General features: G+C 69.0%; 52 protein-coding genes and 1 pseudogene. 29 read left to right on the top strand and 24 right to left on the bottom strand.

Features of this window, described 5'->3' with window-relative positions; all coding sequences use genetic code 11:
- Window positions 1–222: 222 nt before the first annotated feature.
- Together WS91_RS03185 and WS91_RS03180 are read right to left on the bottom strand one after the other, a co-directional pair.
- Window positions 223–840, bottom strand: a complete 618-nt coding sequence (locus WS91_RS03185) for a DUF2878 family protein (RefSeq protein WP_038753898.1) — start codon at window positions 838–840, stop codon at window positions 223–225.
- Between the two features lie 185 nt (window positions 841–1025).
- Window positions 1026–2153, bottom strand: coding sequence for a DUF6670 family protein (locus WS91_RS03180; protein WP_059575695.1), 1128 nt, complete (start codon window positions 2151–2153; stop codon window positions 1026–1028).
- A gap of 654 nt (window positions 2154–2807) precedes the next feature.
- On the opposite strand from WS91_RS03180, the gene WS91_RS03170 reads away from it, so the two are divergent.
- From WS91_RS03170 to WS91_RS03105, 12 genes are all read left to right on the top strand, one after another.
- A complete protein-coding gene (locus WS91_RS03170; protein WP_059669728.1) occupies window positions 2808–4040 on the top strand; it encodes a 3-methyl-2-oxobutanoate dehydrogenase (2-methylpropanoyl-transferring) subunit alpha in 1233 nt (410 codons plus the stop codon).
- A 5-nt stretch (window positions 4041–4045) separates the two neighbouring features.
- Window positions 4046–5089: an alpha-ketoacid dehydrogenase subunit beta gene (locus WS91_RS03165; RefSeq protein ID WP_038753892.1), complete on the top strand. Its 1044-nt coding sequence runs from the start codon at window positions 4046–4048 to the stop codon at window positions 5087–5089.
- 1 nt (window position 5090) lies between these two features.
- The gene (locus tag WS91_RS03160; protein WP_059669727.1) at window positions 5091–6584 is read left to right on the top strand and encodes a dihydrolipoamide acetyltransferase family protein; all 1494 of its coding nucleotides are present in this window, start codon (window positions 5091–5093) and stop codon (window positions 6582–6584) included.
- 4 nt (window positions 6585–6588) lie between these two features.
- Window positions 6589–7989 (top strand): dihydrolipoyl dehydrogenase, encoded by a 1401-nt coding sequence (gene lpdA / locus WS91_RS03155; RefSeq protein ID WP_059669726.1) that lies wholly within the window; start codon window positions 6589–6591, stop codon window positions 7987–7989.
- 653 nt (window positions 7990–8642) lie between these two features.
- Window positions 8643–9779, top strand: coding sequence for an autoinducer binding domain-containing protein (locus tag WS91_RS03145; protein WP_059669725.1), 1137 nt, complete (start codon window positions 8643–8645; stop codon window positions 9777–9779).
- A gap of 438 nt (window positions 9780–10217) precedes the next feature.
- Entirely contained in the window at window positions 10218–10478 is a 261-nt protein-coding gene (locus tag WS91_RS03140; protein ID WP_038753878.1) for a hypothetical protein, read from the top strand.
- The gene (locus WS91_RS03135; RefSeq protein ID WP_059669724.1) at window positions 10478–11146 is read left to right on the top strand and encodes a flavin reductase family protein; all 669 of its coding nucleotides are present in this window, start codon (window positions 10478–10480) and stop codon (window positions 11144–11146) included. Before WS91_RS03140 ends, WS91_RS03135 begins: the two co-directional genes overlap by 1 nt.
- A 354-nt stretch (window positions 11147–11500) precedes the next feature.
- Entirely contained in the window at window positions 11501–12754 is a 1254-nt protein-coding gene (locus tag WS91_RS03130; RefSeq protein ID WP_038753872.1) for an MFS transporter, read from the top strand.
- A 250-nt stretch (window positions 12755–13004) separates the two neighbouring features.
- Window positions 13005–13820, top strand: a complete 816-nt coding sequence (locus tag WS91_RS03120; RefSeq protein ID WP_038753925.1) for a 4'-phosphopantetheinyl transferase family protein — start codon at window positions 13005–13007, stop codon at window positions 13818–13820.
- Window positions 13821–14097: 277 nt separating this feature from the next.
- Entirely contained in the window at window positions 14098–15447 is a 1350-nt protein-coding gene (locus WS91_RS03115; protein ID WP_059575677.1) for an LLM class flavin-dependent oxidoreductase, read from the top strand.
- 119 nt (window positions 15448–15566) lie between these two features.
- Window positions 15567–16466: an NAD(P)-dependent oxidoreductase gene (locus WS91_RS03110; protein ID WP_197422202.1), complete on the top strand. Its 900-nt coding sequence runs from the start codon at window positions 15567–15569 to the stop codon at window positions 16464–16466.
- Between the two features lie 301 nt (window positions 16467–16767).
- Complete coding sequence (locus WS91_RS03105) at window positions 16768–17253, top strand: hypothetical protein (RefSeq protein ID WP_059669752.1); 486 nt, start codon at window positions 16768–16770, stop codon at window positions 17251–17253.
- Between the two features lie 106 nt (window positions 17254–17359).
- On the opposite strand, the gene WS91_RS03100 is transcribed toward WS91_RS03105, so the two are convergent.
- Window positions 17360–17713, bottom strand: a complete 354-nt coding sequence (locus WS91_RS03100) for a hypothetical protein (RefSeq protein WP_145986938.1) — start codon at window positions 17711–17713, stop codon at window positions 17360–17362.
- A gap of 504 nt (window positions 17714–18217) precedes the next feature.
- Here WS91_RS03100 and WS91_RS03095 point away from each other — a divergent pair.
- The 3 genes and pseudogenes from WS91_RS03095 to WS91_RS37135 form a co-directional block, all read left to right on the top strand.
- The gene (locus WS91_RS03095) at window positions 18218–18862 is read left to right on the top strand and encodes a hypothetical protein (RefSeq protein ID WP_059669722.1); all 645 of its coding nucleotides are present in this window, start codon (window positions 18218–18220) and stop codon (window positions 18860–18862) included.
- A 142-nt stretch (window positions 18863–19004) separates the two neighbouring features.
- Window positions 19005–19922, top strand: coding sequence for a MipA/OmpV family protein (locus WS91_RS03090; protein WP_059669721.1), 918 nt, complete (start codon window positions 19005–19007; stop codon window positions 19920–19922).
- A 29-nt stretch (window positions 19923–19951) separates the two neighbouring features.
- Window positions 19952–20041 (top strand): annotated as a pseudogene (locus tag WS91_RS37135) (DUF1328 domain-containing protein); the annotation flags it as partial.
- Between the two features lie 83 nt (window positions 20042–20124).
- Here WS91_RS37135 and WS91_RS03085 read toward each other — a convergent pair.
- Both WS91_RS03085 and WS91_RS03080 read right to left on the bottom strand, forming a co-directional pair.
- Window positions 20125–20502, bottom strand: a complete 378-nt coding sequence (locus WS91_RS03085; RefSeq protein WP_038755017.1) for a DUF3175 domain-containing protein — start codon at window positions 20500–20502, stop codon at window positions 20125–20127.
- A 7-nt stretch (window positions 20503–20509) separates the two neighbouring features.
- Complete coding sequence (locus WS91_RS03080; protein WP_059669751.1) at window positions 20510–20794, bottom strand: hypothetical protein; 285 nt, start codon at window positions 20792–20794, stop codon at window positions 20510–20512.
- Window positions 20795–21018: 224 nt separating this feature from the next.
- Between WS91_RS03080 and WS91_RS35410 the strand changes: the two genes are divergently transcribed.
- On the top strand, window positions 21019–21351 hold the full coding sequence (locus WS91_RS35410; RefSeq protein ID WP_156432269.1) for a hypothetical protein: 333 nt from the start codon (window positions 21019–21021) through the stop codon (window positions 21349–21351).
- Between the two features lie 262 nt (window positions 21352–21613).
- Here the strand turns inward: WS91_RS35410 and WS91_RS03075 are convergent, their stop codons facing one another.
- A complete protein-coding gene (locus tag WS91_RS03075; RefSeq protein ID WP_059669720.1) occupies window positions 21614–22528 on the bottom strand; it encodes a LysR family transcriptional regulator in 915 nt (304 codons plus the stop codon).
- Between the two features lie 128 nt (window positions 22529–22656).
- Between WS91_RS03075 and WS91_RS03070 the strand changes: the two genes are divergently transcribed.
- From WS91_RS03070 to WS91_RS03060, 4 genes are all read left to right on the top strand, one after another.
- Window positions 22657–23964, top strand: coding sequence for an MFS transporter (locus WS91_RS03070; RefSeq protein WP_038755023.1), 1308 nt, complete (start codon window positions 22657–22659; stop codon window positions 23962–23964).
- Window positions 23961–25499: a M81 family metallopeptidase gene (locus WS91_RS03065; protein WP_059669750.1), complete on the top strand. Its 1539-nt coding sequence runs from the start codon at window positions 23961–23963 to the stop codon at window positions 25497–25499. The genes WS91_RS03070 and WS91_RS03065 overlap by 4 nt, the downstream gene beginning before the upstream one ends.
- Window positions 25500–25587: 88 nt before the next feature.
- On the top strand, window positions 25588–26163 hold the full coding sequence (locus tag WS91_RS37130) for a hypothetical protein (RefSeq protein ID WP_231751961.1): 576 nt from the start codon (window positions 25588–25590) through the stop codon (window positions 26161–26163).
- Window positions 26164–26168: 5 nt separating this feature from the next.
- A complete protein-coding gene (locus WS91_RS03060; protein ID WP_052145216.1) occupies window positions 26169–26936 on the top strand; it encodes a FadR/GntR family transcriptional regulator in 768 nt (255 codons plus the stop codon).
- Between the two features lie 124 nt (window positions 26937–27060).
- Here WS91_RS03060 and WS91_RS03055 read toward each other — a convergent pair whose 3' ends face one another.
- The 4 genes from WS91_RS03055 to WS91_RS03035 form a co-directional block, all read right to left on the bottom strand.
- Window positions 27061–28491 (bottom strand): amino acid permease, encoded by a 1431-nt coding sequence (locus tag WS91_RS03055; protein WP_059669719.1) that lies wholly within the window; start codon window positions 28489–28491, stop codon window positions 27061–27063.
- An 84-nt stretch (window positions 28492–28575) separates the two neighbouring features.
- Window positions 28576–29649, bottom strand: a complete 1074-nt coding sequence (locus WS91_RS03050; protein WP_059669718.1) for a porin — start codon at window positions 29647–29649, stop codon at window positions 28576–28578.
- Between the two features lie 169 nt (window positions 29650–29818).
- Window positions 29819–30217, bottom strand: a complete 399-nt coding sequence (locus WS91_RS03045; RefSeq protein ID WP_059669717.1) for a RidA family protein — start codon at window positions 30215–30217, stop codon at window positions 29819–29821.
- A 286-nt stretch (window positions 30218–30503) separates the two neighbouring features.
- A complete protein-coding gene (locus WS91_RS03035; protein WP_038755272.1) occupies window positions 30504–31721 on the bottom strand; it encodes an amino acid aminotransferase in 1218 nt (405 codons plus the stop codon).
- A 237-nt stretch (window positions 31722–31958) separates the two neighbouring features.
- Here WS91_RS03035 and WS91_RS03030 point away from each other — a divergent pair, with 237 nt between their 5' ends.
- On the top strand, window positions 31959–32435 hold the full coding sequence (locus tag WS91_RS03030; RefSeq protein ID WP_038755035.1) for an Lrp/AsnC family transcriptional regulator: 477 nt from the start codon (window positions 31959–31961) through the stop codon (window positions 32433–32435).
- A 430-nt stretch (window positions 32436–32865) separates the two neighbouring features.
- Here WS91_RS03030 and WS91_RS03020 read toward each other — a convergent pair whose 3' ends face one another.
- From WS91_RS03020 to WS91_RS02955, 14 genes are all read right to left on the bottom strand, one after another.
- Complete coding sequence (locus WS91_RS03020; RefSeq protein WP_038755041.1) at window positions 32866–33822, bottom strand: type II secretion system F family protein; 957 nt, start codon at window positions 33820–33822, stop codon at window positions 32866–32868.
- Between the two features lie 58 nt (window positions 33823–33880).
- Window positions 33881–34858 carry a type II secretion system F family protein gene (locus tag WS91_RS03015; RefSeq protein WP_038755044.1) on the bottom strand — a complete coding sequence of 326 codons (978 nt, stop codon included), beginning with the start codon at window positions 34856–34858 and terminating at the stop codon, window positions 33881–33883.
- A 27-nt stretch (window positions 34859–34885) separates the two neighbouring features.
- Window positions 34886–36253, bottom strand: coding sequence for a CpaF family protein (locus tag WS91_RS03010; protein WP_059669715.1), 1368 nt, complete (start codon window positions 36251–36253; stop codon window positions 34886–34888).
- A gap of 21 nt (window positions 36254–36274) precedes the next feature.
- Window positions 36275–37483 carry an AAA family ATPase gene (locus WS91_RS03005; RefSeq protein ID WP_059669714.1) on the bottom strand — a complete coding sequence of 403 codons (1209 nt, stop codon included), beginning with the start codon at window positions 37481–37483 and terminating at the stop codon, window positions 36275–36277.
- Between the two features lie 22 nt (window positions 37484–37505).
- A complete protein-coding gene (locus tag WS91_RS03000) occupies window positions 37506–37967 on the bottom strand; it encodes a TadE/TadG family type IV pilus assembly protein (protein WP_059669713.1) in 462 nt (153 codons plus the stop codon).
- Window positions 37964–38470, bottom strand: coding sequence for a TadE/TadG family type IV pilus assembly protein (locus WS91_RS02995; RefSeq protein WP_059669712.1), 507 nt, complete (start codon window positions 38468–38470; stop codon window positions 37964–37966). Before WS91_RS02995 ends, WS91_RS03000 begins: the two co-directional genes overlap by 4 nt.
- 59 nt (window positions 38471–38529) lie before the next feature.
- Window positions 38530–39786, bottom strand: a complete 1257-nt coding sequence (locus tag WS91_RS02990; RefSeq protein ID WP_059669711.1) for a pilus assembly protein TadG-related protein — start codon at window positions 39784–39786, stop codon at window positions 38530–38532.
- Between the two features lie 25 nt (window positions 39787–39811).
- Complete coding sequence (locus tag WS91_RS02985; protein ID WP_038755061.1) at window positions 39812–40117, bottom strand: hypothetical protein; 306 nt, start codon at window positions 40115–40117, stop codon at window positions 39812–39814.
- Between the two features lie 20 nt (window positions 40118–40137).
- The gene (locus WS91_RS02980) at window positions 40138–42204 is read right to left on the bottom strand and encodes a type II and III secretion system protein family protein (RefSeq protein WP_059669710.1); all 2067 of its coding nucleotides are present in this window, start codon (window positions 42202–42204) and stop codon (window positions 40138–40140) included.
- 113 nt (window positions 42205–42317) lie between these two features.
- Complete coding sequence (gene cpaB, locus WS91_RS02975; protein WP_038755067.1) at window positions 42318–43166, bottom strand: Flp pilus assembly protein CpaB; 849 nt, start codon at window positions 43164–43166, stop codon at window positions 42318–42320.
- 45 nt (window positions 43167–43211) lie between these two features.
- Window positions 43212–44594, bottom strand: coding sequence for a hypothetical protein (locus WS91_RS02970; protein ID WP_059669709.1), 1383 nt, complete (start codon window positions 44592–44594; stop codon window positions 43212–43214).
- A 37-nt stretch (window positions 44595–44631) separates the two neighbouring features.
- Window positions 44632–45171, bottom strand: a complete 540-nt coding sequence (locus tag WS91_RS02965; protein ID WP_038755073.1) for an A24 family peptidase — start codon at window positions 45169–45171, stop codon at window positions 44632–44634.
- 91 nt (window positions 45172–45262) lie between these two features.
- The gene (locus WS91_RS02960) at window positions 45263–45436 is read right to left on the bottom strand and encodes a Flp family type IVb pilin (RefSeq protein ID WP_059669749.1); all 174 of its coding nucleotides are present in this window, start codon (window positions 45434–45436) and stop codon (window positions 45263–45265) included.
- A 153-nt stretch (window positions 45437–45589) separates the two neighbouring features.
- Complete coding sequence (locus WS91_RS02955; RefSeq protein ID WP_059669708.1) at window positions 45590–45760, bottom strand: Flp family type IVb pilin; 171 nt, start codon at window positions 45758–45760, stop codon at window positions 45590–45592.
- Window positions 45761–46584: 824 nt separating this feature from the next.
- Between WS91_RS02955 and WS91_RS31890 the strand changes: the two genes are divergently transcribed.
- The 8 genes from WS91_RS31890 (at window position 46585) to WS91_RS02910 (ending at window position 55489) form a co-directional block, all read left to right on the top strand.
- On the top strand, window positions 46585–46923 hold the full coding sequence (locus tag WS91_RS31890; RefSeq protein ID WP_231751960.1) for a hypothetical protein: 339 nt from the start codon (window positions 46585–46587) through the stop codon (window positions 46921–46923).
- A gap of 50 nt (window positions 46924–46973) precedes the next feature.
- Window positions 46974–48182: a glycosyltransferase family 87 protein gene (locus WS91_RS02950; protein ID WP_059575734.1), complete on the top strand. Its 1209-nt coding sequence runs from the start codon at window positions 46974–46976 to the stop codon at window positions 48180–48182.
- Complete coding sequence (locus WS91_RS02945; protein WP_059669707.1) at window positions 48179–49600, top strand: glycosyltransferase family 87 protein; 1422 nt, start codon at window positions 48179–48181, stop codon at window positions 49598–49600. The genes WS91_RS02950 and WS91_RS02945 overlap by 4 nt, the downstream gene beginning before the upstream one ends.
- Window positions 49585–50646: a glycosyltransferase family 2 protein gene (locus WS91_RS02940; RefSeq protein ID WP_059575645.1), complete on the top strand. Its 1062-nt coding sequence runs from the start codon at window positions 49585–49587 to the stop codon at window positions 50644–50646. Before WS91_RS02945 ends, WS91_RS02940 begins: the two co-directional genes overlap by 16 nt.
- 16 nt (window positions 50647–50662) lie before the next feature.
- Window positions 50663–51409 carry a class I SAM-dependent methyltransferase gene (locus WS91_RS02935; protein WP_038755087.1) on the top strand — a complete coding sequence of 249 codons (747 nt, stop codon included), beginning with the start codon at window positions 50663–50665 and terminating at the stop codon, window positions 51407–51409.
- On the top strand, window positions 51406–51792 hold the full coding sequence (locus WS91_RS02930; RefSeq protein ID WP_038755090.1) for a GtrA family protein: 387 nt from the start codon (window positions 51406–51408) through the stop codon (window positions 51790–51792). Before WS91_RS02935 ends, WS91_RS02930 begins: the two co-directional genes overlap by 4 nt.
- Window positions 51793–52866: 1074 nt before the next feature.
- On the top strand, window positions 52867–54444 hold the full coding sequence (locus WS91_RS02915) for an ABC transporter substrate-binding protein (RefSeq protein WP_038755099.1): 1578 nt from the start codon (window positions 52867–52869) through the stop codon (window positions 54442–54444).
- A 91-nt stretch (window positions 54445–54535) separates the two neighbouring features.
- Entirely contained in the window at window positions 54536–55489 is a 954-nt protein-coding gene (locus tag WS91_RS02910; RefSeq protein WP_038755101.1) for an ABC transporter permease, read from the top strand.
- Window positions 55490–55637: the final 148 nt, after the last annotated feature.

Raw genomic sequence — 55637 nt, 5'->3', positions numbered from 1 at the left:
CTGCTGCTGCTGCTGCTGCTGCTGCCGTTGCCGTTGCTGCCGTTGCCGCGAACGGCGAAATGCGAAATGCGAAACGCGAAATGCGAAATGCGAAATGCAAAACCGCCGCGGCCCCGTATGCCCGAGCAAGCAAGCGCCGCGCCGCGTGACATCGCATCCGACGCGCGGCGGACCGCACGCGCATGGCGAGCCGTGGCGGCCGCGAAGCCGCGAACGCGGTGTTCAGGCGCCGCCGCCAAGCCGGCCGTTGCGCACCCACCGGCCGAATGCGAACGCGAGCGGGCCGGCGTGCAGATAAGCGGCGAACAGCCAATACGGCACGCGCGCGAACTGCTGCAACGCGTAGTCGAACAGGCCGAGCGACGACACGAATCCCTCGATCAGCGGCCCGGTCGCGGCCACCATGACGGACAGCGCGGCGATCCGCGCGCGATGTTCGGCCGTCGCGGCGATGCGCGCGAGCCACAGCGCGACGAGCGCGATCGACAGCGCGAGCGGATGCGTATTGCCGAACACGCCGGTTGCCGCATAGACGAGATGCGAGACGGCGACGAGCGCGATGAGCCTCGAAGCCGGCGGCGGCGCCGTGCCGCGCGTGAACGGATACGTCACGGCGAGTATCGCGCCCGCGCCGGCGACGAAGATCGGCCACACGAGCAGCGATTGACCGTCGAGCCGCGGCGCCCAGTTGTACCAGAGGATGCCGTTCCACACGTGATAGAAGTGATCGCCGACGCTGAAGATGCCGAGGCCCGCGATCAGCGCCGCGACGACGGCGCGCCCCATGACCGGCGATTGCGCGGCCGGTTGACGAGCGGCCGGAACGACTGAAGTCTCCATGTTTTCTCTCCCTGTTGATGACGTTGAAATGCCGTCTTTGATACCGTCGCGGCGCGCGATCCGATCCGGTTCCGCCGCGCCGGCGAGCGGGCGAGCGGGCGCGCGAGACGCGCGCGGAGGAGCGTCTCACGATCGATGCGACGTGAAGCCACGTGACGCGAGGCGATGCAACGCAACGCGATGCATCAGCGATACGACACCTCGCAATCGACGTACTCGATGTACCCGCGCCCGCTGTACGCGCGGCCCTTGACGCTTCCTTCGAAGCGATAGCTGGCGACGTAGCCGCGCCCGTGGCCGAAGCGCCACGGGCTGTCGATCGTGCCGTGCAGTTCGAGCCATGGCCGGCCCGCGTCGTCGCGCGCGGTCCACGACAAGCGATGCGGCAGCCGCATGCGCTTGCCGTCCGGCGACGTCGCGAGCGCGTCCCGATATTCGTCGACGACGAACGCGACGCCGCGCTCGTGAATCTCGGCCGTGCCGTCGAGCGCGCGCAGATGGATGCCCTTGAACGCCTTCTCGCCGAGCACGCGGACTTCGGTCAGCAGCAACTGCACGCCTTCGTCGAGATTCACGATCTGGTACGTGAAGAAATCGAGCGGCAGTTTCCAGCGCTCGCTCAACGGCCGCGCTAACCACGCTTGCGGCGTCGTCATCCGCGCGTATTCGAACGTGCACATCGTGTCGACCGGCATCGTGCGATCGCCGTGGCGGATCGTGCCCGAGCACGTCGCGAGCAGGCTCAGGTGGTCGTAAGCGACATTGCGGACGAACCACGAGACGACGTCGGTGCAATCGATCGCGATATCGAGGCCGAAGTGCGCGTAGTCGGCCTTCACCGTGTAGCGCGGGTACGCGCCCGAGATCGTCAGGTCGTCGCCGAACGCGACGACCGTGTCCGCGCGCCGCGCCGCGCATTCGCGCTTGATCGAATACGCGCGGTAGTGATGCGCGTCGTCGGCGGCCGTCGACGACAGCACCGTCGCGACGTCGCGCGGATCGCCGTCGACCAGATAGTCGTTGTCGAACGCGACGCTGCCCGTCGCGCCGAGCAGCGTCATCACGTTGCAGTACCGGTGCGGCTCGGGCAGGCTCGGAAAGAAGATGCCGTAATGCGTGAGCCCGTAGCGCTTTTCGCGCACGTGCGGCACGAGCATCTCCGGCGTGCGGAACGGATGCGTCGACGCGTCGGCCGCGCGATCGATTCTCGGCAATAGCGCGGCGACGACGAACCGGGCGATCGCCGCCATCAGCGGGCTCGTGCGTGCGGCGGAGGTGGGCGGGGCGTTGCCCGGGGCGATGACTGTGTTCATGGCGAGAGAGGTCGATGAGTCGGGCGGGTGGCGCGAGCGGCGAAGTCGTGACGATTCGGGATGCGAACGACGTCGCGCGCTCGTGCGGTCTCCATGTCGTGAATGAATCGAATATCGCGCGGCCGTGCGAGCTGCGCGACCGGCGCGAACGGCCGGCGCGGCCTCCGTGCGGTCGACCATTACATCGATCGATGTCATGTTTTGGTGAGTCTAGGACGAAACGCGAAGCGGCGGAAATTGAAAATGGTGATAAGCGATATTCGAATCGCTATGCGTCGCCGACGATCGGGCGCAAGCGAATAACTCGTGACGAGAGTGGGGAGATCGGCGGGGGCGCGCGCCGATTATCGACGCGCGAATGCGCCGCGACATCGAACGCGCATTCATCCGCAAGCATTTGCGCGTCGCACAAAATACAGCCCGGCGAACATGCCGGCGGCGCGCGCGGCAAGACGAGGCACGGCATCGCATTCGCAGCATCCGGCCGCCGCGATCGCGCCGCCGCGAACGAGCGTGCTGAAATACGTCATAACATTCCGGCGTCCGTTTGAGAATCGGGGCGACTCCGAGTCCGAAGAGACTTTCACCACGTGCGATAACTTTGTTACGCTCTGCGGCGAAGCGTGCGACAAAATCAAACGTGGAGACAATTGAATGAGCCAGTACGGGCCATTGCGATTGCATGTGCCGGAGCCTACCGGGCGTCCGGGATGCAAGACCGATTTTTCCTATCTGCACCTGTCGTCCCCCGGCAAGGTGCGCAAACCCCCCATCGACGTCGCCCCGGCCGACACGAGCGACTTGGCCTATGGCCTCGTGCGCGTGCTCGACGACGACGGACGGGCGCTCGGGCCATGGGCGCTCGATCTCGATCCCGACATCCTGCGCCGCGGCATCCGCGCGATGCTGAAGACGCGCGTCTTCGACGCGCGCATGCAGATCGCGCAGCGCCAGAAGAAGATCTCGTTCTACATGCAGTGCCTCGGCGAGGAAGCGATCGCAGTCGCGCATACGCTCGCGCTCGAACGCGGCGACATGTGCTTCCCGACGTATCGGCAGCAAGGAATCCTGATGGTGCGCGACTATCCGCTCGTCGACATGATGTGCCAGCTGATGTCGAACGAGCGCGATCCGCTGAAGGGCCGCCAGTTGCCGGTGATGTATTCGAGCCGCGAAGCGGGCTTCTTCTCGATCTCGGGCAATCTCGCGACGCAGTTCATCCAGGCGGTCGGCTGGGCGATGGCATCGGCGATCAAGGGCGACACGCGCATCGCTTCCGCGTGGATCGGCGACGGCGCGACGGCCGAAGCCGATTTCCATACCGCGCTCACGTTCGCACACGTGTATCGCGCGCCCGTGATCCTGAACGTCGTCAACAACCAGTGGGCGATCTCGACGTTCCAGGCGATCGCGGGCGGCGAAGGCGCGACCTTCGCCGGGCGCGGCGTCGGCTGCGGCATCGCTTCGCTGCGCGTCGACGGCAACGATTTCCTCGCGGTCTACGCCGCATCCCGCTGGGCGGCCGAACGCGCGCGCCGCAACCTCGGGCCGACGCTGATCGAGTGGGTCACGTATCGCGCGGGCCCGCACTCGACGTCCGACGATCCTTCCAAGTACCGCCCCGGCGACGACTGGACGTACTTCCCGCTCGGCGATCCGCTCGAGCGCCTGAAGCGCCACATGATCGGCATCGGCGCGTGGTCCGAGCAGGAGCACGAAGACACGAAGGCAGCGCTCGAAGCGGATGTGCTCGCCGCGCAGAAGGAAGCGGAGCGCTACGGCACGCTCGCCGACGAGCACGTGCCGAACGTCGCGAGCATTTTCGAGGACGTCTACAAGGAGATGCCCGCGCACCTGCGCCGGCAGCGCCAACAGCTCGGGGTTTGACAGCGATGACGACAGCAAGCAAAGAAGGTCCGGCGGCTTCGCCGATGACCATGATCCAGGCTTTGCGCTCGGCAATGGACGTAATGCTCGAGCGCGACGGCAACGTGGTGGTGTTCGGGCAGGACGTCGGCTACTTCGGCGGCGTGTTTCGCTGCACCGAAGGACTGCAGAACAAATACGGCAAGTCGCGCGTGTTCGACGCGCCGATCAACGAAGGCGGGATCGTCGGCGCGGCGGTGGGGATGGGCGCGTACGGGTTGCGCCCCGTCTGCGAGATCCAGTTCGCCGACTATTTCTATCCGGCGTCCGACCAGATCGTGTCGGAGGCGGCGCGGCTGCGCTACCGGTCGGCGGCCGAGTTCATCGCGCCGCTGACGATCCGCATGCCGTGCGGCGGCGGCATCTACGGCGGCCAGACGCACAGCCAGAGCCCCGAGGCGATGTTCACGCAGGTGTGCGGGCTGCGCACCGTGATGCCGTCGAATCCGTACGACGCGAAGGGCCTGCTGATCGCCTCGATCGAGAACGACGATCCGGTGATCTTCCTCGAGCCGAAGCGGCTCTACAACGGCCCGTTCGACGGCCATCACGACCGGCCGGTGACGCCCTGGAGCAAGCATCCCGCGAGCCTCGTGCCGGACGGCTACTACACGGTGCCGCTCGATTCGGCGGCGATCGTGCGCCCCGGCGGCGACGTGACGGTGCTGACCTACGGGACGACCGTGCACGTGTCGCTCGCGGCCGTCGACGAGAGCGGCGTCGACGCCGAAGTGATCGACCTGCGCAGCCTCTGGCCGCTCGATCTCGACACGATCGTCGAATCGGTGCGCAAGACGGGCCGCTGCGTCGTCGTGCACGAAGCGACGCGCACGTGCGGCTACGGCGCCGAGCTGATCTCGCTCGTTCAGGAGCACTGCTTCCATTGGCTCGAAGCGCCCGTCGAGCGCGTGACGGGCTGGGACACGCCGTATCCGCACGCGCAGGAGTGGGCGTATTTCCCGGGCCCGAACCGGGTCGGCGATGCGTTGCGGCGCGTGATGGAGAATTGATATGGGCATCCACGTCATCAAGATGCCGGATATCGGCGAAGGCATCGCGGAAGTCGAGCTCGGGCTGTGGCACGTGAAGGTCGGCGATCGCGTGAAGGAAGACCAGGCGATCGCGGATGTGATGACCGACAAGGCGTCGGTCGAGATTCCGTCGCCCGTGACGGGCGTCGTCGTCGCGCTGGGCGGCAAGGAAGGCGACGTGCTCGCCGTCGGCAGCGAGCTCGTGCGGCTCGAGGTCGAGGGCGAGGGCAATCACCAGGGCGACCAGAGGAGCGGCCACGGGGACGATCGCGTCGGCGCCGCCGCGAACGGCGTTGCAAATGAAGTTGCAAGCAGCGCTTCGAATGACATCGCGCGCGGCGAAACGGCCTCGTCCTCGGCGCGGCCGGGACGCTTCGCCGACGCGGCGCATGCGCGCGCGAACGCCGGCGCGAGGGCGGCTCGCGCCGGGCGCGATGCCGACGACGCGCGCGCCGCGTCGCATCCGGACGGCGATCGGGCGGCATGGGCCGAACCCGAAGCATCGCATGACGAAGCATCGCGGCGCGCATCGCCGCCAGGCGGCGGCGTCGCGCGCGATGTCGCATCGCCGCCGCCCGCGCGCCGGCCGGGCGAGCGCCCGCTCGCGTCGCCCGCGGTGCGCAGGCGCGCGTGGGATCTCGGCGTCGAGCTGCGCTTCGTGCATGGCACGGGCGAAGCGGGGCGCATCCTGCACGAGGATCTCGACGCGTACCTGCAAGGCCGCGGCGCGGCCGCGCAGGGCGCGCGCGGCGGCCACGCGGCCTACGTCGAGCGGCACGACGAGGAGGCGGTGCCCGTGATCGGCTTGCGCCGCAAGATCGCGCAGCGGATGCAGGACGCGAAGCGTCGGATTCCTCACTTCAGCTACGTCGAGGAGATCGACGTCACCGAGCTCGAAGCGCTGCGCGCCGAGCTGAACCGCACGTACGGCGAGTCGCGCGGCCGCCTGACGGTGCTGCCGTTCCTCGCGCGCGCGATGGTGATCGCGCTGCGCGATTTCCCGCAGATCAACGCGCGCTACGACGACGAAGCCGGCGTCGTCACGCGTCACGGCGCGGTGCATCTCGGCGTCGCGACGCAGAGCAAGGCGGGCCTGATGGTGCCCGTCGTGCGCCATGCTGAGGCGCGCGATCCGTGGTCGCTCGCGGCCGAGATCGCGCGGCTCGCGGACGCGGTGCGCACGGGCCGCGCGGAGCGCGACGAGCTGTCGGGCTCGACGATCACGATCACGAGCTTGGGCGCGCTCGGCGGCATCGCGTCGACGCCCGTCATCAATTCGCCCGAGGTCGGCATCGTCGGCGTGAACCGGATCGTCGAGCGGCCGATGTTCCGCGCGGGCGCGGTGGTTGCGCGCAAGCTGATGAACCTGTCGTCGTCGTTCGATCATCGCGTGATCGACGGCATGGACGCGGCCGAGTTCATCCAGGCCGTGCGCGCGCGGCTCGAGCAACCCGCCCTTCTTTTCGTGGAATGACCCGATGACGGACAACAAGACTACGACCCTGCTCGTGATCGGCGGCGGGCCGGGCGGCTACGTCGCCGCGATCCGCGCGGGGCAGCTCGGCGTGCGCACGATTCTCGTCGAGCGCGACAGGCTCGGCGGCACGTGCCTGAACATCGGCTGCATTCCGTCGAAGGCGCTGATTCACGCGGCGGGCGAATTCGACAAGGTGCGCGGCTTCGCCGGCGATTCGCCGCTCGGCATCCGCACGGAAGCGCCCGCGATCGACATCGTGCGCACGGTTGCGTGGAAGGACGGCATCGTCAAGAAGCTGACGGGTGGCGTCGGCGCGCTCTTGAAGAAGAACGGCGTCGAAGTCGTGCACGGCGACGCGCGCATCGTCGACGGCAAGACCGTCGAAGTCGACGCGTGCGGCGGCGCGCGCGTGCGCATCCAGTGCGAGCACCTGCTGCTCGCGGCGGGGTCCGAGCCCGTCGAGCTGCCGGCGATGCCGTTCGGCGGCAGCGTGATCTCGTCGACCGACGCATTGTCGCCGGGCAAGCTGCCGAAGCGGCTCGTCGTCGTCGGGGCCGGGTATATCGGGCTCGAGCTCGGCATCGCGTACCGGAAGCTCGGCGTCGACGTGACCGTCGTCGAGGCGCGCGAGCGTATCCTGCCGATCTACGACGCGGAGCTGACGAAGCCCGTTGCGGCGTCGCTCAAGCGCCTTGGCGTGCGCGTGCACCTCGGCCACAAGGTGCTCGGGCTGAACGCGCGCGGCGACGCGGTGCGCGTGCAGGACGGCGAGCACGCGCAGACCGAGCTCGCCGCCGACCAGGTGCTCGTGACGGTCGGCCGCCGACCGCGCACGCAGGGCTGGGGGCTCGAGGCGCTGCAGCTCGATCGCGCGGGCGCCGCGCTGAGGATCGACGACATGTGCCGCACGTCGATGCGCAACGTGTGGGCGATCGGCGACTTGACGGGCGAGCCGATGCTCGCGCATCGCGCGATGGCGCAGGGCGAGATGGTTGCGGAGCTCGTCGCCGGCAAGCGGCGGCACTTCACGCCCGCGGCGATTGCCGCGATCTGCTTCACCGATCCCGAGATCGTGTCGGCCGGGCTCGCGCCCGACGAAGCCGAGCGCGAGTTCGGCGAGTGCCTGAGCGCGTCGTTCCCGTTCGCCGCGAACGGCCGCGCGCTCACGCTCGAAAGCGCGGACGGCTTCGTGCGCGTCGTCGCGCGCCGCGACGATCATCTGATCGTCGGCTGGCAGGCGGTCGGCGTCGGCGTGTCCGAGCTCGCCGCCGCGTTCTCGCAATCGCTCGAAATGGGCGCGCGCCTCGAAGACGTCGGTGGTACGATTCACGCACACCCGACGCTCGGAGAAGCGGTGATGGAAGCCGCGCTTCGCGCGCTCGGCCACGCGTTGCACATCTGAAGCACGCAATCGCGATCGCGCACGCCGCGCGGTCGCGTCCGATATCAACGACGCCGGGACGCGTCGCGATCCCGGCCATCAGGCACAGAGGCGAGCGAGGGCGAATGGCGATCTTCAACATCCACTACGACGAAAACTAAGCGGTACGGCGACGTGCCGGACGCGTTCGCGCGTCGCGGGCTGCGCCGGCCGACGCGTTTCGTTCGCCATTCCGGCGCGCGCCGCCGGCGTGGGGCGTCGTGCCTCGCGCCGGCGGCGTGCGGCGTGAGCGAACGCAGCCTCTGCCGCGCGCTTCGCGCGCGTTTTCGCCTTCGGTGCGCCGTGTCGGCGTACCGGTTCCAGCTCCGATAACGAGGCCCGCCGGGCCCGCCGGCGTTCGACTCGCCCGCGCATCGCGCGGGCGCGCCCTCCCTTTTTCCTTTGCTCGACTCCGCTTGACGACGGCAGCGCCGCTGCCGCGCGACTGATCACCACCGATGGCCGCCGGTGGCCGTGATGCAGGAGCAGCTCTTTTCTTTCCCGACTCCGCACGACGCGTTCACGTCACCGTTCGCAATTTGACCTGCTGCCGTGAGCCGCCCGGTCGTCGTGCGCTTTGCGGCCGTCGGGCCGAACCGCCATCGCCTTCCCACCCCAACCGATGGATCGGCGCCATGGCTCGACAATCCACCTCTGTTTCGTTCGAACTTTCTTCACCCGACCTCGCGCGCACCCGTGACGGCATCGTCGACGGCAAGCGCATTTCGCTCGGCGTCCGAGGCGACGCGCTGTGCGGCTTCGTGCTCGAGCGACGCTGCAAGAGCCCCGGCGAGCCGGTATCGACGCAGCGCGTCGGCCTGCGCGACCCGGCGGCCGTCGCGGCGTTCGTCGAACACGATCCGTATGCGGCGCAGCTCGGAATCGACTACCGGGCGCTGCTCGACGTGCATCGCGGAGCCGACGCGGCGGCTCCGCACGGCGCGCACGCAGCGCACGATGTGCGACATGCGCCTGCGGCGAACGACGCGCTCGATGCATCCCGCACATCGGAGCGCACCGGCGCGGCGGCTGCGGCGGCCGCGCCGGCGACGCAGCCGGAATTCGCGGCCGAATGCGAGCACGACGGCGCGCTGCTCGCGCTGATGCGCCGCATTTGCGCGTCGTGCGGCGCGACTCAGTGCTTCTATCACTGGTTCGTCGTCGACGAAGAGACGGACGAGTTCTCGACCCACGATCTGCTGATCGGCGGCGCACCCGCATGGGCGCAGCGTTACGTGCATCAGCACTGGTATCTGAACGATCCGGCCGTCGCGCACGCGCGCGACAACACGCAGCCGCTGCGCGGCTCGACGCTCGCCGAATTGCCGCCCGATCATTGGCTGAACCATTACGCGCAGACGCAGGGGCTCGGCAGCAACGTGTTCTTTCCCGCGCACCGCCGCGACGTTTCGACGTTCGGACTGCTGCACGTCGCGACGCCGCTGCCGGCGCCGCAGGGCGAGGACATGCCATGGCGCAACCGGCGCCTGCTGCGCGGGCTCGCGAACGAGATGCTCGAATGGCGCGTCGTGCGGCGACGGCGCGAGCTTGCGCAGGAGCTGTCGCTCGCCGCGCAGGACGTGCTCGCGCTGCGGCTCGTCGCACGCGGCGGCGGCGCGCGTCATGTCGCCGAGGAACTGCGGCTCGACGAGCGCGCGGTCTATCAGCTGTTTACCGCGATCAACCGCAAGATGGACAGCAAGCACATCAAGAGCAGCGCGACGAAGGCGAAGCGATTGGGATTGCTCGCCGAAGGCTATATCTCGAAATGAGCGGAACCTCGCCCGTCATATGCCGTAAACGATCTAACGCATTACGCGGGCGTTTTCCGTTAGCCTGTATCGCATGCATCGGCCGCCAAGCGCGATGCGTCTCGGGACCAACGCCGCGCACGCGCGCGGCGCGCCGTCCGGATGCGCGGTCAAGTTTGCCGCCGTATCCATTGCTTCACGATTCAAGCTGAACGAAAGACGCAGCACGTTCGGCGCGGGCCGTATCCGCATCCGCATCGAACGCCGAGAAACAGAAACGAGCAGGTTCGAACGAGAGGCAATCGAACGACGAGGGGCCGGAAGTCGTCGACGAACGATCGCGCACACGAATGCACGGACGCGCGCGGCATCGTTCGCCCGTGCGCCCGTGCGCGATGTCGGCTGAATCGCGACGGGAACGCGCCCCGCGTCGACGCTTCGCAGCGAGGGTCCGGTCAGATGGAGACATGCACCGAATGGGCGCGGCGGTTGCGGCGGATCGTGCGCGGCGCGGGAACGCGCGCGCTGTCGGCCGCCGTGGCGGGGGCGGGCGATGCACGGTGTCGAAGCGACGCCCGCATCGCGTCCGCCGGTCCGCTGTACATCGGTGACGGCTGGTTCCTGATCGGCGGCGCGGCTTCGCGTCCGGGCGCATGCGAATTCGCGCTGTTCGACGGGCCCGTCGCGTCGACCGCCCGAAATCCGAAGGAGGAGACGTAATGGCGAACCCATGGACCCACCGCGCGGCGCGCGCCGCAACCGACGCGCACGCCGCACTCGAGCTGCCGATGCTCGAGCGGGAACGCGAACGGCGCGCCGAGCACGGCGTATCGGCGCCGAGCGGATACGCGCCGGCGTCGAACGGCGCCGCATCGCGCGCGCCCGACGCGCTGACGCAGCATTTCAAGGCCGCGATGCGCCGACTGACGTCGGCGGTGTCGATCGTCGCGACGCGCGACGCGTGCGCGCGCTTCGGAATGGCGGCGACCGCGGTGAGCGCGGTCAGCACCGATCCGCCCGCGATCCTCGTGTGCATCAATCGCGCGGCGACGCTGCATGCGCCGCTGATGCGCACGCGCCGCTTCTCGTTGAATCTGCTGCACGAACGGCAGCTCGACCTGATCGCGCCGTTCAGCGGCAAGCTCGATCACGACGCGCGCTTCGCGCACGGCGAATGGCGCGACGCGCACGGCGTGCCGATGCTCGCCGGCGCGCAGGCGACGCTGCTGTGCGAGGTCGACGGCGATTTCGGCTACGGCAGCCACACGATCGTGATCGGCCGGGTCGATTCGGTGTGGGTCGCCGGGCCCGTCGCGCCGCTGTTGTGGCAGGACGGCGGACCATGCGCGGCACGCGCCCTGACCCCAATCGCGCACGATGCGCAATGACACGACGCCGACGGCGGATTTCCTGCACAAATGCGAAACGCTCATATAGACTGCAAAGCGAATCATCCGATGGTTCCCTGGCCGCCGCGCGGCGCGTCGATGCGCGCCGGATTGTTGCGCTGCCAAGTCTTCGATCGCTCCGAGGCTCGCGCGCGGTGCGAGCGCAAGCGAGATCGTCGCGTGCAACCGAGGGCCGGCGACAAACCGCTTGCCGCACGACGCGCCACCGCGTTCGCGAGTGCGCGCACTTGTCCGCGCCGCGTGACCGAGGGTGCGACGCCGTATCGACATAAAACGAATCGCGTTGCCCGCGACGCGCGCGCGCCGTGGGCAGCCGCCATAACAGGAGCGGACATGTTTGCACCCGAAACGCATCGACGCGACGGTTCTCCACGCATTTTCAATCCCGCGATGATCGCCGTGCTCGCCGGCGCGCTCATCATGAGCGCCGCGATGGGCGTGCGGCAGACCTTCGGCCTCTTCATCGGGCCGTTCTCGTTCGACCACGGCTTGCCCGTCACGACGATCGCATTCGCGATCGCGTTGCACAATCTCGTCTGGGGCGTCGCGCAGCCGTTCGCCGGCGCGGCCGCCGACCGCTACGGCGCCGGGCCGCTCGTCGCGATCGGCGCGCTCGTGTTCGCGCTCGGCCTCGCGATCGCGGCGGTCGTGCCGTCGGGCACGATGCTCGTGCTCGGGATGGGCGTGCTCGTCGGCATCGGCATCAGCTGCACGAGCTTCGGCGTCGTGCTGACGGCGGTCGGCCGCGGCGCGCCGCCCGAGAAGCGCAGCATGGCGATGGGCATCGCGAGCGCGGGCGGCTCGCTCGGTCAGGTCGCGCTCGTGCCGGTCGCGCAGTGGTTCACGACGCATTCGGGGACGATGGCGTCGCTCCTCGTGCTCGCCGGCTGCCTGATCGCGATCGCGCCGTTCGGCGTGCTGCTCGACCGCAACGCGGGCGCGGGCCACGCGAGCGCGCACGAAGCGGCGGCCGTGTCGCTGAAGGACGCGCTGTCGCACGCGGCGCGGCATCGCGGCTATTGTCTGCTGACGGTCGGCTTCTTTACGTGCGGGTTCCAGCTCGCTTTCATCGCGACCCATCTGCCGAACTATCTGCTGCTATGCCACATGCCGGTCGGGCTCGGCGCGACGGCGCTCGCGCTGATCGGTCTGTTCAACATGGCGGGCAGCTGGGCGTGCGGCTGGCTCGGCGGGCGCTACCGGCAGCATCACGTGCTCGGCTGGCTGTACCTGATTCGCGGCGCGACGATCGCGGTGTTCTTCCTCGCGCCGAAGACGGATGCGTCGGTCGTCGTCTTCGCGGCGATCATGGGGCTGACGTGGCTCGGCACCGTGCCGCTGACGAGCGGGCTCGTCGCGAAGGTGTTCGGCACGCGGCATCTGGGCACGCTGTTCGGCGTCTGCTTCCTGAGCCATCAGATCGGGTCGTTCCTCGGCTCGTGGCTCGGCGGCTACGTGTTCGACGTGACGGGGTCGTATTCGCTGATCTGGGGCGCGACGGCGCTCGCGGGGCTGTTCGCGGCGCTGCTGCATTTCCCGATCGATGACGCGCCCGCGCATGGCGGCGCGGCGCTCGCGCGGGCGTGACCGGCATGCGCCGGGCCGCGGCGCACGTGAGCGCCGCCGCAGCCGTGCGACGATGCCTTCGCGCCTTGCGCACGACGGACAGCGCCTGCGCGCTCGACGTGAACGCCCGGCACGCATGCGTGACGATGCGGTGCGCACACGCGGCGGTGCGGATGCAATCGCGATCGAAAACGCGAGTGCGAACCTGAAAACGTGAATGTGGACGCGAGTGCGCGCGCGAACGGCGCACTCGCGCGATACGGCAACCCGAATGACAAACGCTTCGACGACCGACCCGACGATGAACGCACCGACCGCACTGCCGCTCGGCGAACGCGACGCGCACGTGTGGTACGCGCGCACCGCCGCATGCGATGCGCCCGCACTGCGCGAACGGTATCGCGCGCTGCTGAGCGCCGCCGAGCACGAGCGCCTCGAGCGCTTCGCGTTCGATCACCTGAAGCTCGAGTACCTGGTGACGCGCGCGTTGTGCCGCACCGTGCTGTCCGCGTACGTCAATGACGTCTCGCCCGCGCAATGGCGGTTTCGCGCGAACGCGCACGGCCGGCCGGAGATCGACGCGGGCGATGCGCGGCCGCCGCTGCGCTTCAACTTGTCGAACGCGCGCAGCGTCGTCGCATGCGTCGTCACGCGGGCGGCCGATGCGGGAATCGACGTCGAGGAGGTGGCGCGCAGCAACGATCTCGACGGCATCGCCGCGTCGCATTTCTCGGCGAGCGAGCGCGCGGCGTTCTTCGCGCTGCCTCCCGAGCGGCGGCGCGAGCGCTTCTTCGAGCTGTGGACCCTGAAGGAGGCGTACATCAAGGCGCGCGGCGTCGGGTTGTCGATCGATCTCGGTCAGTTCTCGTTCGCGCTGCCCGCGCAGCCGATCCGCATCGCGTTCGATCGGCATGTCGACGACGACGCGAGCCATTGGCAATTCGCGCTGCTCGGCATCGGCGCGGAGCATCGGATGGCGCTCGGGATTCGCGACGCGCACGCGGCGGCGCGACCGTTCGACGTCCGGATGCGCGAAATCGTGCCGGACCCGGCGGCGAGCCTGCACGGCGAAGCCGCGATCGGCTGAGCGCGCCGAAGCGCCGATGTGCTGAAAGCGCTTGACGAAGCGCCGGCCGCACCGCAAGCGGAGCGGTCCTGCCGATTTATTTAGCATCGCGAACTGATGGGCGACGTTCGCCCGATGTTCGAGACAGGCGCTGCCGCGTGACGAAGTCCGGGTTCGGCGGACGGCGGCGCCGCGAGGCCGCGCGACGTCGCACGCGGCCTTCCCGGGCGCGCGGCCCGGCGGCATCTGCGCCGCGGCGTTCGCGCGCGCTGTTTGAACGTTTCGATAGAGCCTTCCCATGACCAGAAAACACATCCATTTCGGCGTCCTGATTCAAGGGGCAGGGGCGAACATGAACGCATGGAAGCATCCGAGCGTGCCCCCGGACGCAAGCATCAATTTCGACTTCTACGTGGATCGAGCGCGCCGTGCGGAGGCGGCCGGCATCGCGTTCGCGTTCATCGCGGATTCGGCGTACGTGACGCCGAAGTCGGCGCCGCATTTCCTCAATCGCCTCGAGCCGATCTCGCTGCTGTCCGCGCTCGCGGCCGTCACGTCGAAGATCGGTCTCGTCGGCACGGTGTCGTCGTCGTACAGCGAGCCGTACACGGTCGCGCGGCAGTTCGCGTCGCTCGATCTGATCAGCGGCGGGCGCGCCGGCTGGAACGTCGTCACGTCGTCGATCGAGGGCACCGGGAAGAACTACGGCCGCCCGCACCCGGATCATGCACAGCGCTATGCGATCGCCGAAGAGCATCTCGACGTGGTTCAGGGCCTGTGGGACAGCTGGGACGACGACGCGCTCGTCCGCGATCGCGCCGCCGGCCGCTTCTTCGATCCGGACAAGCTGCACCGTCTCGATCATCGCGGCCGCTTCTTCTGCGTCGAGGGGCCGCTCAACATCCGTCGCTCGCCGCAGGGGCAGCCGGTGATCTTCCAGGCCGGCTCGTCGGACGACGGGATCGATTTCGCGGGCCGCTGCGCGGACGCGGTGTTCTCGAACGGCGGTACGTTCGACGACGCGCGCGTCTTCTATCGCCGCGTGAAGGCGGCGGCCGCCGCCGCGGGCCGCGATCCCGATCACGTGAAGGTGTTTCCGGGCATCGGCCCGATCGTCGGCGCGACGCAGGACGAGGCCGACGACAAGTACCGGCAGGTGCGCGACCTGCTGTCCCCGCGCGAGGCGCTCGCGTATCTCGGTCACTTCTTCCAGCAGCACGACTTCAGCGCCTATCCGCTCGACGGCCCGTTTCCGGACATCGGCAATCTCGGCAGCGACGGGTTCCAGTCGACCACCGACAACATCAAGCGCCTTGCGCGCGAGCGCAAGCTGACGTTGCGCGAGGTCGCATACGAAGTGGCGACGCGGCGCTCGAACATCGGCACGTCCGAGGCGTTCATCGGCACGGCGGAGAAGGTCGCCGACGAGATGATCCGCTGGGTCGACGAGGGCGCGGCGGACGGCTTCATGCTCGGCCTGCCGGTGACGGGCTTCGGGCTCGACGATTTCGTCGACCGCGTGCTGCCCGAGCTGACCGCGCGCGGCTACTTCGATCCGGTGCTGCGCGGCGCGACGCTGCGCGACCATCTCGGTCTGCCCTACAAGGAGAGCCGCTACGCGCACGACGCACAGGTTGCGGCAATTTAGCTAAACTGGCCGGCGGCGCGGCGTGCAACCCGCCGCCAGCCAGGGCGCCCGGCCGGCGCCAGCGCACCGGTCGCCCGCAACCTATCCGATGCGCCGCCGCCACGAGCGGCGGCGAAATCATGGAGACGCTCATGAAAGTAGGATTCATCGGCATCGGCGTGATGGGGCAGCCGATGGCGCTCAATCTCGCGCGCGCCGGCACCGAGCTCGTCGTGTGGAACCGCACGCCCGAGCGCTGCGAACCGTTGCGCGCGGCCGGCGCGCAGGTCGCCGAATCGGCGGCCGACGTCTATCGACACGCGTACGTCGTGATCCTGATGATGGCGACCGACGCCGCGCTCGACGCGGTGCTCGGCCGCGGCACGCCCGCGTTCGCGGGCAATGTCGCGCAGCACACGATCGTCCATATGGGGACGGTGTCCGCCGAATATTCGCGCGGCCTCGAAGCCGATATTCGCGCGGCGGGCGGCCGCTATGTCGAGGCGCCGGTGTCGGGCTCGCGCAAGCCGGCCGAGGCCGGGCAGCTCGTCGCGATGCTGGCGGGCGATCCGGCGGCCGTCGACGAAGTGCGTTCGCTGCTCGCGCCGATGTGCCGCGAGATCGTCGTGACGGGACCGGTGCCGACCGGCCTGCTGATGAAGCTCGCGGTCAACACGTTCCTGATCTCGATGGTGACGGGGCTCGCCGAGGCCGCGCACGCGGCGCGCGGCTTCGGGCTCGACATGAAGCAGTTCCAGGCGGTGCTCGACGCGGGGCCGATGGCGAGCAGCGTGTCGCGCGTGAAGATCGACAAGCTCGTCAACGAAGACTTCGAAGTTCAGGCGTCGATTACCGACGTGTTCAAGAACAGCCGGCTCGCGACCGAGGCCGCGCACGCCGCGCATCTTGCGTCGCCGCTGCTCGACGTCTGCCGCGATCTGTATCGCGAGACCGAGGCGCTCGGGCATGGGCAGGCGGACATGGCGGCCGTCGTGCGCGCGATCGAGGCGCGCAGCGCGGCGCGGAACGCGGGCGGCTGACGAGCGCGCGCGTGCATCGAATGGGCCGCGACGTGCGCCGCATGTTTGCAATGGCTTGCCGCTCTCGACGCGAGGATCGTGCGCGCGAACGGTGGATCGTCGCGGCCGTTCGCGATCGGCGCGCCGCGCGCCGTTTGCATTTGCGCGCGAGCTCGCAGGCGCGCGCTCGCGCGCGAACGGCGTGCGGCGCGCGTGAAACGGATCGATCGGCGAGCCCGCCGACGCGTCGATCGGCTCGCCGGCACGCGATCGAAGCGGCGCAGGCGCGTTGCGCCGCGTCGATTGGCGACGGATGCCGCGCATGACGAACTTGCATCCGAACGGCCCGCCGGTCGCATTGACGGTCGCCTCGGCGGCGGACCGGCCGCTCGTCCGATCGATGTTGCATCGCTATCTGGCGGAACTCGGTCAGCATGACGAAGTGAGTTTCGACTATCCCTATTTCGATCTTTACTGGCAGCCCGGCGAAGCGCGCTGGCCCTATCTGCTCGACGTGGGAACGGCGCGCATCGGCTTCGCGTTCGTGCGCGCGCACGACGAACCCGAGGTCGACCATTCGATTGCCGAGTTCTTCATCCTGCCGCACGCGCGCGGCCACGGCTGCGGCGCCGCGGCGGCTTGCGCGCTGTGGCGCGCGCATCCGGGGCGCTGGGAAGTGAGCGTGATGCGCGGGAACGCGCCCGCGCAGCGTTTCTGGCCGCGCGCGATCGCCGCAGTCGGCGCGGCCGATGTCGTGCGGCTCGAAAGAAACGGCGGCACCGTCTTTCGTTTCGACCTGACCGCTTGATCTCGGATCGGATCGTTTGCATGCCGAAGCGTTTCTCGGCGGCGCATCGCCCACATGGCGCTTTCGTTCAAAAGCATCCGGCGAGACGATGCGCGCCGCGCCCACGCTAACGCGGTGCTTCGGTCTCGCGCACGCGCATCGGCGTAAGCCGGTTGTGCAGCGGCTCGAGGCCGATGCCGAGCGCCTTGGCGATGCGCGGCTTGTCGCCGTTGAAGTATTCGAGCGACGCGGCAATGAAGCGCTGCCGTGAACGCGCGAGCGTCGCGCCGAGCGGCGGCGGCAGCGCGTCGCGCCGCACGTCGCCGTGACGCGGCGTGCGCCGCGACGGCGCCGCCTCGATCTGATCGTCGGCGAGGGTGAACGCGTGCCCGATCGCGTTGCGCGGCTTGCGCGCCGGCGTGCGGTGCGTGCGCGATGTCGAGACCGGCCGCGGCGCGCGCGCCTTCTCTTCGGCCGGCATCGCGGAAATCCGTTCGCCGTGGCCGAGCGTGCGATCGTTGATCCATCCGGCCGACACTTTCGTTACAGCGCATTGGTAAAAAAATGCGCGACGCAGCCGTCATCGCGCAACGAGCGGGCGCGCGAAGGGCCGCTCCGCGGTCGAACTTCAGGTTCTCGCGCGTGTGCATGGAACAGCGAGCCGCGCGGGGCCGCGTGAGCGGCACGGCCGCTTGCGCGGCGCGCGGCGGACGGACGGGCCAACGGACGGACGGGCCAACGGGCCAACGGGCCAACGAGCGAACGAACGGCCGGGCCGGGCCGTCCGCGGCCGCGAATGAGGGCGGCGACGAACGATTTGGCGTGCGACGGAGCGGTTGTCGCGGCAGGCAGCATTTCGTGCGCCGATTTCGACAAAAGTACACAAATCTTTTCCAAAATCGACACAGCCGAATGTAACGAAAAGTAATAATTCCGCGGCTCCCACCCGCGCCGACCGATGATCGGCTGAATGCGTTCAGTCCCGATGCAACACGAATCCGCAGCAAACTCCCCGATTCTGACCGTGCCGATCAGCTTGGCGCTGCGTCCCGTCATCGACGAAGTCGTCCATCGAAGCGTGTCGGAGGCGACGACCAAGAACGGCTACATGCGCTGCGCCGATTACGCGATCGTCGGCGCGCGCGTGCTGACCATGCTGACCGGCACGCGGTATCGGCCCGTCGCGGGCGGCGAGGTCATGGATTTCGGCGACGACACACTCTTCGTGCTCTGCTCGACGCGCGAGCGGCGCCGCGCCGCGAAGCATCTGTCGCAGCTCGCGCGCTATCACTGCTGGATCGAGGCGCGCCACACCGATGCCGCCGGGCTCGCGCGAACGGAGGTCATCGACTTCACGATGCGCCACGACGAAATTGTCGCGAGCATGGTCGGCATGTCGTTCTCGCGTTCGCATCAGGCGTATTTCTGGGGATGGGACGACGAGCACGCGGTGCCGGCCGAATTGCGGGATCATCCGGCTTTCGCGAAGCAGGGGCCATACTGGCGCTGGGCGGAACGCGAATGCACGACGCTGCTGCGCGCGTACGAGCGTGAGCGCCCGGGCTACTTCGGGCGTCAGGTCGCGCGCGCGCTGAATCTGTTCGCGGATCGCGTCGAGCGCGAGGCTTGAGCTGACGCGCCGGCGTGCGCTCGAGGCGCCGGTGGCGCCGGTGGCGTCGGGGCGCGCGATGTGCTGCAATCGCGTGCCGGCAAAGGTTGGTTCGCGCGCGGGTTCGCCGCGGCGACAACAATCCGAACAACGAGGACAGCACATGGCCGACGCACGAGCCGTTCCAATCCGGGGAGCCGTCGCACCGCGCCGCGCGCCGGCGCGACGGCGCATCGATCGCATCGATCGCGCCGTGCGCGGCATCGTCTGCATCGCGTGCGCGGCGGCGGCCGTTTCGGCGCGCGCGCAGACGCCGTCGCCGGCCGCCGAGTGGCAGTATTCGGCCGGCGTGCCGCTCGACAAGCTTTTCGATCCACAGCAGCCGGCATGGCAGATCGCGGTCGGCGCGGCCGCGACGCTGCAGCCGCGCTACGACGGCTCGAACCAGTATCGTCCGATGGCCGGGCCGACCCTCGACGTCCGCTATCGCGACCTGTGGTTCGTGTCGACGGGCGAGGGGATCGGCGTCAACGTGCTGCGCGGGCCGAACTGGCGCGCGACGATCTCCGTGGGCTACGACTTCGGCCGCCGCGAGGCCGACGACCGCGGTCATCTGACGGGCGTCGGCAACGTCAATCCGGCGGCGGTGATCAAGCTGTCGGCCGATTACGTGATCTCGCGCGATTTCCCGCTCGTGCTGCGCGCGGACGTTCGCCGCAGCGTCGGCGGCGCGAACGGCTGGGTCGCCGATCTCGCCGCGTACATGCCGCTGCCCGGCAGCTCGGAAACGTTCTACTGGTTCGCGGGGCCGACCGTCACGTTCGCCGATTCGCGCTACATGAACAGCTGGTTCGGCGTGAACGACGCGCAGGCGGCGCGCTCCGGCTATTCGCGCTATGCGCCGAGCGCGGGTGTGAAGTCGGTCGGCGGCGGCGTGACGCTCGTCTGGTTCGTCACGAAGCACTGGTTCGTGACGGCCGACGGCGCGGTCGAACAACTCGTCGGCAGCGCCGCGCGCAGTCCGCTCGCGCAGCGCTCGACGGATTCGGCCGTCGACGTGTCGATCAATTACCAGTTTTAGCGGGGTGGCGCGTCGCGTCGCCGCCGGTGGCCGGCGCGGCGGAGATCGCGAAGATCCTGCTCTATGCGTTCGCCGTGATCCTTCTCGTCGTGCTCGCGCTGGGCATCGCACGACGATGACGGCCGCGAGCGGGAAAGCGCGCTCGGTGCAACGCCGGCCGGCCGTCCGCAACGGCCGATCGGCGCTCGTCTCGGCGGATGCGTCAGGGCTTGCGGCCGAACGCCTCGCGCAATTTTTTCTTCGCGAGCTCGAGCGTTTCCCGGCGCGCCTTCGGAAGGTTTCGGCCGGCGCGGTTCACGTAGAAATTGAGCATCGACATCGCCGATTGAAACGGATTGGCCTTGCGCCGCGTGCTGTCGAGCGCGGAGCGCTTCAGCGATTGCGCGATCGCCTCGGGGTCGTCGGACTTGAAGATGTCGGGTTCGAGATCGAGCGCGTTGCTGTGCCGCGTCACGTCGTTCGACCAGTAGCGGCCGGATTTTTCCTGCGCGGTGCGGGCGCGCTTGCGGCCGGACGCGGGCGGACGGGGCGCGGTCTTGCGCGGGGCGCTTTTGCGGGCGGGCGTCTTGCCGGTAGCCATCGCGCGCTCACAGCTTGATGCCGCCCGCCTCGGGCGCGTTCGACGAGCCGGGCTCGACGTCGCCGGCGCCGAACCGCTCGGGACGCCGAGGCTCGAACGGCGGCCGCCGCGCGCGCGACGCCTGCGGCGCATGCATGTGCGCGGCGTGCGGACGGCCCGCATGCGCGCGGCGCGACGGACAGGCGCGGCACGCCGCGCGCGCGCCGACGCGCGAACCGGCCAAGCCGTCGGGACGCGGCCGCCGGCCGGCGGCGCGCGAGAACAGCAGGGCGATCGTTTCGAATATCCGCATCGCGTGCTCCTGACGGGCGGCGAGCATGCGCGAGATGCGCGAGTCTCGGCTCGCGCGCCGCGCGCTCGCCGCGTTGGCGTTCGGCCGGCCACGAGGCGGCCGGCCGTGAATCGAGAATGCAGGCAACGGATGTTCCGACGCGCGAGGCGCACGTGCGTCGCGACGAACGGCGGCGATGTCCATCGTCGCATATATCGCATATAAATTCTTCCGCGCGCAGATGAATGAGCGAAATCGGGCGCGCCCGCGCGGTGATGGTCGAGGGAACGGTCACGCTCGGCTTGCGCTGTGCGCGCTTGCGGGACGATGCGGCGTTGGGGCGCGCGGCGCACGGCGCTCATCGTTTCATTTCAGGAAACGGTGCGGCGGATATGTTTTTAATGCTTCGGGCGCGACGGCTAATGTGCACACATTGCGTGCGTCGGCGCGAGATCGAGCGGCGATCGCGGTTCGGCTGGATATCGGGCATCGCCGGCTTCGAGCGAGTCGGCCGCGCTGTCGAGCGCCGTCCGCGAATGCATGCCGCCGCTCGACGTTCGCATATGCCGGCGCGTTGAGAAAAACGACGCTTCGCGATCGGCAAGCCCGACGATCGCATCTGCGCGTTGCAGCCCGAACGTTCGTGCGCCCGATCACGGGGCCGCTTCGGCGTGCGGATTCGTTCGGAGAACCGATCGAGCGGAGCGTCTTCGATTGCCGCATCGGCCGGGCGCATCGTTCGCGCGACGCGCCGGCGCTCATGCGCTCCCGCGCTCACGTGCGCGTGCCGCGTCGGCGCGCATCGCCGATCACGCGCGGCGGCGCTTCGCGCGCCGCACGTCAAACCTTGAACGACGGCAAATCCCGCACGATCTGCGCGAGGATCTCGTTCGCCGCGCGCGGCAGCGCGCGCTCGTTGTGAACGAGCACCTTGCCGCAGGGCGAGTTGAACAGCGGATTGCGCATCCGCAGCGCGACGATCTCGCCGCATTCGAGATCGTCTTCGATCAGCAGGCGCGTGAGGAACGCGATGCCGTTGCCCGAACGCACGAAGCGCCGCATCGCGGGCACCGAGTTCGTGACGAGCCGCGGCGCGAGCGGAATGTTCTCCGCATGCGCGACGGTGTGCACGATCTGCCCGACGCCGTAATACGGCGCGGGCATCAGCGCGAGCGGATAGCTGACCGCCTCGCGCAATTCGAGCGGCTCGCCGCGCTTCGCGAGCGGATGATCGGGCGCGACCGCGAGAAACGTCGGATGCGCGACGCTCAGGCACTCGCGAATCTCGGGCGGCAGCGACGGATTGTACGTGAGGCCGATATGCGCACGTTTGCGTAATACGTCATCTACGACGCCGTCCGCGGTGCGCACGTTCAATGCGACCGATACGTGCGGATGCCGATGCAAAAAACGTGTGATAACGGAATCCATCAGGTCTTCGACATAGCCGACCGTCAGTGCGATCTCGACGCGCCCGCGCAATTCGCCGTGCAAGGATTCGTGGAATTGCTCTAATCCGATTCGGCACGCGTGCGTGTATTCGACGAGGAGGGTGGCGGCTTCGGTCGCGATCATGCCGTGCTGCCGGCGCTCGAACAGCGGTGCGCCGATTTCGCTCTCGAGCAGCTGCAACTGCCGGCTGACGACGGATGGCGCGGTGTTCAGCCGTTCTGCCGCCGCGCGGATCGATCCGTGGTCGAGGATTGCGTGGAAGTAGCGGAGGCGGTTGAGATTGACCTGGAACGATTGATCCATACACTTGTTGCCTTGCAAAGCAACGGCCGTACACCAAAGTTGCTGTCACTGGGATCATACAGTATGGAGATAATGGCCACGACAAATGAGCGCGGGAGTACGCGCACGCAGATTCCAATACGGGCCATATGAGAGAACAGAACGCTTCCGGAAACGCGCGCTCGCGAATCTATCGAAAGGTCGACATCCGCATCCTCGGGTTTCTCGCAGTCTGTTACGTCACGGCCTATATCGATCGCATCAACATCAGTTTCGCGAAGCTCGCGATGCAGACGGACCTCGGATGGAGCGAGGCCGTGTACGGCCTTGGCGCCGGAATCTTCTTTCTCGGCTACATGGCGTTCGAGGTGCCGAGCAATCTCTGGCTCACCCGTATCGGCGCGCGGCTCACGCTGAGCCGCATCATGGTGTTGTGGGGGCTGACATCGGTCGCGATGATGTTCGCCACCAACGTGACGACGTTCTACGCATTGCGTTTCCTGCTCGGCGTGTTCGAGGCGGGTTTCAGCCCCGGCATGCTGTTCTGTCTGACACGCTGGTATCCGGAGGCGCGAATGGCGCGCGCGATGGCGATGCTCTTGTGTGCGGGACCCGTCGGCGCCGTGATCGGCGGGCCGGTGTCGACGCTCATCATGACGCAGCTCGCGGGCGTGTATGGTCTGACCGGCTGGCAGTGGCTGTTTCTGCTCGAAGGGTTGCCGGCGGTGCTGCTCGGCGTCGTGCTGTTCTTCACGCTGAGCGAGCGGCCCGCCGACGCGAAGTGGCTGAGCGAGAGCGAGAAGTCGATCCTGCTCGCCGAGATCGGTTCGGCGCCGCGCGCGGCAAGCCGGCACACCGCGTTTCGCGAGGTCCTGAAAGATCCACGAATCTATGCGATGGCGTTCTCCTATTTCGCGATCATCTGCGGTCTCTATGCGGTCAGCTTCTGGCTGCCGACGCTGCTGCGCGGCGCTGGCGTGAAGAACCTGCTGCATATCGGCGCGCTGACCGCGCTGCCCTATCTCGCGGCGATCGTCGCGATGCAGGTGATCGGCCGGCGCTCCGACAAGCGCGGCGAGCGGCGTCTGCACAGCGCGATCGCGCTGCTGCTGAGCGCGGCCGCGTTGACGGTCACGGTGGTCGCGGGCGATCGCTTCGTCGTCGCGATGGTCGCGCTCGTCGCGGCGACCGCGCTGATGTATTCGGCCTACGCGGTGTTCTGGGCGATTCCCGCCGATTATCTGAAGGGCGACGTCGCCGCGGGCGGCATCGCGCTCATCAATTCGATCGGCCTGTTCGGCGGCTTCGTGAGCCCGACGGTCATCGGCTGGATCAAGACCACGACGGGCAGCCTGCAGGCCGGGCTGATGGTGATGGTCGCGCTGTTCGTCGCGGGCGCGATCGTGCTGCTCGCGAACCGCGTCGACGCGAAGAAATGGAGCGCCGCCGCATCATGAAGATCCTGGCCGCCGGATTCCGGCACGAGACGAACACGTTCGCACCGAGCAGGGCGTCCTACGCGAGCTTCGTCGCGGACGGCGGCCGCTATCCGCTGTCGCGCGGCGCGGAGATGCACCGGCTGAAGGGCATGAACCTGCCGATCGCGGGCGCGCTGGCGGCGATCGAAGACGCCGGGCATGTCGCGCTGCCCGCGATCTGGGCCGATGCGGCGCCGTCGGGCGTCGTCGAATCGGTCGCGTTCGAGCGGATCGCGGGCGAGATCGTCGACGCGGCGAAGCGGTGCGACGCCGACGGCATCTACGTCGACCAGCACGGCGCGATGGCGGCCGAGCATTACGACGACGGCGAAGGCGAACTGCTGCGCCGGCTGCGCGAGGCCGTCGGCGCGCGGGTGCCGATCGTCGCGTCGCTCGATCTGCATGCGAACGTCACGCAGCAAATGCTCGACAGCGCGGACGCGCTCGTCACATATCGCACCTATCCTCACGTCGACATGGCGGACACCGGGCGCCGCGCGATCGCGCTGCTCGACACGCTGCTCGGCAAGCGCGGCCGTCATCGCCATTTCCGGGCCGCGCGGCGCGTGCCGTTCCTGATTCCGGTCAACGCGATGTGCACGTCGCTCGAGCCTTCGAAGAGCGTGTTCCGGCTGCTCGACCGGCTGGAAACGGGCGGCGTGCGGTCGCTGTCGTTCGCGCCGGGCTTTCCGGCCGCGGACTTCGCCGAATGCGGGCCTTCGATCTGGGGCTACGGCGCCGATCCCGTCCAGCTCGCGCGCGCCGTCGACGCGCTGTACGAGCACGTCGTGTCGATCGAATCGGAGTGGTCGGTGCGCTTCATGTCGGCGGACGAGGCGGTGACGGAAGCGATCCGGATCGCGCGCCGCGCGGACAAGCCGGTCGTGATCGCCGACACGCAGGACAACCCGGGCGCGGGCGGCGGCTCGAACACGACGGGTTTGCTGCATGCGCTCGTCACGCATCGCGCGCCCGATACGGCGCTCGGGCTGTTCTTCGATCCCGCGGCCGCGTGCGCCGCGCACGCGGCGGGGCTCGGCGCGTCGCTCGAGATCACGCTCGGCGCGGAGAGCGGGCTGCCGTTCACGGGGACGTTTCGCGTCGAGTCGCTGTCGAACGGCCGCTGCCATTGCCATGGCCCGATGCTCAAGGGCGCGACGCTCGAGCTCGGCCCGACCGCGTGCCTGCGGATCGGCGACGTGCGCGTCGTCGTCACGTCGGCGCGCGTGCAGATGACTGACCGGAGCTTCTACCGGATCGCAGGCGTCGCGCCGGAAACGATGAAGATTCTGGTCAACAAGAGCTCCGTGCATTTTCGGGCGGATTTCGATGCGATCGCAGATTGCGTGCTGATTGCGAAAGCGGGCGGCTGGATGGCCGCCGACCCGGCCGATCTGCGCTGGACGTCGCTTGCCGACGGGATGCGCGTGAGCCCGTGCGGCGCGCCGTTCTTCGGCTGCGGCGCGCCGTGCTCGACGCACGCGGACGGGATCACGGGAGAGATGCGGATATAGGACGAATGCAGTGATGCGAGCGGCCGCGCAAGGTGCGCCAACACCCGGCGCGGCCTGACCACGGAAGACTTTCAGCGAAGACCCCACCATGGCTGTCGGCATTGTACGGCAACGTCCATGCCTCGTCGCGCGCGCGCCGCTGCGACGGCGCTGCGCGTTGCGTTTCCTGAGGCAGGCGCGAGGTCGCGGCGAGCGTCCGGCCGCGGCGCACGCGTTCGCGCTTGCGATCGTGCCGCGCGCGGGCGCCGCGCATGCGGCGGCCAAACCGTCGCGCGCGCCGGACTCGCCGGATGCGCGCCGATCGCCGTGTGCGCGGGAACAGGAACAGGTCATTTCCTCGCTGCGCGCCGATGCCGCCGCGCCGGCCCGGCGCGCGCCCGGCTCGCCCGCTTTCCGCTCCTTCGCGCCCGGCACGCGCCCGGGCGCATCGAATCGATTGTCACGACGCGCCCCGCGCGCGTCGCGCCCCATCTGCCGCCCGGTGGCCCGGTTGTCTGCGGCAGTGGCCTTGCGATCGGAACATGCTCCGATCGCGCTTTTTATTCCCGAGGCAGCGATTGTCGCAGCCGGTCCCGCCTTCGCATGCGTTCGTCGCGTTGCGGATGCGTTCACGTCGTCGCGCCTTCCGTTTTCAGCGAAGGAACCCCGTTCCGAACTTGGATGAGTACGATGAACTCCTTTGATACCAACCATCTCCTTAACCCGGCGCGCGCGCTGGCGAGACCGTTCGGCGATTCGGCCGAGCGCCGTTCGCTGAAGGCGTCCCCGCGCGTGCAGCGCGTGCTCGACGAGCTCGTCACGCGCATCGTCGACGGCGAATACACGTCCGGCCTGCTGCCGCCGCAGGACGTGCTCGCGCGCGAGCTGGGCGTGCCGCGCTCGGTGATGCGCGAGGTCACGCGGATGCTGACCGCGCGGCGGATGCTGCACGCGCGGACCAAGGCGGGCACGCGCCTCACGCCGCGCAGCGAATGGCGGCTGTTCGACGATCACGTGATGCAGTGGCGGATGCGGATCGCGTCGGACACGGATTTCCTGCTCGACGTCGCCGCGATGTGCGACCTGATCGAGCCGGAGGCGGCCGCGCAGGTGGCGGTGCATTCGGACGACGCGCAGCGGCGCGCGATCCGCGCCGCGCATGCGGCGCTGCGCGAGGCGATCGAGCCCGACGCGCTGCGCCGCGCGCTCGAGCTGCTGCATGCGTCGATCGTCGAGGCGAGCCGCAATCAGTTCATCCGGCAGATGGCCGAGGTCGCGCGTGCGGGCGTGATGGCGATCGATCTCGACGCGGCGACGCTGCAGGAGCGCAACGACGCGATCCGCGACGCCGCCGCCAAGCTCGTCGCGGCGATCGACGGCCGCGACGGGGACGGCGCGCGCACGGCGATGGTCGCGCTGCGCGCGGCCGTCAACGAGGCGAGCCTCGATCCGGCCTGAGCGGGCCGGGCGTCGTGATGCGCGCCGCCGCGTGTGCGGCGTGCGTCTGACGTTTCGCGCCTCGCGCTCCACGTCTCGCGCCCCGCGCCTCGCGCCCCGCGCTTCGCGCACGGCGGCGGCGCGCTTATCGCGGCAGCGTCTGCGTGTCGGCGAGCGCTTCCGGCCGGCGGCGATATCGCGCGAGATACAGCACGCTCAGCGCGACGAGAAACGGCACGCCGAACACGAGCGTCATGTGAAACTCGGGCGTGAAGTACGTCGTCGCCATGATCGCGAGCATCAGCGCCGCGCCGGCGAGCGTGGCGAACGGGAAGCCGGGCATCCGGAAGCCGGCCGCCGGCCGCCCGCTCGCCGCGCGCTTGCGGCGGAAGAAGTAGTGCGTGACGAAGATCATCATCCACGTGAACATCGCGCCGAACATCGAGATCGCCATCATGATCGTGAACGACGCGTCCGGGTAGACGATGCTCACGAGCGTCGCGATCGCGATGCCGGCCGTCGACAGCAGCAGCGCGTTGAGCGGCACGCCGCGCGCGCTGAGCCGGCCGAGGCCGTGCGGCGCGTGGCCCGCGCACGCGAGGCTGAACATCATCCGCGTCGTGATGTAGAGCTGGCTGTTCATCGCGGACAGCGCGGCGATCAGCACGACGAAGTTGATGACGCCCGCCGCGCCCGGCAGGTGAATCGCGGTCATCACCTTGACGAACGGGCTCTCGTCGCGTCCGGCGGCGGTCCATGGGACGATCGCCAGCATCAGCGCGAGCGTGACGAGGTAGAACAGCACGAGGCGGACGACCGTCGAGCGGAACGCGCGCGTGACCGCGCGCTCCGGGTCCTGCGCCTCGCCCGCGGCGACGGCGATCATCTCGATGCTCAGGTAACTGAAGATCGACACGATCACCGCGACCCACATCCCCCATGCGCCTTTCGGGAAGAAGCCGCCGTGCTCGACGTAATGGCGCAGGCCCGGCGCGCCCGCGTTCGAGCCTGCGACGAGCGACGGATCGACGAACACGACGTAGCCGCCGATCGCGATGAACGCGACGATCGCCGCGATCTTCACGACCGAGAACCAGTATTCGACCGAGCCGAACACGTCGACGCTCAGCGCGTTGACGAGCACGAGCACGGCCGAGAAGCCCGCGATCCAGATCCAGCCGGGCACCGCGGGAAACCAGTACTTCATGTACAGCGCGATCGCGGTGACTTCGGTGCCGACCGCGAGCACGATGCACGCCCAATACGCGTAGCGCACGAGAAAACCCGCCCAGGGGCCGAGGTAGTGCTCGGCGTGCGCGCCGAACGAGCCCGACGTCGGATGCGCGACCGTCATCTCCGCGAGGCAGCCCATCAGCAGCAGCGAGATCAGCGCGCCGATCGCATAGCTGATCAGCACGCTCGGCCCCGCGAAACCGATCGCGAAGCCGCTGCCGAGAAAGAGGCCCGTGCCGATCGCGCCGCCGATCGCGATCATCGTCATCTGGCTGGCGCTCAGCGTGCGGCGCAGCCCGCCTTCGCGGGCCGCGATCGCGTGAAATTGCCCTTCCGAACTCATTGAATGCTCCTCCGATTGTCGTTATGGATGGCGGGCGCGCCGCGGCGCGCCCGCGCGATTGGCGTGAACGATCCGGACCGTTCGTCAGAACATGTGCCGCAGGCCGACCGCGACGCCCGTCTGATTGCCGCGGCCCGGCATCTCGGTGACGGCGCCGCCGGACACCTTGTTGTAGTCGACGCTCGCGTACACCTGCGTCGCCTTCGACAATGCGTACTCCGCTTCGAGCACGCCCGCGTAGCGCTTGCCGCCGTTGCCGTCGATGCCGTTCACGTTGCGGATCGCATCGTAATAGAACGCGCCCGTGAGCGTGATCGCCGGATCGATCCGGTACGCGGCGCCCGCGTAGCCGATCGTGTCGTAGCGCGGATGATCGGCGAACGAGCCGTAGGCGACCGTGCGGCCCGGATCGTTCAGGTAGTCGCGATCGATCGTGCCCGTCGCGTCCTTGCCGCCGAGATAGCCGACGAACAGCGTCGCGGGGCCGACGGCGTAGCGGCCCGCCGCGCCCCACATCTGCTGCGCGCGGCCGCCGGCGTCGCGCGTCTGCTGATAGACGGCGCCGATCGTCAGTGCGCCGTGCGTGTACGCGGAGCGCACGCCCCAGTACGCGTTGCGGCTCATGCTGCCCGCGACGCCGCCGAAGCCGTAGCTCGCGCCGAGCGCGAGGCCGCCGAGCGTGTTCGCATAGCTGACGACGTTGTTCGCGTAGCCCTGCGTGAGGAAGTACGGCCACATGTTCGCCGTGTAGTTGCCGATCGTCAGCGGATCGAGATCGCCGAACAGGTTGAAGCCCTCGGTGGTCTGGCGGCCGAGCTCGACCGTGCCGAAGCGGCCCGACAGGCCGACGTACGCGTAGCGGCCGAACAGGCGAGCGCCGTCCGCTTGCCCCGATTGCGGCTCGAAGCCGTTCTCGAGGCGGAAGATCGCCTTCAGGCCGTCGCCGAGATCCTCGGCGCCTTTCAGGCCCCAGCGGCTGTTCGTGATCGCGCCGTTCGCCATCTGCACGGCCCCGCCGTTCGCGGCGTCCGCGTGCGTCGTGTAGCGGATGCTCTGATCGACGATCCCGTACAGCGTGACCGAGCTCTGCGGGAATGCAGGGCCCGACAGCGCGATGCCGATCGCGACCGGCCATGTCGTTGCTCCAAACCTGTTCATCTTCGTTTCCTTGTCGATGTGTCGTTGTGCCGGACGGCGGGAAGCCCTCGCCGCGCGGCAAACTGCCGCGGCGAGGCGAGCGGGCCGCCGCCGTCCGTGTTGCGACGCGCTCCGCGCGCGCCGCCGCCGGCCTCGTCGGCGGGCGGCGGCGCGTGGATCGAATGCGAAACTAGTCGGTCGCGCGGCTCGACGCGCGGCCGAGCGCGACGTGCGCGACGAGCTCGATGCGCATGTCCGGATGCGCGAAGCCGTGCACCGCGACGCATGCGCGGTTCGGGTACGGTGCGTCGAAGAACTCGCGGTAGACGGCATCGATGATGGGGATGTCGCGTGCGTCGGCGACGTACAGCAGCACCTGGGCGACGTCCTGCATCTGCGCGCGGGCGGCGCGCACGGTTGCGGCGAGGTTCGACAGCGTGAGACGCGCCTGCCGCGCGATGTCGCCGCCGATGATCGCGCCCGTCGCATCGACGGGACCGTGCGCGGTGAACATCAGGCCGTGCGCGTGCGTGGCCCACGAGAACGGCTGTGCGGGTGCGGGCAGATCGACGGGAATCAGTGCGGGCATGGGGGGACTCTTTCGGATGTCTGATTATTGGAGCGGGGCCGCGGGCGTCGCGGCGCTCGCGCGCAGCGGCTCGGGGCGCCGGCTGGCTTCGGGTTCGGACTCGGCCTCGACTTCGGCCTCGACTTCGACTCCGGACCCGGACCCGGACCCGGACCCGGACCCGGCTTCGGTTCCGGAATTCGGCTGCGGCATCCGGCTTTGCCTTTCGATTTCAGCCCGGATGCCGTGCATCACGAATCACGCGTGACGCATCGCGCATCGCGCATCGCGCATCACGCATCGCGCATCACGCCGCGACGCGCGCCCGGCGCGTCTTCAACACGCCGGCGATCGCGTTCGCGACATGATCGACGTTCGCGTCGCTCAGCCCGGCGATGCACGCGCGCCCGGAGCGCAGCAGGTACACGCCGTCGCGCTCGCGCAGCGCGTCGACTTCGGCGGGCGCGAGGCCGGTGTAGCTGAACATTCCGCGCTGCTCGACGAGGTAGTCGAACGACGCGCCCGGCACGAGCGCAGCGAGCCGCGCGGCGAGCGCCGAGCGCATCCGCTTGATGCGCTCGCGCATCGCGGCGACGTCGCGCGCCCATTGCTGCGCGAGCGCCGCGTCGTTCAGCACGGTCGAGATGAGCCGCGCGCCGTGAAGCGGCGGGCTCGAATAGATGCGGCGCACGCCCGCCTGAATCTGGCTCAGCACGCGGGCCGCCTCGCTTTCGTTCGCGCACGCGATCGACAGCCCGCCGCAGCGTTCGCCGTACAGCGAGAAATTCTTCGAGAACGAATGGCTGACGAAGACGGGCAGCCCCGCGTCGGTCATCGCGCGGATCGGCCAGGCGTCGTCGTCCAGGCTGTCGCCGAAGCCCTGATATGCGATGTCGAGGAACGGGATCAGCCCGCGCCGGCCGCACAGCGCGGCGAGCTCGCGCCACTGCTCGCGCGACAGGTCGATGCCCGTCGGGTTGTGGCAGCACGGCTGCAGCAGCACGATCGCGCGCGCGGGCAGCGTGTCGAGCGTCGCCGTCATCGCGTCGAAGCGGATGCCGTTCGTCGCCGCGTCGTAGTACGGGTACGTGTGCACGTCGAGGCCCGCCGCCGCGAACAGCACACGGTGGTTGTCCCATGTCGGATCGCCGATCCAGATCGCGCTGTCGGGGAAATAGCGCTTCAGCAGGTCCGCGCCGAGACGCAGCGCGCCGGAGCCGCCGACCGTCTGCACCGTCGCGATCCGCTTGTCGCGCAACGCGGTGCTGCCGGCGCCGAACAGCAGCGATTGCAGCGCGCGCCGGTAGTCGGCCATGCCTTCCATCGGCAGATACGTGTGCGCGTCGTGCCGCTCGCTCAGGCGCGCCGCCGCCGCGCGCACGCTGTCGAGGACGGGCACGGCGCCGCTTTCGTCGTAATACAGGCCGATGCTGAGGTTGACCTTGCGCGGCTCGGGATCGCGCTGGAACGCCTGGAACAGCGACAGGATCGGGTCGCCGGGGTACGCGTGGATGTGTTCGAACATGGTGGAGGCGGCTTGCGGGTGACGGTGGCGGAAACAGCGGCTCGGCGCGGCGCGGCGCATCGCCCGCAGGCCGCGCCGCCGCGCCGCGTGCGGCCTTGCGGGCCGCCTCCGCTGCACGATTCATGGGGCGCATGTTATCGACGAAAAAATGAAATGTGCTTCGGAAATCGTGCTTGCCTACGTTTCGTCGTGATAGAGTCTGCGAATTGAGATTGTTTTTTTGCGGGATTCTGCGAAATGAGCCTGGATCGTACCGATATGCGCATTCTTCGCGAGCTGGAGAGCGACGGGCGCATCAGCAATCAAGACCTCGCGACGTCGGTCGCGCTGTCGCCGTCCGCGTGCCTGCGGCGCGTCAAGCTGATGGAGGAGCAGGGCGTGATCGAAGGTTATCGGTGCGTGATCGCGCCGAAGCGCATCGGCGTCGAATTCGAGGCGCTCGTGCATGTGTCGATGCGGCCCGACATCGACGACTGGCACGATTCGTTCGTCGCCGCGATCCAGTCGTGGCCGGAAGTCGTCGCCGCGCAGGTGGTGACGGGCGAATCGAACTACGTGCTGACCGTGCGGGCGCGCAGCCTCGATCACTTCTCCGAGTTCGTGATGAACAAGCTGCACCGCGCGCGCGGCGTGATGTCGACGAATTCGAGCATCGTGCTCGCGACGCTCAAGCGCGACGGCTCCGTGCTCGATCTCGCGGCCAAGCCCGCTTAGCGCCCGTTTGGAAATGCAAATTTCCGCCCTCGTAGCCACGCTGATGTAGAGCGCTGCTTTGAAAGTGGCCCGTGGGCAAGGAATGCAGGCGTGGGCCAGATGAGCTGGAATTCGCCATTTCATCCGTTTTCAAACGGGCTCTGAGCGCGGCGCGCGGCGGGGCAAGCGCGAGCGCCTTCCGTACGTGATTCACGCCGCATGCGCGGCGTGTCTTCTTTCGGGTGATCGGGTGATCGGGTGATCGGGTGATCGTGCAATCGGACGGCGCGGGCGTGCGGCGAACGTGCGGCCGCCGAACGCGGCGCGCGGCCGGCTTTCCCCGCCCCGCCCGCCGCGCGGCTTTCGCATTCTTGTCGTCGGCGCGGCGGGCCGGCCGCCCGCGCGGCGCCGGCGGCACGGCGATACCGCCCGGCGCCGCCGCGAGCGCCGCTCAACCGCCCGTCATCGTCGGCAGCAGCGTCCGGTAGATATGGATGAACGCGGGCCCGAGCAGCACCGTCAGCAGCGCCGGGAAGATGCAGAAGATCAGCGGAAACAGCAGCTTCAGCGCGATCTTCGCCGCGCGCTCCTCCGCGCGCATCCGCCGCTGCGTGCGCAGCGTGTCCGACAGCACGCGCAGCGACGCGCCGATGCTCGTCCCGAAACGGTCCGCCTGGATCAGCATCGCGCTGAACGCGTCGACGTCCTCGGCGCCCGTGCGCAGCGCGAGGTTGCGCAGCGCGGCTTCCTTCGAGAAGCCGGAGCGCATCTCGAGCAGCATCAGCCCGAGCTCGTCCGCGACGACCGGGCTGCGCAGCCGCAGCTCGTCGGCGACTTTCGTCAGCGCCGCGTCGAGCCCGAGGCCGGCTTCGACGCACACGGTCAGCAGATCGATCGCGTCCGGAAAATCCTCGACGATCATGCGCTGGCGCGACGCGATGCGGCGCGCCAGCATGGCGTTCGGCAGATAGAAGCCGAACGCGCCGATCAGCACGAGCATCGCCGACACCGAGTACGGGCTGTCGCCCAGCGCGGTGCCGATCATGAACGGCATCGCGGCCGCGGGCAGCGCGAGCGCGAGCACGGTCTTCGCGGCGAAGTACAGGTGCGCCGCGCCCGGCGAACGCCATCCGGCGTTGATGAGGCGCAGCCGCAGCGGCGAATTCTCCCAGCCGGCCTTCGGCAGCGACAGCTTCGAGATCGGCTGCGAGATTTCGGCGAGCTTCTCGACCCAGACGGCCGGCGGCGCCGGGCCGTCGCCCGTCGCAACCGCGGCGCCGCCGATCTGCTCGAGGCGGCGCGCGAAGCCGCGCGGCGCGAGCGCGAGCCACGCGCCCATCACCCCCGCGACGACGACCGCGAACAGGCCGAACAGCAGCAGGATTTGCGTGACGTTGAGATTTTCCATGACAGTCCCCGAATGTCGTTCAACGAATGATTGATTGCCGGATGTGCCGCGCGCCGCTTCACACGCGAATGCGGATGATGTGCCGCATCCACAGGATGCCGAACGCCATCGACGCGATCGTGACCCCGACGAGCAGCATGCCGGCCGGGTCCTGCCAGAGCACCGCGATGAAGTCGGGATTCATGATCGACAGCAGGCCCGCCGTGCCGAACGGCAGCAGCGTCAGGATCAGCGCGGACAGCTTGCCTTCCGCCGACAGCACGCGGATCTTGTCGAACAGCTTGAAGCGCTCGCGGATCAGCAGCGCAATGCCGTCGAGCAGCTCGGCGAGGTTGCCGCCCGTCTCGCGCTGGATCAGCACCGCGATCACGAAGTAGCGCAGGTCGGGCACCGGCACGCGCGTCGCGAGATTCAGCAGCGCTTCCTGAAGCGGCACGCCGTAGTTGATCTCGTCGAACGTGATCCGGAACTCGCCGCCCATCGGCTCGGCGAATTCGCCGCCCACCATCGAGATCGCGCTCGAGAACGCGTGGCCGGCGCGCAGCGCGCGCGCGATCATGTCGCATGCGTCCGGCAGCTGGCGTTCGAGCTTGCGCAGGCGGCGCGTGCGGCACCGCAGCACGAACAGCGTCGGCAGGCTCACCATCGCGACCGACACCGCGGCGGCGGCCCACAGCGGCAGCGGCGCGAAGCTGAGCGCGACGAACACGACGAACGGCATCGCCAGCGAGATCCACGCGAGCTTCACGACCGACCACGCGAGGCCCGATTGCTCGATCATCAGGTCGAGCGTCTGCACGCGAGGCAGGCGCATCAGCAGGCGGTCGAGCGGCTTCGCGTCGTTGAGCATCCGCTCCTTGAGGATCGACAGCCGCTCCTTCTGCACCTGGCCGCCCGCCGACATCGCGCGGATGCGCGCCTCGATGCGGCGCGCGGCCGGCCCGTGGCGGGCGTTCCACCATTGATAGACGCCTTCGAACGCCAGCACCACGGCGACGAACAGCAGCAGGATGAAACCGTAGAAGATCGGGTCCATGACAGGCTCCTTCATGCGGCGCGGGCTTTACGCCACTTCGAAGCGGCGCGCGGGATCGTACATCGCGTCGGGCAGCTGGATGCCGAACGCGTTCAGACGCTCGGTGAACTTCGGCCGCACGCCCGTCGCGGTGAAGTGGCCGAGCACGTTGCCGTTCGCGTCGAGACCGGTGCGCTTGAACGTGAAGATCTCCTGCATGTTGATGATTTCGCCTTCCATGCCGGTCAGCTCCTGGATGCTGACGATCTTGCGCTTGCCGTCCGTGAGGCGCGTGGTCTGCACGACGACCGACAGCGCCGAGCTGATCTGCTGGCGCATCGTCTTCGGCGGCAGCGAGAGGCCCGCGACGCCGATCATGTTCTCGAGCCTCGTCAGCGCGTCGCGCGGCGTGTTCGCGTGGATCGTCGCGAGCGAGCCCTCGTGGCCGGTGTTCATCGCGTTGAGCATGTCGAGCGCTTCGGCGCCGCGCACTTCGCCGAGAATGATGCGGTCGGGGCGCATCCGCAGCGCGTTGCGCACGAGCGTGCGCTGCGTGATCTCGCCCTTGCCCTCGATGTTCGGCGGGCGCGTCTCGAGCCGCAGCACGTGATGCTGCTGCAGCTGGAGCTCGGCGGCGTCCTCGATCGTGACGATCCGTTCGGCATCCGGAATGTAGCCGGACAGGATGTTCAGGAGCGTCGTCTTGCCGCTGCCGGTGCCGCCCGACACGAGCACGTTGACCTTTGCGCGCGCGAGCGCTTCGAGCAGCTGCGCCATCGGCGGCGTGAGCGTCTGGTAGTTGACGAGATCGTCCATCTTCAGCGGGTTGACCGCGAAGCGGCGGATCGACATCAGCGGGCCGTCGATCGCGGAAGGCGGGATGATCGCGTTCACGCGCGAGCCGTCGGGCAGGCGCGCGTCGACCATCGGGCTCGATTCGTCGATGCGCCGGCCGACGCGCGACACGATCTTCTCGATCACCTTCATCAGGTGCGCGTCGTCGTAGAACGTGACGTCGGTCAGCTCGAGCCGGCCGAACCGCTCGACGTAGACGGCGCTCGCCGTGTTGACGAGGATGTCCGACACGGTCGGGTCGCGCAGCAGCGATTCGAGCGGGCCGAAGCCGAACATTTCGTCGTAGATGTCGATCGTCAGCTGGCGGCGCTCGAGATCGTTCGCGAGCAGCTTCTCGTCGTCGAGAATGCGCGCGATCAGCGTCGCGATCTCGTTGCGCACCTGCTCGGCGGGCAGCCGTGACAGGCGCTCGAGCTCGACGCGCTCGAGCACGGCGCCGTGCATCTGGCGGCGCAGCTTCTGATACGCTTCGCGCGCCATCGCGGTGGCCGCGCCGACGGCCTCGTTTCGGGACATGAACGGTGGCGCGCGCCGCGTGGACATCTGGTCTCGCAATGACATGATGGTCTCCTCGAACGGGTATTACATCGATTTGAGTTTGGGCGTCGCGCCGCGGCTGAAGAGCCGGGCGAACAGCGGCGCGTCGTGCTCGGCGTCGCGCCGCGGGCGCTGCGCGCCGTCGACGAGATGCTTCGCGAACGCCTGCAGGCTGCGCGCGACGGCGCAGCCGCGCGCGAGCCGCGACAGCGGCACGCCCTGGTCGACGGCCTCGCCGACCAGGGCGGGATCGTCGGGTATCACATACGAAGCGCGCATGCTCAGCACTTCCTCGAGCGCCGCGCGCGCGCGCTCGGACGCGCGCGTCTGCCGGTTCAACACGAGCTGGATGCGATCGAGCGGGCAGCCGAGCGACACGAGCAGCTCCTGCAGGCGCCGGGCCGCGCGCACGTGCGGCATGCTCGGCTGCAGCACCACTTCGATGTGATCGCTGCGGTCGAGCGCGACCATCGACACCGCGTTCAGGCTCACGCCGAGATCGAAGATCACGAAGTCGTAGCGCGGCGCGGCGACGCCGAGAATCCATTCGAGCGCGTCCTCGCGCAGGTCTGCGGCCTTGAGCGGATCGCCCGCGCCCGCGAGCACGTGAAACGTTTCGGTCACGCGCACCACGCTCGCGTCGAGAAACGCGCCGTCCAGTCTTTCGAGCTGCCCGCAGAGCTGCGCGATGGTCGACGGTGGCGTCTGGTCGCTGACGAGGAACGCGGCGTCGGCGAACTGCTGGTTCAGGTCGATGAGCAGCGTGCGGCGCTTCGAGTCTTCGGCGATCTCGTACGCGACGTTGCCCGCGATGAAGCTCGTGCCCGCGCCGCCCTTGCACGACATGAACGACACGACGCGCGTGTCGGGCGTGTCGCGCTGCGTGCATTGCAAGGCCGCGCGCTCGAGCGCGGCGTCGAGCACGCGCGGCTCGACCGGCCAGGGCAGCACGTCGCGCACGCCGGCGCGCATCGCGTCGAGCAGCGTCTGCGACGACGCGTCGGTCGTCACGAGCATGCACGTGAGGCCCGGATGCAGGCGGCTCAGCTTCTCGATCGCGGCGAGCTCGACGGTGTCGAGCGCGACGCCGTCGATCATCAGGATGTCGAATGCATCGAGGCCGTCGGTGCGCTGCACGATCTGCGCGGCGCGGCCGACCGTGCGCGTGACGCGATAGCGGCCGGCATCGCCGACGAGCCGCGCGAGATGCGCGAGCCGCGATGCGTCTTCGGAAGCGACGAGGATGTTGATCATGGTCGTTGACCTCGCGTGGATTTCATTGACAGACCGTGCCGCCCGTCGACGTCGCGAGACTTTCGCGGGGCAGCGTGGTGACGAAGGGGGGCATCGCGAGCGTGAGCGGCACGAACGGAATCAGCGTCTTGACCGTCACGTTCGTGACCGACACGGTGACGAACGTGCAGGTGCTGCGCGCCGTCGCCGCGTCGGAATCGCAGCCGGCGGGCGCGTACGACAGGCTCACGTTCGCATTGCCGATGAGCGGCATCAGCTGGCTGATGCGCGTCTTCACGACGGATGCGTCGGCGTCGCAGACGGCCGCCGTGCGTGCGCTGAGCCGGACCGCCTCGCTCGCGGTGTTCCAGTAGAACAGCACGCGGCCGAACTCGCAGATGCCGATCAGGATCGTGCAGAGGATCGCGGCGACGAGCGCGAACTCGACGGCCGCCATGCCGCGCTGCGCACGGCGCCGGGCGAGGGAGAAGGGGCGCGCGTTCATGACACTTGCCTCATCACGGTGACGATGTTGCCGAAGGTCAGCGTCGGCAGCCCCGGGAAGGCGGGGATCGGGTGGTATCGATAGCCCTTGATCTTGACCTCGACGAGATTGATGCTGCCCGCGAGGTTCGCCGGATCGGGCGAGCCGTTGTTCGTGTCGTAGGTCGGCACGTTCGCGAACTGCGCGGGATCGGACGCGTCGCCGCAGTTCGTCGTGTGCGACGCGTCGCACACGACGACCATCGACGTCGTGAGGCCGGGCGCGAGCTCGCTGCCGGTCGAGCCGCAGGTCGTGCTGCCGTAGACGGCGAGGCACTGCGCTTGCGCGACCGGATACGCGGGGTCGGTCGACAGGTACGTCGACAGATAGCGCGTCGCGTCGCGCGTCGCTTTCGTCAGCGCCTCGTACTGGTAGATCGCGCGGCCGAATTCCGCGACGCCGGTCACGAGCAGCACGAGCGGAATCATCACGATCGCGAATTCGACCGCGACGGCGCCGCGCATGCGCGACGCGCGGGGAGGCAATGAGAGTCGGTTCATGATCGTCTCGGTTGATCATGCGTTCATTGGAGCAGCACGGGCACTTGCGGGCCGACCGAGCTGCCGTTGCCGGGCGTGCCTTGCGTCGCGCACGGGCTGCCGGCCGCCGTCGACGAGCCGCGATATTCGAGGTGCACGGGGCCTGCGCTGCCGCCCGAGCCCATCGGGTCGAGCATCAGCACGCAGTCCCACGACAGCACGGGCGCGCTGTGGCCGTTCAGCAGCACCGAGCAGTCGATTTCCGGCGCGAGCGCGAGACGCCGGTCGGCGCCCGCCGGGTAGTAGCTCGCGTTGTACGAGCCGCTCGTGGTGATGCCGGAAAGATGGTCGCCCTGATAGCTCGTGAACGTCAGGCGCTTGCTCACGAAATCCGAGTACGCGTTGCTCTGCGCGGGCCACGTGGTCGCGTCGTACGCGTAGCCGGTGAAATCAGGCGTGCCGTACGACGGGTCCTTGTACGGATTCGCATAGATGCCGAAGCGCGTGTTGTACGCGGTGCTGTCCGCGACCTTGTTGCCCGGCGTGCCGACCTGCGAGCCGGTCGCGGGCAGCGAGCAGTAATTGCCCGTCAGCTCGCTCTTGATCGACGACGCGCTGTTCGATCCGTCGAGCGCCGCCCAGCCGAAGTTGCCCGAGCCGAACGACGGCGGCGAGCCCGTCTTCGCGGCGAGCCAGTCGCCGATGTTGTACGACGCGCCGGCCACGGGCGGGCTCGTTTGCGTGCCGGCCTTGCAGATGAACACCGGGATCGCGCAGGTGGTCTGCGCGGCGCCGACGGTCGCGACGGCCGTCGCGGACACCGACGCGTTCGCGACGCTCACGCCCGGCACCATGTTGAGCGTCTGGATGAACCAGTTGACGATGCCCGTTCGCGACGTCGTGCACTTCACGTACTTGATCGATGACGGCGAGGCGATCGAGCTCTTCGGCTGGAACGGATTGCTGAGCGAATCGGTGAACGTGACGTTCGAGTTCGTCAGCATCTGAACGGGAAACTGCTCGAACAGCGCGTAGTTGAGGTGGCCGGCGGTGATGCCGGCCGCCTCCGGCACGGACAGGCTGATGGCGCCCGTCAGGTCGCGCGCCGCGGCGAGCGCGCACGCGTCAGCGCTGTTCTGCAGCTCGCTGCGCGTCACGTAGAGCTTGCCGAGATCCAGCGCGAGGCCGACGAAGCCGATCAGCACCGCGAGCATCAGCGCGACGAGAATCGACACGACGCCGCGCTGGCGGCGCCGCCCGCCGTGAAGGGCGGCGCCTGACGAGGAAGTGACGCGAGACATGACGGTCTCCCTGAGCGAATGGTGGTTATTGGCCGCCCGCCTTGCCGCCGCCGACGCCGATCACGAACGCGTTCGGCGTGGGCTCGATCTGCTGGAACGACCTGTCGTAGTTGTCGAGCGCGGCGGCGGCGGCGCGGCCGTCGACGCCGGCTGCCGACTTCGCGTGTTCGGCCGCGTGCGGATCGATGATCTGAGCCTGCATCACGGTGCGAACCGAGTCGCCGAAACGGCTGTCCCAGACGGGCGTGCTGGTCATGCAGCCGCCGAGCGAGGCGGCGAGCGACGCGGCGAGCACGAGGCGGCGCGTCAGCGTGAAGTAGTCGAGGTTCATGAGCGTCCCCTTGCGATGGTTCAGCGATCGAAGTCTTGCGCGATCGCGCCGGTGTTGGCGAGTTGTTGCGACGGCAGCGCGCCCTGGCGCTTCGCGGTCGCGCCGGCTGCGGCCGGCGCCGCGAGCGCGGCGGGTGCGGCGGCCGCGGTGGCGGCGGCGTTGGGCGATGCGGCGCGCACGCCTTGACGCTGCGCGAGCGCGGCCGCGGCCGGCGTTGCGGGCGGCGGCGCCTGCACGGTCGCCGACGGGCGCGCCGGTGCCGGTGCGGGTGCCGCGGGCTTCGCCGGCTGCGCGGCATCGGGCGCGACGCTCGCCGGCGCGGCGGGCGGCGCGGCAGTCGCCGGCGCGGCGGCCGCAGGTGCCGCAGGTGCTGCAGGCGCAGCGGACGTGGCAGGCGCAGTGGACGTAGCGGGCGCGGCAGGCGCCGTGGCCGTCGGCGCGGCACCGGCGGGCGCGGCGCTCATCGGCGCGGCGTTCGCGGGAGCGGCGTTCGCCGGCGCGGTTGCGTGCTGGCGCAGTCCGCCGCGGCCTTCCATGTTGCCCGTCGCATAGACGTCGATTTCGTTCGGCTTCGTGAAGCTGTCGGTCGGCAGCGGCACGTCGGCGGTGTCGAGCGGCTTCACCAGGTGCGGCGTGATGACGAACACGAGCTCGGTGCGGTCCTGCTGGAACGACGTGCTGCGGAACAGCGCGCCGAGCACGGGCAGCTCGCCGATGCCGGGCAGCGCCTTGAGCGAGCCTTGCGCGTTGTCCTTGATGAGGCCGCCGATCGCGAACGTTTCGCCGTCGCCCATTTGCACGGTGGTCGACGCGCGCCGAGTCGTGATGAGCGGCAGGATCGACACGTTGCCCACGTTCGCCGCGGACAGCGTGACGCCCGTCGGCGACAGCTCGGACACCTCGGGCGCGACCTTCAGGCTGATCCGCCCGTTCGACAGCACCGTCGGCGTGAACTTCAGCCCGACGCCGAATTCCTCTTCCTGCAGCGTGATCGTGTTCGTGCCGATGCCGCTGCTTTGCGGAACCGGGATGAAGATCTTGCCGCCCGCGAGGAACGTCGCTTCCTGGCCGCTGATCGTGACGAGCTGCGGCTCGGCGAGGATCTTCACCGGCTGGTCGGTGTTCTGCGCGTCGATCGAGCCGTTCAGCGGCAGCTTGTTCGACTTGCTCGCCGAGATGCCGCTGCCCACGCCCGTGAGCAGGCTCGTCACGAGCGCGCCCGTCCACGAGCCGAAGCCGCCTTGGATGTTGACGGCCGATCCCATCTGGTTGATCAGCGTCTTCGATACCTCGGCGACCTTCACCTCGAGCATCACCTGCTGCGGCGACGTGACGGTCAGCATGTTGAGCACGTCGGCGCGCGGGCCGCCGCCGCCGCCGTTGCCGTTGCCGTTGCCATTGGCGGCGGCGCCGGCGTTCGTGCGGTCGCTGTACGCCTTCGCGATCGCGACCGCCTGCTGCGCGGCCTGCGCGCTCGACACGTTGCCCGCGAGGACGATCGTGTCCGCCGCGGTCGACACGCGAATGTCGCGCTCGTGCGGCATCAGCTGGCGCAGCGACGCCTGCAGGCCGCCCGCGTCCGCGCCCACCGCGACGTCGATGATCTGGCACGCGCCGCTCTTGCCCTGGACGATCATGTTCGTCGTGCCGACGGACATGCCGACGAGATAGAGCGTGCGCGGCGACACCATCGTCGCCTGCGCGACGGCGGGATTGCCGATCGTGCGGTTGCGCACCGGCTCGTCGAGCGGCACGAGCAGCGACTTGCCGAGCGGCACGCTCACGCTGGTCGATTCGCGCATCTCGCCGACGCAGTTCGGGCCGCGCAGCGGCGCGGCGGCCGCCGCACCCGCGGCGCCGGCGACGGGCGCGGGCGCCATGCTGATCGTCATCTGCATCGGTCCGCGGCCGATCGCCATCGGCGCGGCCGAGGCGCCCTTCGCGATCGCGGCGTTCTCGACGGCGTCCTGCGCGGACGCGGCGAAGACGGTGAAGAGCCCGGCACAGCACGCGGCGGCGAGCGCCGCGCCGCGCACGACGCGCATGCGCGTCGGCGTCGGCCGGGAAAGTTGCGATTTGGTGTCCATTTCGTGTGGTCCCCCAGTGCCCGGCGCAGTGCGCCGGGTTTGACTATCGAAAGCTGCCGGAACGCAAGCGGGCAGCGGAAACGCCAGGCATCGTCAGTGCTTTGCCGCTTATGTCAGAAACATTCGACGCTGCCCGTCACGCCGGACAGCACGCCGACGCAGTCGCGGCCGGCCGCCGCGCGCGCATGCGCGACGACGACGCGCGTGCGCACGGTGCGCGGTTGCGCGGCGGGCGCCGCGACGGGCGCTGCCGCGGCCGCCGGCTGGCCGAGCAGCGTGTTCTTCGTCGCGCCGCCGGTGTTCAGCGCGTCCTTGTCGACCTGGTTGCGCAGCACGAGCGACAGCGTGCCGACGCTGCGCGCGAGGTCGAGCTTTTCCGCCTGGTCGGGCGTGACTTCGAGCGTGACCGCGTTGACGACCTTCGGTGCGGTGTCGTCGCGGCTCACTTGCTGCGCGACGGCGAGCACGAGGATCTTCTCGAGCACGATCTTCGAGATGCTCTGCTGCGGATCGGCCTTCGCCTGTTCCTGCGTGTTGACGATCACGTCGACGTAGTTGCCGGGCAGCGCGAAGCCCGCGACGCCGACGACATCGTTCACGCGCACGGTGATCGCGCGGTCTCCGGGGGCGATCACGGCGGACAGGCCGCCCTTCGTGCCGACGGGCGCGAGCTTCGAGCCGAGCACGGGCTCGCCGCGCGCGAGGCTCGTGCGCACGACGCGGCCTTCGAGCGACTTGACGTCGTTGAACGCGCCGGGCGGCACGCTCGCCGTCGGCCAGTTGACGATGCGCAGCTGGTTCGGGCCGAGCGGCTCGCCGAGGTTCACGTCGGTCGCGGCGACCGCGACGGGCGTGATGGCGCTGCTCGAGGTTTGCACGAGCCATCGCGAAGCGAAGGCGACGGCGGCCAGCCCCGCCAGGATGGCGATGGCGAGCATCGTGAATGCGCGACTGTTTTTCATGGCGGTACTCCTCGCTAGTCGTATCAAGAACCAATGGGCCGGACGCTACCAATCGCGATCCGCATCCGGCGGGGTGAGCGGCGGTTCGTCGGGCGCCGAGCCGAAGAAACTGCGCCACGCTTCGTGCAGCGCCTGCGGCGTGACCGTGGGCGTGTCGCCGCGATAGTGCACGGACGCCGCGACGAGCCGCAGCAGGTCGCCCGGATAGCACGCGAGAAACGGCATCCGCGCGGGCGCGTGCAGGCGTTGCAGCAGGTAGTCGAACGTCGATGCGTCCGAGTGCAGCGCGAGCGATGCGCAGCTCGCGTCGTACAGGTCGCGATAGCGGGCGACGGGCAGCGGCCCGACGTGCAGCTTCGAGCCGAGCCGGCGCAGGAACGCTTCGTCGCTGAACTGCGCGGGCGCGAGGTTGCTCGAGAACACCGGCCACACGTCGAACGGCATTTCGAGCCGCACGCCGCTCGCGAACGTCAGCTGATCGACGTTGCGATCGAGCGGCAGCAGCCAGCGGTTGAGCAGATCGCGCGGCGCGATGCGCTGGCGGCCGAGATCGTCGACGATGTAGAGGCCCATGTTCGCCTTCACGTGCGGCGGGGCCTGGTAGTAGCCCGTCGCGTCGTCCCGGCGCAGGTCGAGCTCGGCGAGCGTCAGCTCGCCGCCCGACAGCACGATGGGCCGGCGGCACAGGCGCCAGCGGCGGTCGCCGTTCGCGCTGTCGGTTGCGCGCGGCGCGTCGACGTGCGCGTGCGGATCATGAATCTTGATCACCTCGCCCGACGCATAGATCGCATACGGAATCGGCACGTTGCCGCGCAGCAGCGAGCCGAGGCGCTCGGCGAGATAGGTCTTGCCGCTGCCCGCGGGGCCATAGATCAGCAGCGGGCGGCCCGCGTTCATCGACGCGGCCGCCGCGTCGAGCATCGACGGCTCGATCACGACGCCTTGGAACGCCGCGTGCGCGTCGGCGCGCGAAATCGTCACGTGCCGCACCGAATGCGCGGCGACGCTCGCGACGTACGCTTCGTGCGTGACGGGCGCCGGACCGCAGTAGCTGTTGCGCGCTTTTTCCTCGAGCGCGAGCGCGCGGCCGAGGTCGGTCAGGCGCAGCGTCATGTCGATGTCGGACAGGCCGCGATGCGTGACTTCGATCAGGCGCTCGCACGCGAGGAACGTCAGCACTTCGTCGAGCACGACGGGCGGCAGGCCGTGACGCTCGACGATTTCGGTGAGGCTCGAGCGTCCGTGCGCGAGCATCGATTTCAGCAGCAGCGCCGCGACGAAGGCTTCGTCCAGGCCGGTTTCCGCGAGCGTGCGCGGCGCGGCGGGCAGGCGCGCGGCGTGCCTTGCGCGGTATGCGCGCAGTGCGGATGGCTCCGGCAGATGGGCGATCTGCGCGTCATGCCGCGGTTCTGCTTGATCCAGGTTCATGGTCGCTCCAATCGTTGGGTGGGAGGCGGCATGCGCATCAGGCCGCCGCCGTGAACAGCACGCCGAGCGTGCCAATCGCGATCGCGACGCCGTACGGCAGCGTCCCGACCGAGTCGAACTCGGGTGCGGCGCGCGGCGCGGACGGATTGCGCAGCAGCGCCGCGCTCACGAGCAGATGACGCACGTTCGCGAGCAGCTTGCGGAACCGGCCGCGCTTGAGCACGACCGCGAGCGCCCATGCGCCGCCGACGACGAACGTCGCGAGCACGATGTGCAGCGCGAGCGAAGGGCCGACCCACGCGCCGATCGCGAGCATCAGCTTCACGTCGCCCGCGGCCATCCCGCGCACGAGGTAGAACGGCAGCAGCAGGCCGGCGCCCGTGGCCGCTCCGGCGAGCCACACGGCGAAGCCGGTGTGCGGGCCGGGCAGCCAGCACTGCGCGACGAGCGCGCCCACGAGGCCGAGCGCGATCAGTCGATTGGGAATGCGCCGGCTCGCCAGATCGATGCTGGCTGCTGCGATTGCAAGCAACGTCACGCAGAGCGGGATCGGTTGCGGCGGCAGGGCGGAGAACATTGAAGGCCTCGTGTCGTATTCGATCGTTCGATGAGCCGCTTCGGTGACGCCAGCCGGCATGCCGGACTGGCGCAACCAGGCGGGCTTGAGTTCACACATCCGAAGCGACGGTACTGAACACCGACTGCAGATTGGTGCCGACGAGCTGCACCGCGCCGATGATCACGATCGCGATGAGCGATGCGATCAGCGCGTATTCGATCGCGGACACCGCCGATTCGTCGCGCAGCCAATGCGTGAGGGCATGGGCGGGTTGCGCGTCGATCCGGTGCGGACGGGTCGACTCCCGGCAAAAGGAATGGGTTCTCATGAATCGCTCCTCAGCGGTATCGAACGGAACATCTAAAGGAAACGAACGGACGGGAAGCGACGGACGGCGAGTGGGGACATAGCCATCCGTCTTTCCGCCGACGCGCCCTTACAGATCGTTGCCGATCGTCGAGAAGACGGTGTTGAGGTTGGTACCGACCGTCTTCACCGCACCGATGATCACGATCGCGATCAGAGCAGCGATCAGGCCGTATTCGATGGCACTGACGCCGCCCTCGTCGCGAACGAACTGCTTCACGTGTTGAACGAGGCTGGACATGACTCTCTCCTTTCGGATAACAAAAAAAACCCTTGCCATCGATGGCGCGGGACGTACAACGGGAACTGCTTCGACTACAAGGTGCTGCCGGAACTGCAAGGCACTACGGGTACTACGAGGCACTGCTGGTACTACAAGGCACTGCTGGTGCTACAAGGCACTACGGGTGCTGCTGGCACGACAGGGCACGACAGGCACTGCAAGGCACTGCTAAAAAACGGGCCGCGGATCAGAACAGCCGCAGCGGGGCCTGCACGCGAATGCATGCGCCTGCGCGAGCGGAGCGATCGGCGGGATGAGGCTTGCCGGCGCGCGCGCATGAATCGATGCGCGCCGTGCGGCGCCAGCCTGGGAAAGTGCGGAACCGGCGGCCGTTGCGGCCGGCGGAGGGATAGCGGGAGACGGCGCAGGTGCGCGCCGTTTCACTGCTTGAGCGGCCGACGGGCCGCTGGACGGAATAAGTGGACATTGCCTTCACCCCGGTATTCACAACGAGCAATTTTTCCTGGCGCACGGCCGCAGCCGGCGCCCCGCTGGTCGAACGGCGACTGCCCTGTACACATCCGGCGCGGCACTTGCACTTGCATGCGTTGCACCGGATGCGACCCCGTGGGTGACGTCGGCGGATTCTGTCTGTTGATCTGGATGCCGTGAATCTTTCGATCGTCGCGTCGTCGTTTGCCGCGCAGGACATTCCGCAAGGAGTGGGCCAGCTTTCGGGAACGCACGGCGGGACAAGGACGAGCGGCTCACCGGTGTAACGCGGCGGGCATGACGCGGTGCAGAAGGTTTCGGATTTGATACACGCGAACGCGTGCCGGCGCGTGGCCGTCGCCCGCAAACGCCCGCCAGGCAAGGCCATAAAAATTTTGTCGGGATTTTCCCTGACCCGGCATTCCGTGAATCGGGCCGTGCCGGCCGACTTCGGCGGAGACGTCCGGCGAAGGAAAGTGTTTCAACGCCGAAACGCGGACGCCGCCGTTCGTCATTTTTCATGCGGAATTCGCTTTTTCAGGCTTGCGCGCGGCGATATCGCGCGCCGCCGCGATTTGCATCGACTCGCTTTTTTATCTATCAATGGAAGCGCGACGACGTCATGCAAACAAGAACGCCGTCCGAATGAATCGATAAAAGAATTCGACGTGTTTAAACAAAACGCTTAATCACACATCGGGGCATCATGGATCTTGCGAATCGGGGAACATGCTTCGGCATGTTGCGTTCCAGCGGATGGCTGACCGGCGATCGCGTGCTCGCATACGGCGGCGCGACGCTGATTCTCAGCATCGCGCTGCTGGGCGCGTGGGGATGGACGACGCACGGTTTCACCGCGAACACGACCGTGCGGCCCGGCATCGATTTCACGGTGTTCTGGAGCGGCTCGCACGTGATGCTGCACGGCGCGCCCGCGAGCGTCTACGACTATCCGGCGTTCTCGCGCGTCGAGGCGGCGCAGCTCGGCGCGTACGTGAACCGCAGCTTCCTGCCCTGGGTGTATCCGCCGACGCTGCTCGTGCTCGTCACGCCGCTCGCGCTGCTGCCTTATGTGCCGTCGCTGCTGCTCTTCTGCGCGCTCGGCCTCGCCGCCTATGCGAAGGGTGTCGGCGCGCTGTCGGGCTTGCGCGATCGGCTGGCGCGGCCGCGTCTCGCATCGTTCGCGATCCTGTCGTTTCCGGGCGTGCTCGTCGCCGCCGCGATCGGACAGAACTCGTTGCTGACGGCCGCGTGCGCGGCGCTTGCGGTGCGGTCGCTCGCGAAGCGGCCGGCGATCGCGGGGCTTTGCATCAGCCTGCTCGCGGTCAAGCCGCAGATGGCGCTGCTGTTTCCGCTGCTGCTCGTCGCGACGCGCGCGTGGCGCGCGTTCTTCTTCGCCGCCGCCGGCACGCTGATCTTCGCGGCGGCGAGCGTCGCCGTTTGCGGCACGGCGTCCGTGCACGCGTTCCTGTCGGGCACGACGATGCTGCGCGAGCTCGTGCTCGAGCAAGGCACGCAATACTGGCTCGCGTCCCCCGCGCCGTTCTCGACGATGCGGCTCGCCGGCGCTTCGCTGCATGTCTCGTATGCGGTGCAGATCGCCATCGGCGCGCTCGCGGCGATGGCCGCGCTGAACGTGTGGCTGCGCACGAGCGACGCGCGCCTTCGCGCGGCGGCGCTTGCCGTCGCGACGCTGCTCGCGACGCCGTATCTGTGGCATTACGAACTCGCGTGGCTCGGCATCGCGCTGTTCTGCGTGCTCGCCTGCGCGCTCGATACCGGCTGGCTGCCCGGCGAGCAGCTGGTGCTCGTCGCCGGCTGGCTGCTGCCGTTCTTCGAGTTCTTCAATCGCGCGACCCGCTTTCCGCAGATCGGGCCCGTCGTGCTGCTCGCGGTGCTGCTGATCGTCGTGCGCCGCGCGCGGGCGATGCCGGGAGCCGCGCGATGAAAATGCATCCGCACGGCCATGCGCCGACGCGTCTCGACGTCGAGTGCCCGGAGCTGCCGGCGGCCGGGCCGCGCCGCCGTCCGCACTGGCTCGACGCGAAGCGGGTGCGCACCTATGCGATCGCGGCGCTCGTCTGCTATGCGGCGTTCGCAGGCGTCTGCGTGATGCGCTGGCTGTCGGGCGGACCGGACTCGCCGATGCCGCCGACGATGGACTTCGTGCCGACCTGGAGCGCCGCGTGGCTCGCGGTGCGCGGTCATGCGCTCGACGCTTGGCAATTCTCGACGCTGCATGCGGTCGAGCTGCACGCGGTGCCTTCGATGCGCGACATGCGCGGCGTGCTGTTGTGGCTGTATCCGCCGCAGACGCTGCTGCTCGTGTCGCCGCTCGGCTGGCTGCCGTATCCGGTCGCGGCGTTCGTGTGGATCGTCGGCACCGGCGCGCTGTTCGTCGCGACGGTGCGCGCGATCGTGCCGCGCCGTCTCGCGGCGCTCTGCGCGCTCGCGTTCCCCGGCACGTTCTTCGTTGCGCTCGTCGGCCAGAACAGCCTGCTGACGGCCGCGCTCGCGGGCTTCGGCCTCGTTGCGCTGCGCCGCCGCCCGGCGCTCGCCGGCTGTTGCTTCGGGCTCCTCGTCATCAAGCCGCAGCTCGCGCCGCTGTTTCCGCTCGCGCTGCTGTGCGCGTCGCAATGGCGCGCATTGCGCGCATGGGCCGTGACGGTCGCGCTCGTCCTGGCGCTCGGCACGCTCGCGTTCGGCTTCGGCGCGTGGACGGCGTTCGCGCACGCGGCCGCGTCCGTGATGCAGACGATCGGCGCCGGGCAGGCGCCGCTCGCGCGGATTCCGACGTTCTTCGCGTTGGCGACGTTCGCGGGGCTGTCGCCCGCCGCCGCGCAGCTGTTGCAGGCGTGCTCGATCGCGTTCGCGGCCGCCGCGGTGATCTATGCGTGGCGCGGCGCGTGCTCGCATGCGCTGCGCTCGGCCGCGCTCGTCTGCGCGAGCCTGCTCGTGAGCCCGTACCTGTACGACTACGACCTCGCGTGGTACGGGATCGTGATCGCGTGGGCCGTGCGCCACGCGCGCGCCGACGGCTGGCGTCCGCTCGAACGCGAAGGGCTCGCGTTGCTCGCGTGGATGCCGCTCGCGGGACTCTTCGCGGCCGGCCCGCTGCGGTTCCAGTTCCTGCCGCTCGTGACGGCGGGCGCGCTCGCGGCGATCGTGAGCCGCATCGCGCACGAGCGCCGCAGCGCACCGTGTCTGCCCGGCGACGAAGACGCGGCGGACGCGATCGATTCAGTTCGTTTCATGACGGCGCGCGGCGCATCGGACGCCGCCGCGCGGCACACGCGAGCGGCGCCGCGGCTGGCCGGCCGCGGTCGTCACGGGGATCAGGGAGAAACACCATGCGGGATCAAATAAACACACCGCTCATTTCGCTCGTCGTGCCGTTCTACAACGAAGGCGCTGCGGTCACGCGGTTCTTCGCGGAAGTCGTGCCGTTGATGGAGGCGATCGAATCGATCCGCTTCGAGATCGTCTGCGTGAACGACGGCAGCCGCGACGATACGCTCGATCAGCTCGTCGCCGTGAGCGCGCAGGACGCCCGGGTGCGCGTGATCGATCTGACGCGCAACTTCGGCAAGGAGGCCGCGCTGACGGCCGGCCTCGACGAATCGAACGGCGACGCCGTGATACCGATCGACGCGGACTTGCAGGACCCGCCGAGCCTCATTCCGGTGATGATCGAGCATTGGCGCGGCGGCGCCGAGGTGGTCGCGGCCAAGCGCAGCAACCGCGCGTGCGACACGTTCGCGAAGCGCACCGCGGCCGCGCTCTATTACCGCGTGCACAATGCGTTGTCCGAAGTGAAGCTGCCCGTCAACGTCGGCGATTTCCGGCTGATGGACCGGCAGGTCGTCAACGCGCTGCGCAGCCTGCCCGAACGCCGGCGCTTCATGAAGGGGCTGTTCGCGTGGGTCGGCTATCGGACCGTGATCGTCGAGTATCAACGCGAGGCGCGCTGCGCCGGGCATTCGAAGTTCTCCGGCTGGAAGCTCTGGAACTTCGCGCTCGAAGGAATCACGAGCTTCAGCACGGTGCCGCTGCGCAGTTGGACCTACATCGGGCTCGGGATCGCCGCGCTCGCGTTCCTGTACGGCGGCTTCATCGTCGCGCGCACGCTGTGGATGGGCAATCCGGTGCCGGGCTATGCTTCGCTGATCTCGGTGATGCTGTTCATCGGCGGGATCGAGCTTGTCGGCATCGGCGTGGTCGGCGAGTACATCGGCCGCATCTACTACGAATCGAAGGAACGGCCGATCTACCTCGTGCGCCGCCGCTATCAGGCGCGCACCAAGGTGAGCGCGCTGCCTGTCGGCAGCGCCGCGACGCGCGCCGCGCACGGCGCGCGGATCGATTTCGCGCGGCGGCGCGCGATGCCGCGCGCCCGCGCCGCGAGCCGCTGACGGACAGGAGGACGCCATGTCACCCGAAGCTTATCTGCAGATGGCCGCCACCGAATCCACGCACTGGTGGTTCCGCGCACGGCGCGACATCCTGCATGCGTTGCTCGCGAAGCTCGCGTTGCCGGCGGGCGCCCGCATACTCGAGATCGGCTCCGGCACGGGCGGCAATCTCGAGATGCTGGAGGAATTCGGCGCGGTGAGCGCGCTCGAGATGGACGACACCGCGCGCTCGATCGCGAACCGCCGAACCGGCTGGCGCTTCGACATTCGCGCGGGCCGCTGCCCGGACGACGTGCCGTTCGGCGACCAGCGCTTCGATCTGATCTGCTTCTTCGATTGCCTCGAGCACATCGAGGACGACGCGGCCGCGCTGCGCCGCGCGAGCGACCATCTCGCGCCGGGCGGCGCGATCGTCGTCACGGTGCCCGCGTATCAGTGGCTCTGGAGCGCGCACGACACGTTTCTCCATCACTACCGCCGCTACGACCGCGCGGCGCTCGAGCGCTGCGCGCAGGCGGCCGGCTGCAAGATCGTGCGAAGCTCGTATTTCAACACGCTGCTGTTTCCGGTCGCCGTCGCCGCGCGGATGACCGACCGGCTGCTGCATCGCGCGCGCTCGAGCGGCGACGCGATCGGGCCGCGCGCGGTCAACTCCGCGTTGTACCGCATCTTCCGCGCGGAACGCGGCTGGCTGCCGAAGCATTCGCTGCCGTTCGGCGTGTCGCTGTTCGCGGTCCTGACGAAGCACAGCGCGCCGCAATGAGCGCCGTCACCGACATCGGCGTGCGCGCGCGGCTCGTGCGCTTCGGCGTGTCCGGCGCGCTGTCCACCGCGCTGCACGCGGCGATCGCCGGCGCGCTGATGGGTGCGTTCGCCGCGACCGCGGTGCAGGCGAACGCGGTCGCGTTCGTCTGCGCGACGGGCGCGTCGTATCTGCTGAACACGTTGTGGAGCTTTTCGGCGCCGCTGCGCTGGCGCAACGTCGTGCGCTTCCTTGCGGTGTCGGCCGCGGGCCTGATGCTGACGATGGCGATCTCGCGCGGCGTGCAGGCGCTCGGCGTCGCGGCCGCGTGGAGCATCGCGGCCGTCGTCGCGCTCGTGCCGCCGTTGACGTTCGCGATGCATCGGCGCTGGACGTATCGCTGACGGCGGCGCATGCCGGTGCTGGAGGGGCGAGATCGCGCGAGAGGGCGCGCGCCGCTCACTGCCGGCGGCCGCCGAACAGCGTGGCGTCGGCGGTGTCGCGCGCGCCGCTCGCGAAAACGCCACGTCTGCCGCATCGATTGCCCTGCACGGCGCATTCGGCTGCGCACGCTCGCCGCCGCGCGTTCGTTCGTCCGCGGTTGCGCAGCTTTCGTCACCTTTCGTTCGCTTCTCCTCTCCTCCTTTCGATGCATTGCCGCGCGCACGCTCGCGAATGGGCCGGAGATCGGCTAACGCGCGCATTTGTCGTGCGCGAAGCGGCGTTGGATCGGGCCTTCGCGTCGCACGCGTTCGACGCAGCCGCGCGCGCCATCGGCGCCCGCTCTCGCCGCGACGCGCGGCGCGACGCAACGGCGGCGCGAACGAAGCCGAGCCGTTCGCGGCAGCTCGCGCGCGTGTGCCGTCGAAGCCGCCGCCGCTGCCGCCGCCGCCGCCGTCGCCGTCGCTGCCGTCGCCATCGGCGAATGCGAAGCGCGCAGCCGCCGCGCGCAGGCCCGAGCGCCGACGCGGCGCGCACCGCACGCGCGGCGTCGGGCGGCGCCTTCGCTCGCCCCGATGCTTCGGCCACTGGCACACCGAAGCGGCGCCCGCCTAGGACGATCTTCCCGTTTGCGCGGCGCTCGCCGCCGGGCGCGCGAATCGATGCGAAACGCATGGTCCGGCGCGCAAGAACGCGGCGGTTGTGCCGAATCGGCTTTTTTGTCGACGATTGCCGCGATGCGCGCCCCATTACGATTTCCACCAGGACGTGACGAGCCGAAACCGCGCCGCCGGGACGCCGTTCGCCGGCGGGTTTTCGCGGATGCGCAGCAAATCGTGCTGCGCGGACCACCCAAAACGGTCGAATCGTGTTGTCGAGGCGCGTCGAATCGCGACATTCGGCATTTTTTTCGATGCTTAAATCGTCTTGAAACGCGCATCGCGGGAACCGGCGCCAGCAGGCGGACCCGGGCCAAACGTCGGAACAAAAAAACTGCTGGACACCCAGGATCAACCTTCTTGTTAGGAGCTGTTCGGATGAGCGACGAAATCAAGCATGGCGGCTTCACGCGCCGCGACATGATGCGCGTGATGGCCGCGGGGGGCGTGTTGGCGACGGGCGCGGCGGGCGGGCTGCTGGCCGGCGCGCGATCCGCGTTCGCCGCTCCGGCGCCCAAGCGCGGCGGCAAGATCCGCGTCGCGTACGACGCGAGCTCGACCGCCGACACGCTCGATCCGGCGAAGGGCTCGACGGGCGCGGACTACATCCGCTGCTTCCTGTTCTACAGCGGCTTGACGCAGCTCGACGAGAGCCTCACGCCGCAGCCGAACATCGCCGAATCGGTGCAGACGAAGGATGCGAAGACCTGGGTCGTCAAGCTGCGCCGCGGCGTGACGTTCCACGACGGCAAGCCGCTCGCGCCCGCCGACGTCGTCTATTCGCTGACGCGCCACAAGAACGCGGCGACCGCGTCGAAGGTGAAGTCGCTCGCCGACCAGTTCGCCGACGTCAAGGCGACGGGCCCGAACGAGGTCACGCTCACGCTCGACAACGCGAACGCCGACCTGCCGGTGATTCTGGCGACGCCGCAGTTCGTGATCGTGAAGGACGGCACGACCGATTTCTCGCAGGCGATCGGCACGGGCCCGTACAAGCTGAAATCGTTCAAGCCGGGCGTGTCGACCGTCGGCGTGCGCAACGACGGCTACTGGAAATCGGGCGCGCCGTATCTCGACCAGATCGAGCTGATCGGCATCGGCGACGCGGCCGCGCGCGTGAACGCGCTGCTGTCGGGCGATGTGCAGCTCATCAACGGCGTCGATCCGCGCTCGACGCAGCGGGTTGCGTCGACGGCGGGCTTCGTGGTGAAGGAGACGAAGTCGGGCCTCTACACGGACTTGATCCTGCGCCGCGACAACGCGATGACGGGCAACATGGATTTCGTCAACGGGATGAAGTACCTGTTCGACCGCGAGCAGATCCGCTCGGCCGTGTTCCGCGGCTATTCGGTGATCGCGAACGATCAGCCGATTCCGCCCGGGCATCGCTACTTCAACGCGTCGCTGGCGCAGCGGCCGTTCGATCTCGACCGCGCGAAGTTCCATTTCCAGAAGGCGGGCGCGATCGGCACGACGCTGCCGCCGATCTACGCGACGACCGACGCGAACGGCTCGGTCGAGATGGCGGTGCTGCTGCAGCAGACGGCCGCGAAGATCGGCGTGAACCTGACGGTGAACCGCGTGCCCGCCGACGGCTACTGGTCGAACCACTGGATGAAGCATCCGATCGGCTTCGGCAGCATCAACCCGCGCTCGAGCGCCGACGTGCTGTTCACGCAGTTCTTCAAGTCGGATGCGACGTGGAACGAGTCGGGCTGGAAGAACCCGAAGTTCGACCAGCTGCTGCTCGCCGCGCGCTCGGAAACCGACGAGGCGAAGCGCAAGCAGATGTACGGCGAGATGCAGGCGCTCGTATCGGAGCAGGGCGGGATCGGCATTCCGGCGTTCATCAGCCTGCTCGATGCGCACGACAAGCGCCTGAAGGGGCTCGGCTCGATCCCGACGGGCGCGCTGATGGGCTTCCAGTTCGCCGAGCATGTCTGGTGGGAAGCGTGACGCGCGCGTGATGCGCACGTGATGGAGCCGGCATCGCCGGGCGCGCGTCGCTCCCGGGCCCGGCTCGCCGCATATCGAAGAGGCTTCGAGCATGAACCAGACCATAGTCGAATTGATCGGCAAGCGGATCGCGCTGACGGCGCTCACGCTGCTGATCGTGTCGGTGATCATCTTCGCGATCACGAACCTGCTGCCGGGCGACGCCGCGCAAGCGGCGCTCGGGCAGTCGGCGACGCCGGAGACGGTCGCCGCGCTGCGCCAGCAGTTCGGCCTCGATCAGCCGGTTCATCTGCGCTACGGCCACTGGCTCGCGCAGGTGCTGCACGGCGATTTCGGCAAGTCGCTGTCGAGCGGGCTGCCGGTCGCCGAGATGATCGACGGGCGGCTGCCGAAATCGCTGACGCTCGCCGCGATCACGACGGCGGTGTCGGTGCCGGTCGCGCTCGTGCTCGGCATCCTCGCGGCGGTGAAACGCGAGACCGTGATCGACCGGATCGTGAGCCTCGGCACGCTGTCGCTCGTCGCGACGCCCGAGTTCCTGATCGCGACGGTCGCGGTGCTCGTGCTCGCGGTCAAGCTGCACTGGCTGTCCGCGCTGTCGTACGGCGGCGAGATCGACAGCGTCGATCACTTCCTGCGCGCGTATGCGATGCCGGTGCTCACGCTGTGCGCGGTCGTGATCGCGCAGATGGCGCGGATGACGCGCGCGGCGGTGATCGAGCAGCTCGGCGCGTCGTACGTCGAGATGGCGATGCTCAAGGGCGCGAGCCCCGCGCGCGTCGTGCTGCGCCACGCGCTGCCGAACGCGATCGGCCCGATCGCGAATGCGGTTGCGCTGAGCCTGTCGTATCTGCTCGGCGGCGTGATCGTCGTCGAGACGATCTTCAACTACCCGGGCCTCGCGAGCCTGATGGTCGACGCGGTGTCGAACCGCGATTTCCCGCTCGTCCAGGCGTGCACGATGATCTTCTGCTCCGGCTATCTGGCGCTCGTGCTGCTCGCCGACCTGTGCTCGATCGTCTCGAATCCGAAGCTGCGGACATGACGACCCCCGAACCTCTTTCGACGGAGACGCGGCCCATGAACCACGCCGATCTGATTCAACGCAGCAGCGCCACGCCTGCCGACGGCCGCGAGCCGGCGTGGAACGGCGGCTCGCCGCCCGGCGCGCCCGCGCCGCGCGCCGACGGCAA

This window comes from Burkholderia sp. MSMB1498, from assembly GCF_001526245.1.
GTDB classification, from domain to species: Bacteria; Pseudomonadota; Gammaproteobacteria; order Burkholderiales; family Burkholderiaceae; genus Burkholderia; species Burkholderia savannae.
The sequence above is the reverse complement of the archived record's forward strand: the minus strand, read 5'-3'. Positions and strand labels throughout refer to the sequence as shown.

Excerpts from the sequence above, each read along its gene's own strand:
- WS91_RS03185 (WP_038753898.1), bottom strand. The coding sequence starts at position 840 with ATGGAGACTTCAGTCGTTCCGGCCGCTCGTCAACCGGCCGCGCAATCG.
- WS91_RS03180 (WP_059575695.1), bottom strand. The coding sequence starts at position 2,153 with ATGAACACAGTCATCGCCCCGGGCAACGCCCCGCCCACCTCCGCCGCA.
- WS91_RS03170 (WP_059669728.1), top strand. The coding sequence starts at position 2,808 with ATGAGCCAGTACGGGCCATTGCGATTGCATGTGCCGGAGCCTACCGGG.
- WS91_RS03165 (WP_038753892.1), top strand. The coding sequence starts at position 4,046 with ATGACGACAGCAAGCAAAGAAGGTCCGGCGGCTTCGCCGATGACCATG.
- WS91_RS03160 (WP_059669727.1), top strand. The coding sequence starts at position 5,091 with ATGGGCATCCACGTCATCAAGATGCCGGATATCGGCGAAGGCATCGCG.
- lpdA (WP_059669726.1), top strand. The coding sequence starts at position 6,589 with ATGACGGACAACAAGACTACGACCCTGCTCGTGATCGGCGGCGGGCCG.
- WS91_RS03145 (WP_059669725.1), top strand. The coding sequence starts at position 8,643 with ATGGCTCGACAATCCACCTCTGTTTCGTTCGAACTTTCTTCACCCGAC.
- WS91_RS03140 (WP_038753878.1), top strand. The coding sequence starts at position 10,218 with ATGGAGACATGCACCGAATGGGCGCGGCGGTTGCGGCGGATCGTGCGC.
- WS91_RS03135 (WP_059669724.1), top strand. The coding sequence starts at position 10,478 with ATGGCGAACCCATGGACCCACCGCGCGGCGCGCGCCGCAACCGACGCG.
- WS91_RS03130 (WP_038753872.1), top strand. The coding sequence starts at position 11,501 with ATGTTTGCACCCGAAACGCATCGACGCGACGGTTCTCCACGCATTTTC.
- WS91_RS03120 (WP_038753925.1), top strand. The coding sequence starts at position 13,005 with ATGACAAACGCTTCGACGACCGACCCGACGATGAACGCACCGACCGCA.
- WS91_RS03115 (WP_059575677.1), top strand. The coding sequence starts at position 14,098 with ATGACCAGAAAACACATCCATTTCGGCGTCCTGATTCAAGGGGCAGGG.
- WS91_RS03110 (WP_197422202.1), top strand. The coding sequence starts at position 15,567 with ATGGAGACGCTCATGAAAGTAGGATTCATCGGCATCGGCGTGATGGGG.
- WS91_RS03105 (WP_059669752.1), top strand. The coding sequence starts at position 16,768 with ATGACGAACTTGCATCCGAACGGCCCGCCGGTCGCATTGACGGTCGCC.
- WS91_RS03100 (WP_145986938.1), bottom strand. The coding sequence starts at position 17,713 with ATGCCGGCCGAAGAGAAGGCGCGCGCGCCGCGGCCGGTCTCGACATCG.
- WS91_RS03095 (WP_059669722.1), top strand. The coding sequence starts at position 18,218 with ATGCAACACGAATCCGCAGCAAACTCCCCGATTCTGACCGTGCCGATC.
- WS91_RS03090 (WP_059669721.1), top strand. The coding sequence starts at position 19,005 with ATGGCCGACGCACGAGCCGTTCCAATCCGGGGAGCCGTCGCACCGCGC.
- WS91_RS03085 (WP_038755017.1), bottom strand. The coding sequence starts at position 20,502 with ATGGCTACCGGCAAGACGCCCGCCCGCAAAAGCGCCCCGCGCAAGACC.
- WS91_RS03080 (WP_059669751.1), bottom strand. The coding sequence starts at position 20,794 with ATGCGGATATTCGAAACGATCGCCCTGCTGTTCTCGCGCGCCGCCGGC.
- WS91_RS35410 (WP_156432269.1), top strand. The coding sequence starts at position 21,019 with ATGAGCGAAATCGGGCGCGCCCGCGCGGTGATGGTCGAGGGAACGGTC.
- WS91_RS03075 (WP_059669720.1), bottom strand. The coding sequence starts at position 22,528 with ATGGATCAATCGTTCCAGGTCAATCTCAACCGCCTCCGCTACTTCCAC.
- WS91_RS03070 (WP_038755023.1), top strand. The coding sequence starts at position 22,657 with ATGAGAGAACAGAACGCTTCCGGAAACGCGCGCTCGCGAATCTATCGA.
- WS91_RS03065 (WP_059669750.1), top strand. The coding sequence starts at position 23,961 with ATGAAGATCCTGGCCGCCGGATTCCGGCACGAGACGAACACGTTCGCA.
- WS91_RS37130 (WP_231751961.1), top strand. The coding sequence starts at position 25,588 with ATGGCTGTCGGCATTGTACGGCAACGTCCATGCCTCGTCGCGCGCGCG.
- WS91_RS03060 (WP_052145216.1), top strand. The coding sequence starts at position 26,169 with ATGAACTCCTTTGATACCAACCATCTCCTTAACCCGGCGCGCGCGCTG.
- WS91_RS03055 (WP_059669719.1), bottom strand. The coding sequence starts at position 28,491 with ATGAGTTCGGAAGGGCAATTTCACGCGATCGCGGCCCGCGAAGGCGGG.
- WS91_RS03050 (WP_059669718.1), bottom strand. The coding sequence starts at position 29,649 with ATGAACAGGTTTGGAGCAACGACATGGCCGGTCGCGATCGGCATCGCG.
- WS91_RS03045 (WP_059669717.1), bottom strand. The coding sequence starts at position 30,217 with ATGCCCGCACTGATTCCCGTCGATCTGCCCGCACCCGCACAGCCGTTC.
- WS91_RS03035 (WP_038755272.1), bottom strand. The coding sequence starts at position 31,721 with ATGTTCGAACACATCCACGCGTACCCCGGCGACCCGATCCTGTCGCTG.
- WS91_RS03030 (WP_038755035.1), top strand. The coding sequence starts at position 31,959 with ATGAGCCTGGATCGTACCGATATGCGCATTCTTCGCGAGCTGGAGAGC.
- WS91_RS03020 (WP_038755041.1), bottom strand. The coding sequence starts at position 33,822 with ATGGAAAATCTCAACGTCACGCAAATCCTGCTGCTGTTCGGCCTGTTC.
- WS91_RS03015 (WP_038755044.1), bottom strand. The coding sequence starts at position 34,858 with ATGGACCCGATCTTCTACGGTTTCATCCTGCTGCTGTTCGTCGCCGTG.
- WS91_RS03010 (WP_059669715.1), bottom strand. The coding sequence starts at position 36,253 with ATGTCATTGCGAGACCAGATGTCCACGCGGCGCGCGCCACCGTTCATG.
- WS91_RS03005 (WP_059669714.1), bottom strand. The coding sequence starts at position 37,483 with ATGATCAACATCCTCGTCGCTTCCGAAGACGCATCGCGGCTCGCGCAT.
- WS91_RS03000 (WP_059669713.1), bottom strand. The coding sequence starts at position 37,967 with ATGAACGCGCGCCCCTTCTCCCTCGCCCGGCGCCGTGCGCAGCGCGGC.
- WS91_RS02995 (WP_059669712.1), bottom strand. The coding sequence starts at position 38,470 with ATGCGCGGCGCCGTCGCGGTCGAATTCGCGATCGTGATGATTCCGCTC.
- WS91_RS02990 (WP_059669711.1), bottom strand. The coding sequence starts at position 39,786 with ATGTCTCGCGTCACTTCCTCGTCAGGCGCCGCCCTTCACGGCGGGCGG.
- WS91_RS02985 (WP_038755061.1), bottom strand. The coding sequence starts at position 40,117 with ATGAACCTCGACTACTTCACGCTGACGCGCCGCCTCGTGCTCGCCGCG.
- WS91_RS02980 (WP_059669710.1), bottom strand. The coding sequence starts at position 42,204 with ATGGACACCAAATCGCAACTTTCCCGGCCGACGCCGACGCGCATGCGC.
- cpaB (WP_038755067.1), bottom strand. The coding sequence starts at position 43,166 with ATGAAAAACAGTCGCGCATTCACGATGCTCGCCATCGCCATCCTGGCG.
- WS91_RS02970 (WP_059669709.1), bottom strand. The coding sequence starts at position 44,594 with ATGAACCTGGATCAAGCAGAACCGCGGCATGACGCGCAGATCGCCCAT.
- WS91_RS02965 (WP_038755073.1), bottom strand. The coding sequence starts at position 45,171 with ATGTTCTCCGCCCTGCCGCCGCAACCGATCCCGCTCTGCGTGACGTTG.
- WS91_RS02955 (WP_059669708.1), bottom strand. The coding sequence starts at position 45,760 with ATGTCCAGCCTCGTTCAACACGTGAAGCAGTTCGTTCGCGACGAGGGC.
- WS91_RS02950 (WP_059575734.1), top strand. The coding sequence starts at position 46,974 with ATGTTGCGTTCCAGCGGATGGCTGACCGGCGATCGCGTGCTCGCATAC.
- WS91_RS02945 (WP_059669707.1), top strand. The coding sequence starts at position 48,179 with ATGAAAATGCATCCGCACGGCCATGCGCCGACGCGTCTCGACGTCGAG.
- WS91_RS02940 (WP_059575645.1), top strand. The coding sequence starts at position 49,585 with ATGCGGGATCAAATAAACACACCGCTCATTTCGCTCGTCGTGCCGTTC.
- WS91_RS02935 (WP_038755087.1), top strand. The coding sequence starts at position 50,663 with ATGTCACCCGAAGCTTATCTGCAGATGGCCGCCACCGAATCCACGCAC.
- WS91_RS02930 (WP_038755090.1), top strand. The coding sequence starts at position 51,406 with ATGAGCGCCGTCACCGACATCGGCGTGCGCGCGCGGCTCGTGCGCTTC.
- WS91_RS02915 (WP_038755099.1), top strand. The coding sequence starts at position 52,867 with ATGAGCGACGAAATCAAGCATGGCGGCTTCACGCGCCGCGACATGATG.
- WS91_RS02910 (WP_038755101.1), top strand. The coding sequence starts at position 54,536 with ATGAACCAGACCATAGTCGAATTGATCGGCAAGCGGATCGCGCTGACG.